Genomic DNA, 57,671 nt, shown 5'->3' on the forward strand with positions numbered 1-57,671 from the left:
GGCGGAGGCGGTGGCTGGGGTCCCGGCGGCGGCTGGGGTCCGGGCGGCGGCTGGCACAAGGTGAGCTGCCAGGGCGGCCGGATGCGCCTGCATGCCCACGGCTTCCACAACATCCAGCCGCTCGATTGCGGCGGCAAGTTCTACCGCTACCACGCGACCCGTCACGGCAAGCGCTTCGCGGTCCGCTTCAACGCGTTCTCCGGCCATTACAGCCGCAAGTTCATCGGCATGGCCTTCTGAGCGGATCGATATCCGCCGGAAGCGAGAGCGGCACGGGCTCCCTCCCACCCTGCCCTGTGCCGCTCTCGCGCTTTTTGCTTCTCTCTCCCGCCCGCGAGCGGTCGCGCCTAAGCGCACCCACGCAAAAACACTCGTCAGAAGCCGCAGCCGCGCCTATGTGAAGCGCGATGCTGCGATCCGAGCGCACCCTCGACGAAACCGCCTGCCCGCCGCCCGAGCCCGACGAGAGGTTTCTGGCCCGCGAGGGCTCCGATCCGGTCGAACTGATCGTCTCGCAGGGCCTCGTCGACTATCCCGAGGCACTTGCCTTCATGGACGAGCGCGCCGCCGCGATCCGGGCCGGCACCGCCCGCGAATGCCTCTGGCTGCTTCAGCATCCGCCGCTCTATACGGCCGGCACGAGCGCCGTGGCGGACGATCTCCTCACTCCCGACCGCTTCCCGGTCTTCCGCACCGGTCGCGGAGGCCAGTTCACCTATCACGGGCCCGGCCAGCGGGTTGCCTACGTGCTGCTCGACCTGGAACGCCGGCGGCCGGACATCCGCCGCTATGTGCGCGCGCTCGAAGCCTGGCTGATCCTGACGCTGGCCGCTTTCGGGGTGAAGGGCGAAAGGCGCGAAGGCCGCGTCGGCATCTGGGTGGAAAGGCCCGAAAGGTCCCTGCCCGGCGCCCCCGTCACGGAAGACAAGATCGCCGCCATCGGCGTGCGCGTGCGCCGCTGGGTGACGCTGCACGGCATCGCCCTCAACGTTTCGCCCGAGCTTGAGCATTTTTCCGGGATCGTGCCTTGCGGCATATCCGGGCACGGCGTGACGAGCCTTGCCGATCTCGGCGCGAGCGAAAACCTCGCCGAAGCGGACCGGGCGCTGAGCGAAGCCTTCAGGGCCGTCTTCGGCCCGCTCGGCTCAGAGGCCGGCTCCCCCTGACGGCTGGGCGATGATCGTCCAGGTCTTGGCGCCCTTGCGGATGAAGAGATAGGTCTTGTCCTCGTCGGTTGAGAGGACGCCCTCCGGCTGCATCTGCACGGTGACGGCGATGCGGCTGAGTTCGTCGGGCAGGCCCGGCTCCTTCAGCGTCTCCAGGAAGGCCTGCTGCACGGCCTGGCGCGCCTCGAAGAAGGTGAGCGGCCGGCTCTCCGGTGTCAGCAGCACCTTCACATGCCCTTCCTGCGGATTGCCCTCCGGCAGGAAGCGCAGGCGCACATTGGTCATCTTCTCCATCGGCCGGGCGGTGTATTCGGCCGCGACGGTCTGCGGCCGCTCCCCCACGGCGGCGTAGGCGCCGGCCGCCGTCAGGCTGGCGAGAGCCGCCACGGCGAGCATCAGCCGGCGGCTCGGGCTGCGATACGCGAACATGACGTCACCCCATGATTGCCTTCTGGCTTGCCCGGAAGGCTACCTTAACAAAGGGTTGACGCTCCAATTCGAATTTAAATCGATGTTAACGCGGCGGCCGGGCAATTCGGAAAGGTCCAGTCTCTTCCGGCACATCGCCGAGTATCCTCACCTCGCCCACAGAGGCGAAGCGCGGGCCCGCACGGCAGCGGGCGAGCATGTCGTCGATTCGCTCGGCCGGCCCCGAAAACACGGCCTCGACAGCTCCGTCGGGGCGATTCTTCACCCATCCGGAAAGGCCGAGCCGGCTCGCCTCGGCTTCCGTCCAGGCGCGGAAGCCGACCCCCTGCACGCGGCCGGAGATGAGAACGTGGATGGATTTCGCCGGCACGGATGGCACGAGCGGGCCTACTCGGCCGCAGCCACCGAGAGTTTGCCGCCCTGCTCCAGCCGCACCTCCGCCTCGTGAATCCAGTCGCGCGTGATCGGCACCGCATCGCGCTCGCGCGACAGGATCAGCTGAAAGACCATGTTGGAGCCGTGAACGAAGCCGAGTTCCACCACGGCGAGATAGAACTCCCACATCCGCGCGAAGCGCTCGTCCATGATCTCGACCGCCCGCTCGCGGTTGGCCATGAAGCGATCGAACCAGCACTGGATCGTATAGGCGTAGTGCAGGCGCAGGACCTCGGCGTCGTCCACCCAAAGGCCGCATCTCTCCAGCGAGGCGAAAACCTCCGACATCGCCGGCACATAGCCGCCGGGGAAGATGTATTTGTGCAGGAAGGGCCCGGTCGATCCCGGCGGCGTCATCCGCCCGATCGAATGCAGCATCATGAAGCCGTCCGGCTTCAGCAGCTCGAAGACCTTGCGGAAATAGGCGTCATAGTAGCGATAGCCGACATGCTCGAACATGCCGACGGATACGATGCGGTCGTACTGGCCGGTAATCTCCCGGTAGTCGCTCTCGATGAACGTCACCTTGCCGGAAAGCCCTTCCGCCTCCGCCCAGCGGCGTGCCGCGGCGAGCTGCTCGGTCGCCGGATTGACGCCGGTCACCTCCACATCGAAGGTCTGGGCGAGGAAGATCGCCAGCCCGCCCCAGCCGGAGCCGATATCCAGGACCCTCATGCCCGGCTTCAGGTCCAGCTTGGCGCCGATATGGCGGAGCTTGTTCAGCTGCGCCTGCTCCAGCGTCTCGTTTTCCGGATCCCGCCAATAAGCGCAGGAATACTGCATCCGCTCGTCCAGGAAGAGACGGTAGATGTCTTCCTTGACGTTGTAGTGGTGCTTGGCGTTTTCCTTCGCCTTCCACAGCGGATTGTACTGGTGCCATCGCCGCAGCGCCCGATAGGCGCCGTTGATGACGGTCTGCGCCGGATGCCCGGCGAGGTAGTCGCGATTGACGGAGAAGAGCCCCAGGAAGTCCTTGACGGTCGCTCCTTCCTCGAAGGTCAGCGTCCCATCCATATACCCCTCAGGGGCGAAGAGCTCCGGATTGACGGCAAGCTGCCAGTGCAGCGCCTTGTCGTGCAGACGCATCGTGACGTCCGGGCCAGGAAACTTGCCACCGAAATGATGCTCGCGCCCGTCCGCGTCGATCATCTTCAGATGACCGTTGCGCACGAAGGAGCGCAGGATGCTTTTCAAAAGCCACATGCCCGCCCCACTCCTTTCCTGACGGCAAGCCTATCGCAGCCCGCCGAGCGAGTGGAAGCCCAAAATGGGCGCGGGATTTGAGACGGCTATTCGAATTCCATGAGCACCTGATCGAAGGCGACGATGTCGCCCGGCGCCGAGCATACCTTCTTGATCACGACGTCGCGCTCGGCCCTGAGGACATTCTCCATCTTCATCGCCTCGACGGTGGCGAGCGTCTCGCCCGCCTCGACCTTCTGGCCCTCTTTCACCGGCAGCGAGATGACGATTCCAGGCATCGGGCAGATCAGCCGGTCGAGAAGCTCGCCCGCCTTCTTCTCCGGCATATGGCGCGCCGCCTCGGCGACGGCCGGGCGCATCAGATGGGTCTCGTGCGAGACCCCCCGCCGCTCGATCCGCAGGGCCGCGCCATCATGCGAGACCTGGGCGAAAACGTCCCGCCCGTCGACGACGCCGCGGAAGGTGAGGTCGGCAGGCTGCCATGCGGTGGACACCCGCATCTTCGCGCCCTCGACCACAAGGTCGATCTCGCAGGGCACGCCGGGTCTGCCGGCCGTGACCGCCACATCGACGAACTCGTTGTCGAGGCGCACGCACCAGTCGTTCTGGATGCGCCCCGAATGCGGCTTCAGCCGGCCGGAAAGCCGGTCGAGGCGCTGGCGCTCGATCAGATGGCAGGTCGCGGCGATCGCCACGTAGATCCGCCGGTCTTCCTCGCTCGGCTCGGCGCCGTGGAACCCGTCGGGAAATTCCTCGGCGATGAAAGCGGTCGAGAGCCTTCCCTCCTCCCAGCGCGGATGCGCCATCAGGGCGGCGAGAAACGGGATGTTGTGGCGGATGCCGTGCACGGTGAAGGCGTCGAGCGCGTCGCTCATCGTGGCGATCGCCGCCGAGCGGGCGGCCATCCCCTCGCCTTCCGCGTAGGTGCAGAGCTTGGCGATCATCGGATCGTAAAAGAGGGTGATCTCCGAACCCTCCACGACGCCGGTATCGTTGCGCACCTTGGTGCCGTCGCCGGAAGCATGGGCCGGCGGATGGTAGCGCGACAGACGCCCCGTCGACGGCAGGAAGCTGCGGAAGGGATCCTCCGCATAAAGGCGGCATTCCACCGCCCAGCCCTTCATCACCACCTCTTCCTGGGAAATCGGCAGCTTTTCGCCGGCCGCCACGCGCAGCATCATCTCCACGAGGTCGAGGCCGGTGACGAGCTCGGTGACCGGATGCTCGACCTGCAGGCGGGTGTTCATCTCCAGGAAATAGAAGTTGCGGTGCTGGTCGACGATGAACTCGACCGTGCCGGCGCTACGGTAGCCGACGGCGGCGGCCAGCCGGCAGGCCTGCTCGCCCATCGCCTTGCGCGTCTGTGCATCGAGGAAGGGCGACGGCGCCTCCTCCACGACCTTCTGGTTGCGGCGCTGAATGGAGCATTCGCGCTCGCCCAGCGAGATGACGTTGCCGTGGCCGTCCGCCATCACCTGGATCTCGATATGGCGCGGCTCGACGATGAATTTCTCGATGAAGATGCGCTCGTCGCCGAAAGAGGATTTCGCCTCGCGGCGGGCCGCCTCGAAGCCTTCGCGCACCTCCCGCTCGGTATGGGCGACGCGCATGCCCTTGCCGCCGCCGCCGGCCGAGGCTTTCAGCATCACCGGCAGGCCGATCTCGTTGGAGATCGCCACCGCCTCGTCGGTCGTCTCGATGAGTTCCATATGCCCGGGCACGACATTGACCCCGGCTTCCTTGGCGACCTTCTTGGAGGTGATCTTGTCGCCCATCGCCTCGATCGCGCCGACCGGCGGGCCGATGAAGACGATGCCGGCCGCATCGAGCGCGCGGGCGAAATGGGGATTTTCGGAAAGAAAGCCGTAGCCCGGATGCACGGCCTCGGCGCCGGTCTGGCGGCAGGCCTCGACGATCGTTTCGATCTTCAGGTAGCTCTCGCCGGCTGCAGCCGGGCCGATCGCAACCGCCTCGTCCGCCATCTCCACGTGCAGCGCATGGCGGTCGGCTTCCGAGTAGACGGCAACGGTCGCAATGCCCATCCGCTTGGCGGTGCGGATGACGCGACAGGCGATCTCGCCACGGTTGGCAATCAGAATCTTGGAAAACATTCCCGGCCTTGTCCTCCCCGATCAAGCGACCCTCTATGCGGGCGCAAGCATCGTCGCGGCAAGAAAAAATGCGCATTTCCCCGCCCCCGGGCGAAGCGGTCGCATCCCCGCGCGGCGCGCGCACCGCCGCCGGCGCTCTTGCGCCGGCCGGCAAAGGCCTGACAGATTGGCCGCGCAAATCTGGAGGATAATGAATGGACGTTCGCGCCGCCGTGGCTTTCGAGGCCGGCAAGCCGCTTGAGGTCACCACGGTCCAGCTGGAAGGACCGAAGGAGGGCGAGGTGATGGTGGAGGTGAAGGCCACCGGCATCTGCCACACGGACGAGTTCACGCTCTCCGGCGCCGATCCGGAAGGCATCTTTCCCTCCATCCTCGGCCATGAGGGTGCCGGCGTCGTCGTCGAGGTCGGGCCCGGCGTGAAGAGCCTGAAGAAGGGCGACCACGTCATCCCGCTCTATACGCCCGAATGCCGCGAATGCCCGTCCTGCCTGTCGCAGAAGACGAATCTGTGCACCGCGATCCGCTCCACCCAGGGCCAGGGCCTGATGCCGGACGGCACCTCCCGCTTCTCCCTCGATGGCAAGCCGCTGCACCATTACATGGGCACCTCGACCTTCGCGAACTTCACGGTGCTGCCGGAGATCGCCGTCGCCAAGGTCCGCGAGGACGCCCCCTTCGACAAGATCTGCTACATCGGCTGCGGCGTGACGACGGGCATCGGCGCCGTCATCCACACGGCCAAGGTCGAGGAAGGCGCCACGGCGGTCGTCTTCGGCCTCGGCGGCATCGGCCTCAACGTCATCCAGGGCCTGAGGCTCGCCGGCGCCGACATGATCATCGGCGTCGACCTCAACAATTCGAAGAAGGAATGGGGCGAGCGCTTCGGCATGACCCATTTCGTCAATCCGAAGGAGATCGGCGAGGACATCGTGCCCTACCTCGTCAACCTGACGAAGCGCGGGGCCGACCAGATCGGCGGAGCCGACTACACCTTCGACTGCACCGGCAACGTCACCGTCATGCGCCAGGCGCTGGAATGCGCCCATCGCGGCTGGGGACAGTCGGTCGTCATCGGCGTCGCACCGGCCGGCGCGGAAATCTCCACCCGCCCCTTCCAGCTCGTCACCGGCCGCACCTGGAAGGGCACGGCCTTCGGCGGCGCCAGGGGCCGCACCGACGTGCCGAAGATCGTCGAATGGTACATGGACGGGAAGATCGAGATCGACCCGATGATCACCCACACGCTTTCCCTCGACGAGATCAACAAGGGCTTCGACCTGATGCATGCGGGCGAATCGATCCGCTCGGTCGTCGTCTACTGAAGCCGAACCGAAAACGGAGCACCGTTTGAAAACGATATCCACCTGGGCCGCCCATGGCGGCACGCAGGGCGTCTACAGCCATGCCTCCAAGGCGACCGGCACCGAGATGACCTTTGCCGTCTTCGTCCCGCCGCAGGCGAAGGACGGCCCCTGCCCGGTCGTCACTTACCTTTCCGGCCTCACCTGCACGCATGCCAATGTGATGGAAAAGGGAGAGTACCGGCGCGCGGCGGCCGAGCACGGCCTGATCGTCGTCTGCCCGGATACCTCGCCGCGCGGCGAGGACGTGCCGGACGACGATGCCTACGACCTCGGCCAGGGCGCGGGCTTTTATCTCGACGCCGCGCGCGAGCCCTGGTCGAAAAACTACCGGATGGAAAGCTACGTCATGGAGGAGCTGCCTCGACTCCTGCGCGAGCATTTCCCGCTAGACGATTCCAGGGCCTCGATTTTCGGCCATTCGATGGGCGGGCACGGCGCGCTGACCCTGGCGTTGAAATACCCGGATCGCTTCCGCGCCTGTTCGGCCTTTTCGCCGATCGTGGCGCCGGCACAGGTCCCCTGGGGCGAAAAGGCGTTCAGCACCTATCTCGGCGAGGATCGCGCCGAATGGGGCCGGCATGACGCCACGGCGCTGGTGGAGGGCGGCGCGCGCTTCTCCGGCTTTCTGATCGACCAGGGCGAGGCGGACAATTTTCTCGCCGAGCAGCTGCGTCCGAAACTCTTCGAGACGGCCTGCGCGGCGGCGGGCATCCCGCTGACGCTCCGCCGCCATCCGGGCTACGACCATTCCTACTATTTCATCTCGTCCTTCATGGCGGACCACCTCGCCTGGCACGCCGAGCGGCTGAGGTCCTGAAAAGGCCGGCGCCGCCATCGCCTGAAGGCGGCGCCCGCCACACCCTCTAGCGGCAGCCGAGCGCCCGCTCGGCCTGCACGATCGCATTGACGTTGGCGCGCTCGATGCCGCTCATCCGCACGCGGCCCTGGTCGTTCTCCCAGCAATCGGAATTGTCGAAATTCGCCCGCCCGCGCGAGGTGCGGAAGCAATAGCCGTTCTCGTCGAAGATGCGGTTGCGCACGTACCAGAGGTCGTTGCAGCGCATGGAGCGGAGATCCGCCTGCCCGAACCGGTGCTGGTCCGTGCAGCCGAGCCCCTGGAAGCAGTCGGCTTTCGCCGGCTGCGGCAGGCCCACCGCGCAAAGGCCGCCAAGAAGCAGTCCGGCAAGGATCGTGGTGCGCATGTCTCTTCCCCCGTGTTTTTGGCCCGTCCTCCATCCGGCGGGCGATCACCTGGTGCGAAGACAGACCATCCGACACCGAAGGCTGCCCGCAGACCCGATCTGAGCCGCAAATCGCCCGCTTAACAAGTTGAAATCATGGACAATACCGCCGAGATCGCGGTTGTGGCCGTATTGCCACTGACGTCTGGCGCGAATTTTGGTAATTTTTTGCAGGATCTTGCATCAGACAGGTTTCCAGATGCGAACCTTTCACATCGAGATCGTGAAGCCGTCGCACTACGACAAGGACGGCTACGTCATCCAGTGGTGGAAGGCCTGGATCCCTTCCAATTCGATGGCCTGTCTCTTCGCCATCGCCCGCGACTGCTCTGAGCGCCAGGTTCTCGGCGAGGGGGTCGCGATCGAGATCAACGCCTGGGACGAGATGAACGTGCGGCTGCCGCTGCGCAGGATCGCCGAGCGCATCAAGGCGCCCGGCAGTTCCGGCCTCGTCTGCCTCGTGGGCGTGCAGTCGAACCAGTTCCCCCGCGCCATGGCGATCGCCCGCCAGCTGCGCGCCGAAGGCGTCAAGGTCGCGATCGGCGGCTTCCACGTCTCAGGCTGCCTGGCCATGCTGAAGGAGATGCCGGCCGAACTGCAGGAGGCGATCGACCTCGGCGTCACGCTCTTCGCCGGCGAGGCGGAGGAGCATTTCGAGGCCTTCCTGAAGGACGTCGACGCCGGCACCGAGAAGCCCGTCTACAATTACATGGACGACCTGCCGAACCTGCAGGGCGAGACCATCCCCTACCTGCCGCAGCGGCTGGTGAAGCGCTACGACGGCGTCATTTCCTCCTTCGACGCCGGGCGCGGCTGCCCGTTCCAATGCTCCTTCTGCACCATCATCAACGTCCAGGGCAGGAAGAGCCGCTGGCGCGACGCCGACGACATCGAGCGGATCGTCCTGGAAAACCGGGCGCAGGGCATTACCCGCTTCTTCATCACCGACGACAATTTCGCCCGCAACAAGAACTGGGAGCCGATCTTCGACCGGCTGATCAGCCTGCGCGCCCAGGGCTTTGCCGTGAGCTTCCTCATCCAGGTGGATACCCTCGCCCACAAGAGCCCCGGCTTCATCGAGCAGGCGGCGGCCGCCGGCTGCAGCCACGTCTTCATCGGCCTTGAATCGATCAATGCCGACAATCTCGCGGTGATGAAGAAGAACCAGAACCGCATCACCGAATACCGAAAGATGTTCCAGGCCTGGAAGGAGGCCGGCATCATCACCTATGCCGGCTTCATCATGGGCCTGCCGGGCGACACCCCCGAGACCTTGAAGCGCGACATCGAGATCGTGCAGCGGGAGCTGCCGGTCGACCTTCTCGAATTCACCATGCTGACGCCGCTGCCCGGCTCGGAGGACCACAGGAACCTCACCGAGGCCGGCACCTGGATGGATCCCGATCTCAACAAATACGATTTGGAGACGGTGACCGTCGCCCATCCGAAGATGAGCGCGGAACTCTGGCAGAAGACCTATCGCGACATCTGGAACTGGTACTACAGCGACGAGCACGTCGAGCGGATCATGCGCCGCAACGTCGCCTACGGGATCAAGCCGGTGAAGATCTGGCGCTCGGTCCTGCAGATCTACGGCGCCACCAATTTCGAGGGCGTGCATCCCCAGCAATGCGGCTATCTGAGGCGCAAGGACCGCACCCAGCGCCGGCCGGAAATGCCGCGCCTCTCACCGCTCGTCTTCTACCCGCGGCATTGGGCGGAGACGGCGGTGAAGTATGTGCGCTTCGGCCTCTACGCGCTGAAGACCCACAAGATCCGCAAGCGCATCGCCGCCGACCCGGCCTCCAGGTCCTACCGCGACCTCGCCATCACGCCGGTCGTCGACGCCGAAGGCGAGGATCTGGCGATGTTCGCCCTCAACGACAGCGCCCGGGCCGCTGTCGAGAAGGCGAAGCGCCAGGCGGGAGAGCGCAAGCGCCGCGAGGAAGAGGTTGCCGCCGCCGAGGAAGAGGTTCTGACGGCCGCCGAATAGGCGCCCGTCGCGGAAGGCGCATCGCGCCGGCTCGCGGCAAGGATTGCGATCGAAACGGTTGATCCGGCGAATGATCCCGGGCGGGAAGGGTTCGGTGGCCAGCAAGACCTTCAGGGCGATTCTCATCAAGCCGTCGCACTATGACGACGACGGCTACGTCATCCAGTGGGCACGTTCGTCGATTCCCTCCAATTCGCTTGCCGCGCTCTACGGCCTCATCCGCGATTGCGCCGACCGCAGCATCCTCGGCGACGTCGATATCGCGGTCACGCCCTACGACGAGACCAACACTGTCATCCCGTTCCACAAGATCATCCGCGAGATCCGCGCCGCAGACGCCGGCTTCGTCGGCCTCGTCGGCGTGCAATCGAACCAGTTCCCGCGCGCCCTCGACATGACGCGCACCTTCCGCGAGGCCGGCATTCCCGTCATCATCGGCGGCTTTCACGTCTCCGGCTGCCTTGCGATGCTCCCCGAATTGCCGGACGACATCAAGGAAGCCCAGAGCCTCGGCGCCGCCATCTATGCCGGCGAGGCGGAAGGGCGCATGGACGAGATCATCGAAGCGGTCTGGGAGGACCGCCTCAAGCCGCTCTACAACTACATGCACGATCTGCCGGAGATGAGCCGGGCCTCCCTGCCCTTCCTGCCGGCGGATAACGTCTCGCGCACCGCCGGCAGCTATACGAGCTTCGATTCCGGCCGCGGCTGCCCCTTCCAGTGCTCCTTCTGCACCATCATCAACGTGCAGGGGCGCAAATCGCGCTACCGCACGCCCGACGACATCGAGGAGATCATCCGCCGCAACGCCGCTCAGGGCATCAAGCGCTTCTTCATCACCGACGACAATTTCGCCCGCAACAAGAACTGGGAAGCGATCCTCGATCGGATGATCGCGCTGCGCGAAGAGGGTCTGCGCTTCAAGTTCATCCTGCAGGTCGACACGCTCTGCCATCGCCTCGAAGGCTTCATCGAGAAGGCGGCGAAAGCGGGCTGCAACCGCGTGTTCATCGGCCTGGAGAACATCGACCCCGATGCGCTGATGGCTGCCAAGAAGCGGCAGAACAAGATCTGGGAGTATCGCAAGATGCTCCAGGCCTGGAAGGATGCCGGCGTCGTCACCTATGCCGGCTACATCCTCGGCTTTCCGGACGACACGCCGGAAAAGATCCGTCGCAACATGGAGATCCTGAAGAAGGAGCTGCCGCTCGATCTCGTCGAGTTCTTCTTCCTGACCCCGCTTCCGGGTTCGGAGGATCACCAGAAGATGGTGCGCGAGGGCGTCTGGATGGATCCGGACGTCAACAAGTACGACCTCAACCACCGTGTCTCGCACCACCCGAAGATGAGCGACGCCGAATGGGAGGCGATCTACCGCGAATGCTGGGAGGTCTGCTTCGACGAGGCGCATGTCGAACGGGTACTTCGGCGGGGCGCGGCGCGCGGGGTGAAGACGAAGCAGCTCTTTATGGGGCTCGGCGCCTTCTACGGCTCGGTCACCATCGAGAAGGTGCATCCGCTGGAGGCCGGCTTCCTGCGCCGCAAGGTGCGCCGCCAGCGCCGCCGGGGCATGAAGCTGGAAAACCCCCTCCTCTTCTATCCCCGCTATGCCGGCGAAGTTTTCTACAAGAACTACCAGTGGGCGAAGCTCTATCTACGGCTGCGGCGAATCTGGCAGCGCGTCGAGGCCGATCCGGACAAGCTCGCCTACATGGACGAGGCCCTGCGGCCGGTGAGCGAGGACGAGACGACCGAGCTGATGGCGACGTTCGAGGACGCGATTCCGCAGACCCACGGCGCGCCGGTGAAGAAGAAGGATCCCGCCCGGCTGGAAGCGGCGGAGTAGCCGCGCCCTGCCTGGCACGCCGAGCCTCCCGCCTCACGCGGGGGCAGCGTCCAGGACCCTCAGTTCCACCTTCTCCTGCCCGCCCCAGCGGTTGAGCGTCAGCGTGCCGGCGACATGCATCGGCTCGCCGCGACCCTTCAGCAGCGCCTGGCCGAGCGGGCTCTCCGCCTCGCGAAACGCCATCGCCTTGATTCGCCCGCCCGATGCAGAGCGAAGGTCGAGCTTCACATGGCTGGTGCCGACGACATCGGCATAGGCGATCCGGTGCGCCGGCAGCGCGACGACGGGGGAGGCATGGCCGGCGCCATAGGGCCCGCACTTCTCCAGCTCGGCGAAGAGCTCGCGGCTTGCGCCTTCGGCCGTGACGAGCGCGTCGAGCTTCAAAAAATCCTCCGCCAGCGCCTTTTCGACCGCGCCCGCGAGCCGGGCTTCCAGAAACGCCGAAAAATCGGCAAGCCGGCCGCGCTCCACGGTGATGCCGGCCGCCATATGGTGGCCGCCGCCCTTCTTCAGGATGCCCTCCGCGACCGCCGCGCGCACCGCCGCGCCGAGATCGACGCCGGGGATGGAGCGGCCGGAGCCGGTCCCGTCGGCACCGGGCCCGTCGAAGGTCACGGCGAAGGCCGGACGGCCGAAGCGCTCCTTGAGGCGCGCGGCGACGAGGCCGACGACGCCCGGATGCCAGGTCTCGCCGACCGCAAGGACGAGCGGCGGCGTTGCGCCGCGCCGGGCAATGGCCGCCTCCGTGTCAGCCGCGGCCTCCGCCACCGCTTCGGCCTCGATCGCCTGACGCTCGGCATTGAGCCGCTCCAGCGTGGCGGCGATCCGCTCCGCCTCGGCCGCATCGCCGGTCGTCAGGAGGCGCGCCCCGAGTCCCGCCTCGCCGATCCGCCCGCCCGCATTGATGCGCGGCCCGAGGAGAAAACCGCAATGGCCGGTCTCGACCGGCCCGGTAAGCCGCGCCGCCGCGGCAAGCGCGACGAGCCCCGGCCTGCCGCCGTGCCGGAGCGAAATCAGCCCCTTGGCGACGAAGGCGCGGTTGAGCCCGGTGAGCGGGACGACATCGCAGACCGTGCCGAGCGCCACGAGATCGAGCGCGCGCAACAGGTCCGGCGCGGCGCGCCGGTCGCCCCGCCGGCGAAGCTCGCGCAGCAGCGCCACGGAGGTCATGAAGACGAGGCCGACCGCGGCGAGATTCGTCAGCCCCGAAATGTCGTCCTGCCGGTTCGGGTTGACGAGGGCGACCGATGGCGGCAGCTCCGCCCCCATCTGGTGATGGTCGATGACGACCACATCGACGCCGCGCTCCTGCGCACGCTGAAGCGCCTCAAAGCTCGTCGCCCCGCAATCGACGGTGACGATGAGCTGCGCGCCGCCGTCGACGAGACGGTCGATCGCCTCCGGATTCGGTCCGTAGCCTTCGATCAGCCGGTCGGGGATATAGATTTCCGGCGAAAGGCCGAGCCCCGAAAGCGTCTCGAAGAGGAGCGCGGAGGACGTGGCGCCGTCGACATCGTAGTCGCCGAAGATCGCCACCTTCTCGCCGCGCTGGACGGCGTCGGCGAGACGGTCCACCGCCTTGTCCATGTCGCGCAGGCTCGCGGGATCGGGCATGTCGGTCTTGAGCGAGGGGGCGAGGAATGCCGCGGCCCGGTCCTGCGAAATGCCGCGGCCGGCCAGCACCCGCGCCACCGTGTCCGACAGGCCGTGCGCCTGGGAAATCGCGAGCGCCGCGGCCTCTCCGGCCGCATCGAGCCGCATGCGCCAGGGCCGGCCCTTCAGCGAGCGTTCCACCCCGAGCGAGACGGAAGCGTCCTGGCCGCCTGCCAGGCCGGGATTGTGTGATTCGGAGCTGCCCCACATGGGGGGCGATTATGGAGACCGCCATCGACGCCGTCGAGGCAGCCGCGGGAGAAGACCGTCCTCCTCCCCGGCTTTCAGGCCCGCGGGCAAGCTCTATTTGGAGCCGATCACCATGCGGCCGTTGCCCGGAAGCGTCGGGCGGGCATTCATGTCGTAGAGGGCGAGGAAGCGGTCGATGTCGTCCTGGGCGACCTGCATCGGCTCCTTGACGACCATCCAGTCGACGATCTCGCTGCAGGGCGGCGTGGTCAAAGAGCCTTCGTAGCTCCAGTAGTCGAGCGATGACGGTACGAGACCGGCGGCATCGACGTCGCGGAGCGCCATTTCCTGGCCGGCTTCGGCCGGAAAGGCGGCCGCGAGCTGCTTGAAGGCGGCGTTCTCGCCGCCCGGAACGAGAAAGACTCCGAGGACACCGAGCCGGTCGTTCGCCGCGTTCTTGTGAACGAAATGGGCTTCCATCGGGAAGTGCTTGCCGTCGACCGTGTGCTCGCTCGGCGCATGGAAATGGAATTGCAGGAGCTGATAGGTCGCATCGCTGCGCGCAAGCGTGCTGCCCTCCGGCATGTTCACCTGGATCGTATGGCCGTTGTTGACCATGGTGCCGGCCCCATCGCGCCAGGAAAGCTCGATTTCCGGCAGGTTCTTGTCCTCCGCCCCGCTGATGTCGATCGGCGACTGATGCATGCCGGTCCCGCAGGCCTTCGCCTTCTGGTCGATCTCGCCCCAATGCTCGGGCCCGGTCTTGCCGTCGTAGCTCCAGTGAGCCCCTTCTTCGGCCAGCGCGACACCGGCAAGGCCGAGGCAGAGGGCGAGAGCTGCGGAGGAGCGAAGCGCATTCATGCAAGACATCGGAAATCCTTCTGAAGCTGATCCGGCGCGCCGTCGCGGCGCCGAAAGATTTGCGCGCAGAGAACCACTTCCAGATGCAGTTCACGGCCAGCACAAATTGAGCGCGCGCCGCCCTCGAAGGTCAACGCGATTTGATTTCCGATGAGAGGGAGTTGTTGCCGGCGTTAATGAATTAAATTCGCCGCGCAATCCTCAGATTCGCCTGCCGAAGCACTGTCCGGCAGGCCTCTTGTCGTGCGGCGAAAGAAAGGCTCGTCTCCGCGATGAAAGGACCGGCCCGATACGGGGGCCGGTTCTCCTATCTCAGCTCGACGGAAGCACCCGCCCATTCCAGCCGCTTCTTCAATTCCTCGGCCTTTGGCCGCTCGAGGCGCGATCCGATCACTTTCGGCGCATCGCCGACAAGCGCCATCGCCTCACGGACGCTGAGGCCGGCGGCCGCACGGAGCTGCTTGATGACGGCCGGCTTGCTGCGCCCGGCCCTCGTCAGCACCACATCGACCACCTGCGGCGTCGGCGCGACCGCCGGGCCGAGGATGAAGCGCCGGTTGGCGGCGAGCACCGGACGGGCATTGCCCTCGTAGAGCGCGGTGAACTTCGCGATGTCGGCCTCGGCGACCTCGACCGGCTCGGCCATCACCATCCAGTCGACGATCTCGCTGCAGGGCGGCGTCGTCAGGGAGCCTTCGTAGGTCCAGTAATCGCGCTTGTCCGGCAGGAGCCCGCGCGGATCGACCGCTTCGAGCTTCGCCTCCGCGCCCGCCTGCGCGGGAAAGGCTTTCGCCAGTGCGGCAAAGCTCGCGTTCTCCTCACCCGGAACGAGGAAGACGCCGACCACGCCGAGGGCGCCCGTCACCGCATCGCGATGCACGAAATGCGCCTCCATCGGAAACGCTTCGCCGCCGACGAGATGCTCGCTCGGGGCATGGAAGTGGAACTGCAGGAGTTCGTAGCTCGCATCGCCGCGCGCGAGGCGGCTGCCGGCCGAGAGGTTGACCTGGATGGAATGGCCGTTGTTGACGATCGCGCCCGGCCCGCTCTTCCAGTCGAACGCCAGCGCCGGCAGTTCGGCCTCGATGGTGCCCGCGATATCGACCGGCGATTGCTGGCTGCCGGCGGCGCAGGCCTCGTAATCCTCCGAGAGCGCGCCCCAGTTGCCGGGCCCGTTCGGCCCCGAATAGCTCCAATGCGCGCCCTCTTCGGCACAGGCGGCGCCGGCGCCAAGCGCGAAAAATCCTAAAAATGCAAATGTCGTCCGGAAACGCCCCCGTTCCATCTCGACCCCCCGTCTATTCGTGTCTGTCTGCCTGTGTGGCTTCTTCCTCTTCCCTTCCCAGAAGCAAAAAGCCCGGGCGCAGGGCCCGGGCTCGTCGTCGATCAGTCGATGAATTCGAACTTGTCTTCCACGACGTGCCGGGCCCGGACCCAGCGCTGCGTGCCGGTATAGGACCGCGTCACGATCGTATGCGTCATGGCAATGCCCCGCCGGAAGCTGACCCCGTGCAGGAGGTTGCCGTCGGTGACGCCGGTCGCCGCGAAGAGCACGTCGCCGGAAGCCATGTCCTCCTCCGAATAGATGCGGCGCGGATCCTCGATGCCCATGCGCTCGGAGCGCTTGCGCTTCTCGTCGGAATCCAGAATCAGCCGGCCGTACATCTGGCCGCCCATGCAGCGCAGCGCCGCCGAGGCCAGCACGCCCTCCGGCGCGCCGCCCGTGCCGATGTAGAAGTCGATGCCGGTCTGCTCCGGATCGGTCGTATGGATCACGCCGGCGACATCGCCGTCGCCGATGAGGCGGATGGCGGCGCCGGTGGCGCGCACCTCCTCAATGAGCTTCTGATGGCGCGGCCGGTCGAGAATGCAGGCGGTCACATCCCGGTCGCGCACGTCCTTTTCCTTGGCGATGCGCGAAACGATCTCGGCCGGCGGCATGTCGAGCTCGATGAAGCCCTCCGGAAAGCCCGGCCCGATGGCGAGCTTTTCCATGTAGACGTCCGGCGCGTTGAGCAGGCCGCCGCGGCGGGTGATCGCGATCACCGCCAGCGAGTTCGGCAGGTTCTTGGCGCAGATCGTGGTGCCCTCGAGCGGATCGAGCGCGATGTCGACTTCCGGCCCGTCGCCGTTGCCGACCTCTTCGCCGATATAGAGCATCGGCGCCTCATCGCGCTCGCCCTCGCCGATGACGATGCGGCCGCGAATGTCGAGCCGGTTGAGCTCGTTGCGCATGGCGTCGACCGCCGCCTGGTCGGCCGCCTTTTCATCACCGCGCCCGCGCATCTTCGCCGCTGCGACCGCCGCGCGCTCGGTGACGCGCACGAGCTCCAGCGTGAGCACGCGCTCCATTGCGATGACTTCTTCCTCGGCCATGTAGTCTCCTCCCGGCGACGGCCCTGCCGCCCGCCTCTTATAGCGCTTCTATACGTATCATTTGCGGACGGCCGACAATATCGCCGCCGGCCTCGATCGTCCGCAATGCGTCACGCACGTCCTCTTCGGTCGTGTCGTGGGTGATGATGGTGACGTTCCTGAGCTCGTCCGCCTCCCGGCGCGGCGCGGCGCCCGGGGCGCGGTTCCGCTGCACGATGGAATCGAGCGAGATGTTGCGATCCGCCATGCAGCGGGCGATCGCCGCGAAGGCACCGACGCGGTCCGGCACGGTGAGGCGCAGATAGTAGCCGCCGGCATGGCGGCGCATGCGCGCACGCTTGTACGGCTTGAGGCTCGCGACGGGGCGGCCGAAGGGCGGCGCGCGAAAACCGCGCGCACAGTCGACGATGTCGCTGACGACTGCGGAGGCCGTGGCATCGCCGCCCGCGCCCGGACCCGACAGAACGACGGTGCCGACGAAATCGCCTTCCACCGCGACGGCATTGGTGACGCCGCCGATGCGCGCCACGTTGGAATCCTTCGGCAGCATGGTCGGGTGGACGCGCTGCTCGATACCCGTCTCCGTCTCCTGCGCGACACCGAGAAGCTTGATGCGGTAGCCGAGCTCGTCGGCCGCGGAAATGTCCTCCGGCGCGATCGAGGTGATGCCCTCCACGAAGACCGCATCCTTGTCGATCTCCACGCCGAAGGCGAGCGAGGTGAGGACGGCGAGCTTGTGGGCCGTGTCGAGACCTTCCACGTCGAAGGTCGGATCGGGCTCCGCATAGCCGAGCGCCTGAGCGTCGGCGAGGCATTCGGCAAAGGAGATGCCTTCCAGCTCCATCCGCGTGAGGATGTAGTTGCAGGTGCCGTTGAGGATGCCGAAAAGTCGGGAGATGTGGTCGCCGGCGAGCGCCTCGCGCAGCGATTTCACGATCGGGATGCCGCCGCCGACGGCCGCCTCGAAGGCGAGCACCGCGCCGGAAGCTTCCGCCGCCGATGCCATTTCAAGGCCGTGCGAGGCGAGCAGCGCCTTGTTGGCCGTCACCAGCGACTTGCCGCTGTTAAGGGCCGCCATCGCCACCGATCGGGCAATCCCGTCCTCGCCGCCGATGAGCTCGACGACGCAGTCGACATTGCCGGAACGCGCCAGCGCCTCCGCATCACCGAACCATTCCAGTTCGTCGAGCGAAATGCCGCGGTCCTTGTTACGGTTGCGGGCCGAGACGGCGACGACGCGAAGCGGTCGGCCTGCCCTCTCCGTCAGGGATTCCTCGTGCTCGCGAAGAAGCCGGATGACGGACGTGCCGACCGTGCCCAGCCCGGCCAATCCGAGCCTGAGGGGCTGATCCATGATACCTTCCCGGGAAATCTGAAATGCCGTTGTCAGGCTTTCGCCTTGAGAGGGACGACGTTGTGCAACGTTTCCTCGGCCGAGGCAAGGAAGCGCCTGAGGTTGCGCGCAGCCTGGCGGATGCGCTGCTCGTTCTCCACCAGCGCGACGCGCACATAGCCCTCGCCATGCTCGCCGAAGCCGATCCCGGGCGAGACGGCGATATCGGCCCGCTCGATGAGCAGCTTGGAAAAGCCGAGCGAACCGATCTCCCGGAAGATCTCCGGCAGGGGCGCCCAGGCGAACATGGAGGCGGCGGGCGCCGGGATCTCCCAGCCGGCCCGGGCGAAGGATTCCACCATGCAGTCGCGGCGGCTGCGATAGATCCGCCGCATCTCCTCGATCGGCTCCTCCGGCCCGTTGAGCGCCGCGGCAGCCGCCACCTGGATGGGCGTGAAGGCGCCGTAATCGAGATAGGATTTCACCCGCGCCAGCGCGGCAATCAGCCGCTCGTTGCCGACGGCGAAACCCATGCGCCATCCGGGCATCGAAAAGGTCTTCGACAGGGAGGTGAACTCGACCGTCACGTCCATCGCGCCCGGCACCTGCAGGACGGAGGGCGGCGGCTCGCCGTCGAAATAGAGCTCCGAATAGGCAAGGTCGGACAGGATGAAGATGTCGTTGCGGCGCGCGAAAGCGACGACGTCGCGGTAAAAGTCGAGATCGGCGACATGCGCCGTCGGGTTCGACGGATAGCAAAGGATGACCGCGATCGGCTTCGGGATCGAATGGTAGACGGCGCGCTCCAGCGCCTGGAAGAACTCAGGACCGGGCTCGACCGGCACATGGCGGATCGCCCCGCCCGCCATCAGGAAGCCGAAGGCGTGGATCGGGTAGCTTGGATTGGGCACCAGCACCACATCGCCAGGCGCGGTGATCGCCTGCGCCATGTTGGCGAAGCCTTCCTTGGAGCCGAGCGTCGCCACGACATGGCGGTCCGGATCGAGCTTCACGCCGAAGCGGCGCCCGTAATAGGCAGCCTGCGCACGCCTCAGGCCCGGAATTCCCTTGGAGGCGGAATAGCGGTTGGTGCGCGGCTTCTGCACCGTCTCCACCATCTTCTCGATGATGAAAGAGGGCGTCGGCAGATCCGGATTGCCCATGCCGAGATCGATGATGTCGGCGCCGGCGGCCCGCGCCGAGGCCTTGAGCCGGTTCACCTCCTCGAAAACGTAGGGAGGCAGCCTCTTGATCTTGTGGAACTCGTTCATGGCGCTTCTTTCGTCGATCAGGCCCCGGATCCGGGAAGACGGCTTTTCTCACCAGCCGCGCGGCCGCGCAACTATCTCATATTCGCGCTGTTCTGCCGAATTTCCTCGCTCGTCGTCTCGTCATGCGTGCGCATCAGCTTCATGAGCTCCTGCTCGCGGGCGGCGAGTTCGGCGAGCTGGGCGCCGCTGGCGTTCTTGCGGGCCTCGGCGATCGCCCTCAGTTCCTGCGTGATCTCTTCGACGCGCTCCGGCGATTTCGTCGAGACGTTGCTGGGCGGCGTGTTGGTGAAGACGTGCGGGAAGGCGGTCACCTCTTTTTCCCCGGCCGCCGATTTGGCCCGGATCTCGGCAATCGCATTCTCGCGGGCCGCGGCCTTTTCCGGATCGACCGGCTTTTCCTGCGGCACGGGATCGGTCCGCATCGGATGGAAGGCGCTCGATACGCCGGCGCAGGAGCCAAGCACCAGCGCCGCGCAAAGCGGCAAGGCGAGCGAGATCGCGCCGGCGCTGTTGCGGCGAAATGTTGCGAAAGGAATACGGGCGGAAAATTTCAACGCAAATCCTCGTCGGGCAGCAATCGAAGGGTCAGGACACCCGTGCTATAAGGCTCAACGAAGCCGATACGCCAGTTTGTGGGCGGGCGTGAGCTAAATACAGCATTTGTGTCAGGATGGCGGAACTCAAGAACCGGTCGCGTGAAACGCCGGCGAAGTCCAAGGGGAAGAAGCCTGTGAAGGGCAAGTCCGAGGCGGCGACAGAGCCGCTGCGCGGCGAAGCTCCCCTAAGGGCGGAAGCGCCGGTCAAGACCGGCACGCCTTCCACGAAGGCGGGCGCCGACGGGCAATCCGTGCGCGAAAAATCGGGCTCGTCGAAGGCCAATAGCCCCCGCAAGGCGAACAACCCGCGCAAGGCGAGCAAGAAGGCGGCCGCGTCGAAGCCCGCCGGAAAGAGCGAATCGCCCACCCCGCAGGAGACGGCGAAGGCCGAGACGAAGGCGCAGGCGCCGGATCGGCAGGCCGCCAGCGCCGCAGCGACGAAGGAACCACCAAAGGAAGCGCGGCAGGAACCGCAGAAGGACCAGCAGGCGCCAAAGGACACATCCGTGCCGGGGGCGCCGGGCACCGGGGGCAACGCGCCGCACCTGCCCCAGATCGCCTCCGATCCGGAGGCCTTCGCCCGCAACATGGCGCGCGCCTTCGAGGAAGGCGGCAAGGCGCTCGCCGCCTATCTGCGCCCGCGCGAGGAAGGCAGCGCCGGACCCGAAATGCTCGCCGCACAGACGGCCGAGGTGATGAAGACGATCGGCCATATCGGCGAATACTGGATGGCCGATCCGACGCGCACGCTGGAAGCCCAGACGCGGCTGTGGGGCCAATATCTCACCATCTGGAACAACGCGCTGCGCCGCACCGTCGACGATACGCCGCAGGAGGCGCCGGACACGCCCGCCGACAAGAGGTTCTCCGATCCCGAATGGTCGCAGAATCCGATGTTCGACGCCCTGAAGCAGCTCTACCTCGCCACCTCGCGCTGGGCGGATGAACTCGTCGACAAGGCCGAGGGCATCGATCCGCATACGAAGGCGAAGGCGAGCTTCTACGTGAAGCAGATCTCCAACGCATTCGCCCCGACCAACTTCGCCGCGACCAACCCGGCCGTGCTGCGCGCGACAGCCGAATCGAATGCGGAGAACCTGGCGCGCGGCATGCACATGCTGGCGGAGGACATCGAGGCGGGCCACGGGACGCTGCGCCTGCGCCAGACGAAGAACGCCTTCACCGTCGGAGAAAATCTCGCCACCACGCCGGGCAAGGTGATCGCCCAGAACGATATCTGCCAGATCATCCAGTACGAGGCGACGACCGAGAAGGTGCTGAAGCGCCCTCTCCTCATCGTGCCGCCATGGATCAACAAGTACTACATCCTCGATCTCAACGAGGAGAAGAGCTTCATCCGCTGGGCGGTTGCCCAGGGCCACTCGGTCTTCGTCATCTCCTGGATCAACCCGGACGAGCGGCATGCCTCCAAGGGCTTCGACGCCTATATGCAGGAGGGCATCTTCTTCGGCCTCGACGTCATCAAGAAGGCGACGGGCGAAGAGGAGGTCAACGCCATCGGCTATTGCGTCGGCGGCACGCTGCTCGCGGTCGCCCTCGCCTTCCTCGCCCAGTCGCGCAAGAAACCCCCGATCGCCAGCGCCACCTTCTTCGCCGCGCAGGTCGATTTCACCTATGCGGGCGACCTGAAGCTCTTCGCCGACGAGGAGCAGATCGAGACGCTGGAAGAGGACATGGCCCGCCGCGGCTATCTGGAAGGCTCCAAGATGGCGACGGCCTTCAACCTTCTGCGCTCCAACGACCTCATCTGGCCATACGTCATCAACAACTACATGGCCGGCAAGGAGCCGATGCCGTTCGACCTCCTCTACTGGAATTCGGACGCCACGCGCATGCCGGCGGCAAACCACTCCTACTACCTGCGCAACTGCTATCTGGAGAACAACCTGACGGGCGGGCGCATGAAGCTCGCCGGCAAGACGCTCGATCTCGGCAGGGTGATGACGCCGGTCTACAACCTGGCGACGCGCGAGGATCACATCGCCCCGGCGAAATCGGTCTTCCACGGCAGCCAGTATTTCGGCGGGCCGGTGCGATTCGTGCTTTCCGGCTCGGGCCATATCGCCGGCGTCGTCAATCCGCCCTCGCGCGGCAAGTACCAGTACTGGACGGGCAAGGACGCGAGGGGCGACCTCGATGCGTGGATCGGCGAGGCCGAGGAGCACAAGGGCTCCTGGTGGCCGGACTGGCAGTCCTGGATCGAGACCCTCGACGACCGGCGCGTGAAGAAACGGGCCGTCGGCGGCGGGCGGCTCAACGCGCTCGAGGACGCCCCCGGCTCGTATGTGCGCATGAAAAGCTGAGCGGCCGTGCGACATGACACCGAGCGGACGCAATTGTGCCCGCACCTTGCCCATTCCGATTCCCGCCTCATCATGCAGGCGGGCTCCAACCTCGATCGGCCGCTGAGCCGCTCCAGCGTGCAAAGGACAAACATGCTTTCCAATCGTCTCGTCTTCGTGCCGGTGCTGGTCGCCGGGTTGCTCGGACCCGCGGGCATCGCCATGGCGCAGGACGCCTCCGCCGTTTCCGACGCCTTTGCCGCCGCCATGTCGCGCGGCGGCGAGATGGAGGTGAAAATCGGCTCCGCCTCCGGCGGCGGCGATACGGTGACGCTGGGCGAGGTTTCCTTCGTGCCGAAGGACGGGAGCACGCAGACGCGCTTTTCCCAGGTGGAGCTGACCGGCGTCGCGGAGGCGGGCGATGATTTCGCCGCCGACGCGATCACCATGACGGACGGGGCCATGTCCGGCGACACCACCGGCACGATCGGCAAGGTGATGATCGGCGAGGCGAGCTTTCCAAAAAAGGCCGCGCCCGACGAGAAGACCCGCGTCAGCTACCGCCGGATGACCGGCGCCGAGATTTCGCTGACGCCGAAAGAGCGCACCGAGCCGCTGACCATTTCCACCTTCACCATGGATGTCAGCGACATCGTCGACGGCGTGCCGCAGGCCAGCAAGGGCAACGCCGAAGCGGTGACGATCCCGCTCAGCTACTTCCCAGCCGGCGGCAGGATCACCCCCTCCGATCTCGGCTACGAGGAGACGGTGTTCGACGTCACCTGGGAGGGCAGCCGCAATGCGGGCAGCAAGGCGCTCAGCCTCGACGAGGTGTCGCTGACGCTGCGCGACGGCGGCACGCTGACGGCCAAGGGCGACCTCGGCGGCATCGGCGGCGAGGCGGCGGCGACCGATCCGCTCGGCGGCCTCGGCACGATGAGCGTCGCCGACTTCACCCTCGTCTACGAGGACAATTCGCTCGCCGGCCGCGTCCTGGAGCATTTCGCCAAGCAGCAGGGCATGACGCGCGAGCAGTATGTCGATCAGCTCGCCGCCGCCCTGCCCTTCATGCTCGGCTTCCTGCAGAATCCGGAGTTCCAGTCGAAGGCCGCCGCGGCCCTCGGCACCTTCCTGAAGGACCCGCGGAGCCTCACCGTCTCGCTCAAGCCGGAAGCGCCGGTCTCCGGCGGCCAGATCGTGCAGCTCCTGAGCGCCGCGCCACAGACGATCCCGGACGTCCTCAACGCCACGGTCACCGCCAACCAGGCCGAATAGCGCCGCCAGTCCAGCGAGGAGAACCGCCATGCGACGCCTTCACCGCCTGAACCTTCTTCTCGCCATTGCCTGCCTCGTCCCCGGGAGCGCGGTCGCCAGCCCGGCGGGCGAGGATCTCTTTCGCCAGTTCCTCCAGAAGGTCGATGCGCTTCCGCAATGGAGCGCTTCGGCGACGAGCATCATCTCCGAGGAAGACGAGGTGGTCGCCGCCGCCGTGACCTTCCAGCGTGCCGATCCCGCCCTCACCATCACCCTCGACACGCTGCGCATGACGGACCCGGCCGAGCGCCCGGGCGGCGGCTTTTCCGCCGAGGGCCTTGCCATGACGGGCGTGGAGATCGTCACCGAAAGGGCGACGGCGCGCGCGCCCGAGGTAAGCGCGGAAAACCTCTCCCTGCCGGACCTCATCGGCATGGAATTCGACGACCAGCGCCCCTTCGCATCGCTGGGCGCGCTCTATTCGAGGCTTGCAGAGGGCGCCGTCTCGCTCGCCGAAGTGCCGAAGATCGAAATGACCGTGCTGCCACGGGAAGGCGGGCGCACCCACTTCACCTATGAGGGCCTGAAGGTGACCGGCTGGGCCAATGGCTCGGTGCTGCGAAGCGAGGCCGGCCCGATCACCATCGAGACACGGGGCGAAAAGCCGACACGCCTCAGGCTGGCCACGGCCGTCGGCGAGGGCATCGATCTCCTCAGCCTGGCCCAGCTCTTCTCCGACCGGCCCGACAGCGGCGCCCGCCCCTGGCGGAGTGCGGTGAAGAACTTCGCCTATTCCGGCATCAGCGGCACGGGCGAGAACGGCTTCACCTTCTCGGTGGCGGAAATCGCCGGCTCCGAGCTGGCCGTGCGCCCGCCGGCCGAACCCTTCGTGAGGGCGCTCGACGAGCTCTCCGCCCTGCCCAAGGACGGCAAGGCGCGCGCCAAGGCGGAAGACGACCCGCAGGCCGCGACGAAGGCCGTCGGCGCGCTCCTTTCCTCCATCAGGCTCGGCAATTTCCGCATCGGCCGCATCCTCGCCGAAAAGACCGGCGAGGAGGCCGGATCGCTCGAGATCGGTGGCTTTGCGCTTTCCGACCTGTCGCTGGCGAGCCTCGGATCGATGACGCTCTCGGGGCTTTCCGTGCATGCACCCGGCGGCTATGGCGCGCTCGAGGCGTTTCGCCTGGACAAACTGAGCTTCCCCGAACTGTCCGCCGTCACCGAGCTGGTCGGCCTTGGCCTGCCGGAGAGCGGCGAGCCGAGTGCGGAACAGAAAGAGGCGATCGCCGAGCTCGTCCCGCGGCTGGTGCCGAGGCTCGAAAGTTTCTCCATAAAAGGGCTCGCCCTCGGCCAGAGCGAGGCCGGGGCCCTGCGCATCGCTTCGCTGAGCGGCAACATCGACGGCTACAAGGGCATTTTGCCGACCGGGGGAACCAGCGAGATCAGCGGTCTCGTCATCCCCGGCCTCCTCCTGCGCTCCGATCCGAAGGCGGCCGCCTTTTTCGATCGGCTCGGCTACGATCAGATCCGCATCGACATGCAATCAGCCTCCAACTGGCAGGCCGAGAGCGGCCTTTCCCAGAGCGCCTCGACGATGCGCGTCGCCGATGTCGCCGATATGAGCGCTGCCTATGGCCTTGCCGGGGTGACGGAGCAGTGGATAAGGCAGGTCAGCCTTGCCAGCATGGACCAGGAGAACGGCAACCTGAAGAGCATCGGCCTGCTGATGGGCCTGCGCCTGGAGAGCGCCACGCTCTCCATCACCGACCGTTCGATCGTCGACCGGGGCTTTGCCTTCGTCGCCGCCCAGCAGAACCAGCCGGAAGAGGCCTTCAAGGAGCAAACCGTCGCCGCCCTGCCCTTCCTGCTGGCGACCATGGCGCCGCCGGAGGTGGCGAACCTCGTCGCCACGCCGCTGCAGGATTTCCTGAACGGCAAGGGGACGCTGGTGGCGCGCGCCCGACCGGGCGAGCCGATGCGGATCGACGAGATCCTCTTTGCGGCAAAGTCCGATCCGGCCTCGCTGATCGATCTCCTGGGGCTGGAAGTGTCGGTGGTCGGCACGCCGCCGGTGCCGGAGCTCCTGCAGCAAAGGTAGGCGCGCAGGGCGCCAAGGTGCGAGCGGCGCGAAGGTGCGGCCGGCATTGCGGCCGCACCCGAAAAGTCAGTCCTGCGGGGCGGTGACGCGGATGGAGAGCTCGCGCAGCTGCTTCGGCGTCACGGAAGAGGGTGCGCCCATGAGGAGGTCCTCCGCCTGCTGGTTCATCGGGAAGAGCGTCACTTCGCGCAGGTTCTTCGCCCCGACGATGAGCATGATCATGCGGTCGATGCCGGCCGCCATGCCGCCATGCGGGGGCGCGCCGTACTGGAGCGCCCGCAGCATGCCGCCGAACTTCTCCTCCAGCACCTCCTCCGGATAGCCGGCGATCGCGAAGGCCTTCTTCATGATCTCGGCCTTGTGGTTGCGGATGGCGCCGGAGGCGATCTCGTAGCCGTTGCACACGCAATCGTACTGATAGGCGGCGATGGTCAGCGGATCCTTCGTCTCCAGAGCTTCCAGCCCGCCCTGCGGCATGGAGAAGGGGTTGTGCGAGAAGTCGACGCGCTTTTCCTCCTCGTCCCATTCGTACATCGGGAAATCCACGATCCAGGCGAGCTCGAAGCGGTTCTCGTCGACGAGCTTCAGCTCGGCGCCGATCCTGTCGCGCGCCTTGCCGGCGAAATCGGCGAAGACCTTCGGATCGCCCGCGGCGAAGAAGACGGCATCGCCCTCCTTCAGGCCGAGCTGCTGGCGGATACGTTCGGTCCTCTCATGACCGATATTTTTCGCGACTGGCCCCGACGCCTCTTGCGAACCGAAGTACGCCGCCCTCAAGAAATTGGCTTCTCCTTCGTTGCCGTCTTCGATGAGTCGGTCGATCCTCGTCAAAATCTCTCGCGCCTCATCATCTGAAACGTTCCTAAGGGTTTCTGCGCGCTCTAGCTCAATCTTCTCGAAGGCGATCTGAGCACGAACACGCTCTTCCTGATTTTGCGACGTAAGGATCGCGAGGGCGGGTGCAAATCTTTGAAAATAGAGATTCACGGCATTCGCGATAGGATTCTCCGGAGCTTTCTCGCGCCAAAAGATATAGGCAAGGCCCGGCTGGCCGACGCTCTGCGCCCAGGAGTTCATCCGGTCGCAGAAGGCCCTGGAGCCGCCGCCCGGCGCCGGGATCGCCCAGACCTCGGTCTTCGGGTCGCGCTCGATCATGCCGGCGAAGACCTTGAAGCCGGAACCGGCGAAATGGGGCGTCACCGCGCTCATCTCGATCGGGTTTCTGAGGTCGGGCTTGTCGGTGCCGTATTTGCGGATCGCCTCGGCATAGGGAATGCGGGGAAATTCCTGCGTCACGGGGCGCCCGCCCGCGAAAGCCTCGAAGGCGCCGCGCATGACGGGCTCCATCGCGGCGAAGACGTCGTCCTGCGTGACGAAGCTCATCTCGATGTCGAGCTGATAGAACTCGCCGGGCAGCCGGTCGGCGCGCGGATCCTCGTCGCGGAAGCAGGGCGCGATCTGGAAATAGCGGTCGAAGCCCGCCACCATGATGAGCTGCTTGAACTGCTGCGGCGCCTGCGGCAGGGCGTAGAACTTGCCCGGATGAATGCGCGAGGGCACCAGGAAGTCGCGCGCGCCTTCCGGCGAGGAGGCCGTCAGGATCGGCGTCTGGAACTCCGAAAAGCCCTCGCCGCGCATCAATTCGCGCAGCCTCTGGATGACGGCGGCGCGGGTCATGATGTTCTTGTGCAGCGTCTCGCGGCGCAGGTCGAGGAAGCGGTAGCGAAGCCGCGTATCCTCCGGATATTCCGGCTCGCCGAAGACCGGCACCGGCAGCTCCGGCGCTTCCGACAGGACCTCGATCTCCTCGGCGAAGACCTCGATCTCACCCGTCGGCAGGTTCTTGTTGACGGTCTCAGGCGTGCGCGCCTTCACCTTGCCGTCGATGCGGATGCACCATTCGGAGCGCACTTTCTCGGCCGTGGCGAAGGCCGGCGAATCCGGATCGGCGACGATCTGGGTGAGGCCGTAATGGTCTCTGAGGTCGATGAACAGCAGCCCGCCGTGATCGCGCAGGCGGTGCACCCAGCCGGAAAGGCGGACGGTTTCACCGACATCGCTCGCGCGCAGCGCGCCGCAATGATGGGACCGGTAGCGATGCATGGATATCGCTTCTTTCATGTCATGAGGGCAGGAAATTCGGGCCGGAGAAGCACAGAACCGCCGCTTTCTGTCAAGGCCGCGGCAGGCGGCCGGGCCGCCGCAAACCTCGCCGGGCCGCCCGCGCATGGGCACACCGTTCGGCAAGCGCCTCCGATCGCATATAGATGGAGGGTGAGCACGAAACTGATTCTGCCGACCCATTTCAGCCGCCGCGACGGCATCGCCCAGCCGCAGGACGCGACAGACGCGGCGCCATCGTCTATAGAGCCCCGCAAATGAGCAACAAGAACGATTTTGAGGTCATTTCCGACAGCGCCAGGCTCAAGGAAATCTGCCACCGCTTCAAAGGCCATCCGTTCGTCTCGGTCGATACGGAGTTCATCCGCGAGACGACTTTCTGGGCGAAGCTCTGCCTCATCCAGATGGCCAATCCGGAATTCGCCGTCGTCGTCGATCCTCTCGCCGATGGCCTCGACCTCGCGCCATTCTTCGAACTGATGCGCGACGAGAGCATCACCAAGGTCTTCCACGCCGCCCGCCAGGACGTGGAGATCTTCGTCAAGCTCGACGACGTGGTGCCCAAGCCGCTTTTCGACACGCAGGTCGCGGCGATGGTCTGCGGCTATGGCGACCAGATCAGCTACGACCAGCTCGTCAACCGCATCACCGGCGAGCGCATCGACAAATCCTCGCGCTTCACCGACTGGCAGCGCCGCCCGCTCTCCGACAAGCAGCTCCACTACGCCGTCTCCGACGTGACGCATCTGTGCGAGGTCTATCTCTCGCTGAAGGCGAATCTGGAGGAGCAGGGCCGCAGCGACTGGATGGCCGAGGAGCTTGCCGTCCTCAACGACATCGAGACCTATCGCACCCATCCCGAGAATGCCTGGAAGCGGCTGAAGATGCGCGTCAGGAAGCCGCGCCAGCTTGCCGTCATGCAGAAGGTCGCCGCCTGGCGCGAGCAGGAGGCGCAGAACCGCGACATGCCGCGCCAGCGCATCCTGAAGGACGAGGCCGTCTACGAGATCGCCCTGCAGCAGCCCGCCAATGCCGAGCAGATGGGGCGCCTGCGCGCCCTGCCCCGCGGCTTCGAGCGCAGCCAGGCCGCCCAGGCCCTGATCGCCGCCGTCGAGGACGCCATGGCGATGCCGGAGAACGAGCTTCCGCATCTGCCGAAATCCCGCCCCGCGCCGGAACATGCCAGCGCCGCCGCCGAGCTCCTGAAAGTGCTCCTCAAGATGGTCGCCGAGGACAACGGCGTCGCCTCCCGCCTCATCGCCACGGTCGACGAGCTGGAGCGCATCGCCGCCGATGACGAGGCCGACGTGCCGGCCATGCGGGGCTGGCGATACCAGCTCTTCGGCAAGAAGGCGCTGGAGCTGAAACGCGGCGAGACCGCCCTCCTCCTCGGCCGCGGCCGGGTGAAGACCGTTCCCGTGGAAGGTCTGGCAGTCGCCGCCGAATAACGGGGCGGCCTCGGCCGTCCGCCCGCCGGCCGGCGGCTCCCGGCTACGTCCTGCCGCGCGCCTCCATCGGCCGGCAGCCTTATCCGCCCTCTCCCGGGGAGGTGACGCGCGCTCCGGCGAAGCGCTGCACGGCGGAGTGAAATTCCTTATCAAGCTTCGTTTTTGCAAGCGTACGGAGGCACTTATGTGCCTTATCCGGATTGCGCGTTGCATTTTACAGAAATTGTGAAAACATTAATCTGCACGCAAACGTCGAAAAAGATGTGCACATGCTCGGAAGTACTACGCATGGTGTGCAGGACAAGACTTCCTTTCGCGAACCGGCGGAACATGCCTTCGCGTTGGCCGAGATACGTCTTGGATTTCTCGATCTGCCAGAACTCGATCTCGTCAAGCAGGTCGTCCGAAGATATGGCGGGCAGGATCACAGCCGATGGGTCTTTCGCGGCAGGCTGAACGGCGAAGACGTCTACATCAAAGTCTGGAACCGAAGCTATGTCCGGCGCGACAACCTGCGTGACGGCCTGCGCTGCGGCTTCTACGATCAGGCGACGGCACCGGCCCTGCGCGCCCTCGTCACCTCGAACGGCCTCTGCCGCGGCTATGTCACGGCGCGCTGCGAGCCTCGCAGGACGCTGCCGCAGGAATTCTGGGAGCTGATCTGCGCGCGCACGGCGGCGACCGGTCATTTCGCGGTGCAGTTCAGCCCCGGCCACGCCATGCATTTCCGCGGCCGCCGGAGCCTCATCGACCTGGAAGGCATCTACCCGCTGGCACGCCTCGACCTCGTCGCCGGCCACCACAGCGCCTTCGCCTATCGCCCCTACGCCCGCTACGTGACGGAGCTTGCCCATGCCGCGCATTCCGGCATGGGCCGGGCGCCGGCCCTTCCCCCGGTCGAGCCGGCGAGCGCCTGGTCCGAGGCGCCCGTGCAGCGCCTGACGCGCGCCATGGCGCGCCGGCTGGCACCCGCCGCTCCGGCAGAGGAGCCGCGACTGGACCTGATAGAGCCATGAGGCTGGCGAGCGAGGAGAGGTGACAGATGCCGCTGCATGCCGTGCTGAGGGACACGCTGCGCCCCGTCTATGCGCGTAACCACACGCTCAAGACAGCCCTCAAACGCGCTGATTCCGCCGTCGACCTCGTCCGCCACTCGGTCGGCCAGGCCTTCCCCCAGACGATCCGGCCGGACCCGCGCTTCCTCTATCTGACGCTCACCGCCGACTGCAATCTGCGCTGCAAGGGCTGCCATTACGGCCGCGACTTCATGCCGGGCCACGAGCTGGAGCTGGAACTCGTCAAGGGGGCGATCGACGACGCCGCCGAGGCCGGGTTCGAGCGCGTGCGGCTCTACGGCGGCGAGCCGCTCATTCACCGGGACCTGCCCGAAATGGTCTCCTACATCGCCGAGCGCGGCATGGAGATGTGGCTGACGACCAACGGCATCCTGCTCAAGGGCAAGCTCGACCGGCTCTACGAGGCCGGCCTGCGCTACATCTCGCTCGGCTTCTACGGCACCGGCGAGGGCTACAACGCCTACGTCCAGCGTCCCGACCGCTTCCAGAAGGTCGAGGCGAGCGTCGCCTACGCGAGAGAGCGCTACGGCGATTCCATCGGCATGCATCTGGACTGGCTCCTGATGCGCCCGACCTCCACGCTCGCCGCCTTCGACGAGACCTGGGCCTTCGCCGAACGCTACGGGACGCCGATCTACATCAATCTCATCCACTACTCCCTGCCCTACTTCGTCCATGAGAGCGCCGAGCTGCAGTTTCGCGAGGAGGACCGGCCCGCGCTGGAAAGGCTGGTGGAGCACATTCTCGAACGCCGGCAGGAGCGCCCCGATCTCATCGCCAATTCGGAAATCGGGCTGCGTTCGATCCCGGACTGGCTGATCAAGGGGCCGCAGATGCGGGTGCCCTGCTCGGAGTACCGGCTCATCTGGGTCGGGCCCGACGGCACGGTGCAGATGTGCTACGTCACCTTCAAGCTCGGCAACCTGCACGAAAAGCGGCTTTCGCAGATGCTGTTCACACAGGAGCACCGCGACGCCGCGCGCGACGCCTTCGCCCTCAACTGCCCGAACTGCCATTGCAGCTACGACAAGCGGGTGCAGGCGCACGGCCCCTCGCGCCGTCTCTATGCGGGAAGAAGCGGCTGAGGGGCGGCCGCTCCGGCTTTTCTATTCTTCGACGACGATGCGGCTTTCGAGCCCCGCCAGCGCGGCGAGCTGCTTCAGCCGCGTCTCCAGCCGCCCGCCCGCAAGGTCGCCGAGATCCGGCGGCAGGACGAGCTGCAATTCGGAATCCGCGCGCCGGAGCGAGGTGCGCGGCATGACGCCCGGCATGGAGGCGGAGACGAGATAGGCGACGCGGAAGATCGCCGCGAGCGCCCTCGCCCGCTCGCGGTAGCGCGTCGGCACGATCTCCCTCAACCCCGGCCCCAGTTCGTCGTCGGAAAGTCCGGAATGCCGGTAGAAGACGGAAAGGCCGATATAGGCGCGGCCCGGATGGTCGACGCCGACGAAGGCGGCATGGGCGATGATGTTGAGGCTCTGCTCGCCGCGATAATCCGGATGGGCGCGCCAGCCGATATCGGCGAGAAGGCAGGAGGCGGTGCGCAGGCGCGCCTCCTCGGCCGTCTCCTCGATGTCGAGAGCGGCCATCGCCGCCCCCGTCCAGGGGATCAGCTCTTCCGAATGCAGCGGCGAGCGGGCGCGCAGCAGCGCCAGTTCGCGGGCGGCGGCGATGAGCGGATCCTTGGCCTGTTCCTCCTCCGGCAGCTGCGAATAGAGAAACCCTTCCCTGAGGCCGAGAGCGGAGATGACGAGGTTCTTCGGCTTGCCGACGCGCAGGAGCTCCGACAGGACGAGCGCGCCATAGGGGAGCAGCGGCGTGCGCTGCTTGGACACGACCTCGATGGAATCGACCGAGGCGATCGGCCCGCGATAGAGGCTCTTCAGGAAGTCGCGGCTGCGCTCCGCCTCCAGCGTGTAGCCATGCATGACATGCAGCGGATAGCCGGTCTGGCGCATATGCAGCCTGGCAATGGAGCGCCATGTGCCGCCGATGGCGTAGAAGGTGCGGCCTTCCAGCTTCGGCAGGATACCGGATTTTTCCAGGAGCTCGCGGGCAATCTTGCGCGCCACCTTGATGTCGCCGCCGCTATCGTCGCGCAGGCGCAGCCCGCCGAGCGGAAAGGTCTCGCCCTTTCCGACCTTCTTTCCCTTCACATCGGTCAGCTCCAGGCTGCCGCCGCCGAGGTCGCCTGCCACCCCGTCCGCCTCGGCAAAACCGTCGACGACACCGAGGGCGGCGTAATGCGCCTCGTCGGGACCGGTGAGCACGGTGACGTCGCAGCCGCAGATCTCACGCGCCCGTGCGATGAACTTGCCGCCGTTGGAAGCGTCGCGCGTCGCCGCCGTCGCCAGCACGAAAAGATCGGCGACGCCGATCTGCCGCGCCAGCGCGGCAAAGCGCCGGAGCGCGGCGAGAGCCTTGTCGACGGAAGCGTCGGAAAGCCGGCCGGAACTCGCCATCCCCTCGCCGAGGCCGGCGAGGACCTTCTCGTTGAAGAGCGGCGTCGGAGAGCGCGCGAGGCGCTCGTAGACGACGAGGCGGACGGAGTTGGAGCCGATATCGACGACGCCGACAGGGCCGTTTCCGTAGATCCGGCCCCTTGCCTCCGGCTCAGTTGTCGAGGCGGTCGGCAAAGGTGCGCGGCGAATCGGATTTGAGAGATCTTCCACGGCCTGAGAGGCTTGCATTGGTCATGAAATAGCGGTGGGCGTTGAACAGTTCCTCGCCTTCCTCCGGCACGATGCGCTTGGACGTGCCGTCGGAGAGGACCGCCCAGCTCTGCTGGTTGTCCTTCAGATTGGCAACCATGATCTGGTCGAGGATCTGCATATGCACCGTCGGATTGGTGATCGGCACCATGGTTTCCACGCGCCGGTCGAGGTTGCGCGGCATAAGGTCCGCCGAGCCGATATAGAGCAGCGCCTCGTCGGAAGGCAGGCCATGGCCGTTGCCGAAGCAGATGATGCGCGAATGCTCCAGGAAGCGCCCGACGATGGATTTGACGCGGATGTTCTCTGAAAGGCCGGCGATCTCCGGCCTCAGGCAGCAGATGCCGCGGATGACGAGCTCGATCTTCACCCCCGCCTGGCTTGCCCGGTAGAGCGCGTCGATGATCTGCGGATCGACCAGCGAGTTCATCTTCATCCAGATGCGGGCCGGCCTTCCGGCGCCGGCATGGGCGATCTCGGCCTCGATGTGCTCCAGGATGCGATTCCGGAGCGTATAGGGCGACACGGCGAGGCGCTTCACCTCCTGCGGCGGCGCATAGCCGGTGATGAAGTTGAAGACGCGCGCCACGTCGCGCGCGATCGCCGGATCGGCGGTGAAGTAGGACAGGTCGGTGTAAATCTTCGCCGTGATCGGGTGGTAGTTGCCCGTTCCGATATGGACGTAGGAGACAAGGCCGTTCGGCTCGCGCCGCACCACCTGGCTGAGCTTGGCGTGCGTCTTCAGCTCCACGAAGCCGTAGACGACCTGCGCCCCGGCGCGTTCCAGGTCGCGCGCCCAGCGGATATTGGCCTCCTCGTCGAAACGCGCCTTCAGTTCGACGAGCGCCGTCACCGACTTGCCGGCCTCCGCCGCCTCCGTCAGCGCCTTGATGATCGGGCTGTCGTTGGAGGTGCGGTAGAGCGTCTGCTTGATGGCCACCACATCCGGGTCGTTCGCCGCCTGGCGCAGGAACTGCACCACGACGTCGAAGGATTCGTAGGGGTGGTGGACGACGATGTCCTTCTGCTGGATGGCGGCGAAGCAATCGCCGCCATGCTCGCGGATACGCTCGGGAAAGCGCGGCGTATAGGGATCGAACTTGAGGTCCGGCCGGGCAATGCCGACGAGCTGCTCCAGGTCCTTGATGCCGAGAAGACCGGGGATGACGTAGACCTCGTCGCTGTCCACGGGCAGCGCCTGCTGCACGACGGTGCGCAGGTTCTCCGGCATCGATTCCTCGACCTCCAGGCGGATGACGACGCCGCGCCGGCGGCGCTTCAGGGCGCGCTCGAAGAGGCGGGCGAGATCCTCCGCCTCTTCCTCAATCTCGATGTCGGAATCGCGGATGACCCGGTAGACGCCCTTGCCGGTCACCTCGTAGCCGGGGAAGAGCCGGTCGATGAACAGGCCCACCGTGTCTTCCAGGCTGATGAAGCGCAGCGGCTCCTCGGAGGAGGCGCGCGGCAGCGGGATGAAGCGGGCGATCGTGTGCGGCATGCGCACGAGCGCGGTCATGCGGCGGCCATGCGCGCGCTCGGCGAGCGACAGCGCCAGGGTGAAGCCGAGATTGGGGATGAAGGGAAACGGATGCGCCGGGTCGATGGCGAGCGGCGTCAGCACCGGAAAGATCGTTTCCATGAAGTGCTCGGCGAGCCAGGTCCGGTCGTCCGTCGTGACCTCGGGGCCGGTGATGATGGAGATGCCTTCCTTGTCGAGCAGCTCCTGCAGGACGAGCCACTGGTGCTGCTGGGCGGCGACGAGCTCGTCCACCTTGCGATCGATCTCGGCGAGCTGTTCGGAAGGCGTCAGCCCGTCGGCGCTGATGGTGGCGATCTTCTCGCGCTCCTGCCCCTTGAGGCCGGCGACGCGCACCATGAAGAACTCGTCGAGATTGTTGGCCGAGATCGACAGAAAGCGCAGCCGCTCGAGCAGCGGGTGGTTCGGATTCTCCGATTCCTCCAGCACCCGCCGGTTGAACTCAAGCCAGGAAATCTCCCGGTTGATGAAACGCTTGGGGCTGGAAAAGAGGTCGCTTTGGGATGCCGGCGACCGCACTTCTTCGGACTCGGGAGCTTCGGGGGCGGTCTGCGTGTCTTCCATCGGCTTTTACGGGCTTCCTTTCGCGTCGAAGGGCAGGTGTGAGCCCAAAGCGTAACACTTCCATGACGGAGCCGGAAGGAGCGCCCCCTGGCGCCTAGTTGCCCGAACGGGCTGCGAGCACGCGCGCGGCGAGCGGGCGGGTGATCCGCCGACCTTCGGAGAGCGAGGCCTCGTCGATGGCCGCGACGAGCGCCTGCGCCTCCGAGAGCGAGCGCTCCATCCGGAGGAGGATGTAGTCGATGACCGGCCGCTCCACGTCGAGCTGGCGGTCTGCGAAGAGCTTGACCAGCACCTGGCGCAGGAGCTGGTCGTCCGGCTCGCCGAGGACGACGGGCACGGCAAGGCGCAGCCGCGAAGCGGCGTCGTTGAGGGAGAGCTTCCAGTCCGAGAGCGGGCTGCGCGAGGTCAGAAGGACGAAGAAGCCCTCCTCCCGCGCCCGGTTGATGAGGTGGAAGAGCTCGCGCTGCGGCACGGCCTCCGCTTCGACGTTCTCGACGAGAACGTTGGCCGGCGCCGGCTCGCGGCGGAAGAGCTCGCCCGCCTCGACCATCTCCGCTTCCGCTTCCTCCGCCCACAGACGGGCGAGATGCGTCTTGCCCGAACCCGGCGGGCCGGAAAGCAGCATCACCGGCCCGGACCATTGCGGCCAGGAGAGCACGATCCCGCTCGCCTGCCGGTTCGCCTCTCCGATCAGGTAGCTGTCGCGGTCGTAGGCAGGTGCGTGGGAGAGCGGAATGGGGATCTGACGACCCTTTCCCATATCAGCCCTCGTCTCCCGGAAGCATCGGCGGCGGCATCGGCGGCTCGCCCGAGCCCAGATAGATGCGGCTTTCGCGGTAGCGCTCCAGCCCGAAGCGCACCAGAACGCCGATCGCCGCCGTCACCGGCACGGCGACGAGCAGGCCGACGAAGCCGAACAGGCTGCCGAAGGCGAACATGGCGAACATCAGCCAGACTGGATGCACGCCCACCGAATGGCCGACGATGCGCGGCTGCAGGAAATTGCCTTCCACCACCTGGCCGGTCACGAAAATGCCCGCCACGACGAGAATCCACGGCCAATGCGGCCAGAACTGCACCAGCGCGACGCCGACGGCGACGACGAAGCCGACGGTCGAGCCGATATAGGGGATGAAGTTGATGATGCCGGCGGCGACGCCGATGAGCAGGCCGAAATTGAGGCCCACCATCGTCAGGCTGATGGCATAAAAGCCGCCGAGCAGCGTGCAGACGAGCCCCTGCCCGCGCAGGAAGCCGGAAAGCGCCTCATCGATCTGGCGGCCGAGGCTGCGGATCGTGTGGGCATGATCGCGCGGCAGATAGCCGTCGACCCGCTTCAGCATCTTGTCCCAGTCCAGCAGCAGATAGAAGGCGACGACCGGCGTGACGACGAAGAGGCTGACGAAGCTGATCACCGCCTGCCCGCCGGCCAGCAGCGAGGAGAGGATGCCCGCGGCCCAGCTCGCCGCGTTCTTGAGGAGCGGCTCCACGTTGAAATTGCCGCTGCTCGGCAGATAGTCGCCGAGCGGCGAGGCGAACACTTCTCCCATGAGCTCGCGCAGCCGCGTGACGAGGGCCGGCAGACGCTCGATGAAATCGCTCGCCTGGCCCACCAGCGGCGGGATGATGGCGACGAGGATCACGACGAAGGCCGCGAGCGCGAAGACGAGGATGGCCAAGGTCGCAAGCAGCCGGTTCATCCCCCGCCTCTCCAGCCAGTCGGCGACCGGATCGAGGAAATAGGCGAGTGCCATGCCGATGAGGAACGGCAGCAGGATGCCGGAAAACAGCCACAGGAACACGATCAGCGCGAGAAGCGCAGCGAGCCAGAAGATCGCCTGACGCTGGGCGGTCATCATCCCTCCTCGCCGCCTGGCGCGCTCAATCGCCCGCCATATGCCGCAGCCACTCGGCGAGATAGGCCCCGGCCGAGCCGACGGTCAAGCCGGCCGTGGTGATGATCATCGGCCAGATCGCGATCGAAAGGGCGTCAAAGCCCGCCCGGTCGGCCAGAACCAGGGCAAGAAGCACGATCTGCGAAGTGGTGTTGAACTTCGATACCCAGAGCGGCTTCATCTCGATCGGGTTGGTCAGCATCCAGGCGAGGATGACCCCGCCGATGATCAGGATGTCGCGCGAGACGACGGCGATGACCAGCCAGGGCGGCAACGCCTCCTTGAAGCCGAGCACGACGAAGAGCGAGACGAGGAGCGCCTTGTCGGCGATCGGATCCAGATAGGCGCCGAGATCGGAGGCCGCGCCGAAGCGCTTGGCGATGAAGCCGTCGACGCCGTCGGAGATGCCGGCGAGCACAAAGACGACCGTCGCGCCCAGCCAGTGTTCTCCGACGATGAGCCAGACGACCAGTGGAACCGAAACGAGCCGCGCGAGCGTGATGAAATTGGGAATAGTCACGAAAAGCTCGGGACAATGGGTGGGAAGCGGCCTCGTCAGGCCCCGGCCGCTTGCAAATTCAACCCGTCGCCCTTACCCGCTTTCGCATCATGGGGGAAGACATCAAGACTCTCAGCTATCGTCAGGCCGGCGTCGATATCGACGCCGGGGCCGCGCTTGTGGAGAAGATCAAGCCGCTCGCCGGGGCGACTTCAAGAAGCGGAGTGATGGGCGGGCTTGGCGGTTTCGGAGCCTTGTTCGACCTGAAGGAGGCCGGCTACCGGGACCCGGTCCTGGTCGCGGCGACGGACGGGGTCGGCACCAAGCTGAAGATCGCCATCGAGAGCGGCCACCATGCGACGGTCGGCATCGACCTTGTGGCAATGTGCGTCAACGACCTCATCGTGCAGGGCGCCGAGCCCCTCTTCTTCCTCGACTACTTCGCCTCCGGAAAGCTGCAGGTGGAGGAAGCCGCGTCCGTCGTCTCCGGCATCGCCGAGGGCTGCCTGCAGGCCGGCTGCGCGCTCGTCGGGGGTGAGACCGCCGAACTGCCGGGCCTCTATGCGGAAAAGGACTACGACCTTGCCGGCTTCGCCGTCGGCGCGGTCGAGCGCGGAATGATCCTGCCGAAGGGCGTGGCGGAAGGCGACGTCCTGATCGGGCTCGCATCGAGCGGCGTGCATTCCAACGGCTTCTCGCTGGTGCGCCGCGTCGCGGAGCGCACCGGCCTTTCCTGGGACGCGCCGGCACCTTTCGGGCCGGAGCGCAGCCTCGCCGAGGCGCTGCTGGAGCCGACGCGCATCTATGTGCGCGCGCTGCTTGCCGCCATGCGCGAGACCGGGGCGGTGAAGGCGCTCGCCCATATCACGGGCGGAGGATTGCCGGAAAACCTGCCGCGCATCCTGCCGGAGGACTGCGCCGCCCGTATCGACCTTGCGGCGATTCCCGCCCTGCCCGTCTTCGCCTGGCTCGCCGGCAACGGACCCGTCGCCGAGGAGGAGATGCTGCGCACCTTCAATTGCGGCGTCGGCATGGTGCTCGTGGCCGCCGAGGCCGACGCCGAGGCGCTGTCGGGCCATCTTGCCGCCGCGGGCGAGACGACCTTCCGCCTCGGGCGGATCGAAAAGCGCGGCGCCGCACCGATCCTCTTCGACGGCAACCTTCGCCTCGCCGGGACCTCGTGAAGACAGCAATCCTCATATCCGGGCGCGGCTCCAACATGCGCGCCCTCGTGGAGGCGGCGAAGGCGCCGGAATTTCCCGCCACGATCGCGCTCGTCATGGCGAACCGCGCCGATGCGGCGGGCCTCGCCTTCGCCGAGGCGGAAGGCATCGCCACGGCGGTCGTGCCGCGCCGCGACTACGACAACGACGAGGCTTTCGAGGCCGCGCTGACGGAGAAGCTGAAGGAGGCCGGCATCGAGCTGATCTGTCTCGCCGGCTTCATGCGCATTCTCTCCGCAAGCTTCGTGGACGCCTGGCGCAACCGGCTGATCAACATCCACCCCTCGCTTCTTCCCGCCTTCCGCGGCCTCAGAACGCATGAGCGGGCGCTCGCCGCAGGCGTGCGCGTCGCCGGCGCCACGGTCCATTATGTGCGGGCGGAGATGGACGACGGGCCGATCATCGTCCAGGGCGCCGTGCCGGTGCTTTCCGGCGACGATGCGGAAAGCCTGGCGGCGCGGGTGCTCGCCATGGAGCACCGCATCTACCCGCAGGCGCTGGCCTGGGTGGCCGGCCGCAAGGCGCGCGTGGTCAACGAAAAGGTCATCATGGAAGGCGTCGACGAGGACGAAACGCCCGACCTCGTCTCGCCGCCGGGGCCGGCCAAGGCCTGACTCAAGTTATCAATCGGAACGCGCAGCCTGCTGGAATCGCAGCGCAATTCGCGCCACGTCAGGCGAGCACGACGCGCGAAATCCGCACCGCATTGTCGTGGAAGGCCGCCCCACCATGCGGGGCGACGCTGTCGGCGCCCGTCAGCGCGTTGATCCCCCGCCCGCCGACATGGGCGCGGTTCGGCCAGATGCCCTCGGCGACGAGCGTGCCGCGGCCCACGACATCCGTCACCCGCACATGCAGCTTCGTGGCGCCGCGCCGGCTTTCAAGGCACGCCAGATCGCCGCTCGACAGGCTGAGCGCCGCCGCGTCTTCCGGATGCACCATCACCTCCGGCCTGCCCTCCTTCTGCTGGCCTGTCGGGGTCTCGGAGAAGGTGGAGTTGAGGAAGGAGCGCGCCGGCGCCGTGACGAGACGGAACGGATAGGTCTCGTCCGCCGCCTCGATCGCGGCCCAGTGGTCCGGAAATTCCGGTAGCTCCTGATGGGGCCCGATCGCCGCCGCATCCGGCGGCCGGTTCGGCCCGACGAAGTCGGACCAGGCCGGCGCGAAGCGGAATTTTCCGTCGGGCCATGCAAAGCCGTCCAGATAATGCGCCTCTTCGAAGGGCGGCTGGCAGTCGATCCAGCGCTCGCGCTCCAGCCGCTCAAGGTCGCCCCAGCCGGAGGCGGCGAGCAGATGGTCGATATGCTCGCGCTCGCTCATGGCAAAGCCCGGATGCTCCGCGCCGAGCCTTGCGGCGAGCCCGCAGATGACGGCGTGGTTGGTGAGGCACCCTTCGGGCGGCTCGACCAGCTTGCCGCCGAACAGAATGTGCTGGTGGCCGCCGCCCTTGTAGACGTCGTCATGCTCCAGGAACATCGTCGCCGGCAGGACGATGTCGGCCATTTCGGCCGTCTCCGTCATGAACTGCTCGTGGACGGCGAGGAAAAGATCCTCCCGGGCAAGCCCGCGCGCCACCTTCTCCTGTTCCGGCGCGACATTGGCCGGGTTGGTGTTCTGCACGAGCATCGCCGTCACCGGCGGGCCGCCCTTGAGGTCGAGCACCTCGCCGGTCAGCACCGCGCCGATGCGCGACTGGTCGAGGAAGCGGACCGAGGGATCGCGCTTGTCGAGCCCGGAAATCATCGACGTATCGAGATGATAGATGGCGCCGTTGTTGTGGAAGGCGCCGCCGCCCTCATGCCGCCAGGCGCCCGTGACGGTGGCGATCGAGGCCGCCGCATGCATGGCCACCGCGCCGTTGCGGCTGCGGGTGAAGCCGTAGCCGAGGCGCAGGAAGGTTTTCGGCGTCTCGCCGATCCAGCGCGCCAGCGTCTCGATCTCGTGGACCGAAAGGCCGGTGATCGCCGCTGCCCATTCCGGCGTCCTGTCGAGGAGGTGGCGAGCGAAATCCTGCGGCCGGTCGGCATAGCGCGAAAGATATTCCCAGTCGGCGTGACCGTCGCGGAAGAGGATGTGCATGACGGCGCAGGCGAGCGCGGCGTCTGTTCCCGGCCGCAAGCGTAGCGCAAGGTCCGCCTGGCGCATCGTGGCGTTGTCGTAGACGTCGACGACGACGATCCGCGCGCCCCGCTGCTTCCTCGCGGCGGTCGCGTGGGTCATGACGTTGATCTGCGTCGCCACCGCGTTGGTGCCCCAGATGACGACGAGATCGGACTTTGCGATCTCGCGCGGGTCCGGGCCGGCGAGCTTTCCGGTGCCGGCGACATAGCCGGTCCAGGCCATGTTGGTGCAGATCGTGTCGTACTGGCCGGAATAGCCCTTCACATGCCGAAGCCGGTTGATACCGTCGCGCTGCACGAGCCCCATCGTGCCGGCGTAGAAATAGGGCCAGACGGTCTCCGGCCCGTGGCGCGCCTCGGCACGGCGGAAGGCTTCGGCGATCTCGTCGAGCGCATCCTCGGCGGAGATCTCCTGAAAGGTCCCCTCGCCCTTGCCCCCTGTGCGCCGCAGCGCCTTCGTCAGCCGCTCCGGATGGGAAAGCCGCTCGGCGTAGCGCGCGACCTTGGCGCAGATCACGCCCGCCGTGTAGTCGTTCTCGGCGCTGCCGCGGACGCGACCGACGCCGCCTTCGGCGGTGAGCTCGACGTCGAGCGCACAGCATGAGGGGCAATCATGCGGGCAGGCGGAATGGCCGATCCGGATCGGCGACATCTCGTTCATGGGGGCCTCCGGCCAGCAACCTCGCCCGCGCCCTGCAACCGGTCAAGGGCGCCCGCGTGCGCTCGTCGTCAGGAAATGGAAGGCCTTGCGGCGTGGCGCACCATCAGCCCGAAGAGAAGAAGCGCCACGGCCTGGTGGGTAATCGCCACATGCAGCGGCACGACGAGAAGGATCGCCGTGATGCCGAGCCCGACCTGGAGAAGGACGAGGAAGAGGAGCGCCCCGATCTCGCGGGTGAGGCGCCCTCCCGCCGACGCCCACAGGGCATAGAGGAGCACCAGCACCGCGAGCACATATCCGCCGATGCGGTGGTCGAACTGCACGGTGGTGATGTTGTCGGTGAAATTGTGCCAGGCCGGCTGCATCGTCATCAGCCCGGCCGGCACGAAGCGCCCGTCCATCAGCGGCCAGGTATTGTAGGTCATGCCCGCATCGTGCCCGGCGACGAGGCCGCCCAGCGCGATCTGGAAAAGCGCGAGCAAGGCAAGGCATATGGCGAAGGTGCGACCCGCCCTGCCCCGCTTCTCGGGCTCGGCCCCGCCCCACCCTGCATGCGTGCCGATCAGGAAAGCGAAGAAGATCGAGGCGAGCGACAGGTGCAGCGCCAGCTTGACCGGCGCAACCGCGATCATGCCGGGCCTGAGGCCCGAGGCGACCATGATCCAGCCGACGAGGCCCTGCAGGCCGAGGAGAAGGCCGCCGGCGAGGAGCCAGAGCCACTGGCCCGCCGAAACGCGCCGCGTCACACCCGCCCAGACGAGCCCGACGATATAGACGAGACCGATGAAGCGGCCGAGCTGGCGGTGGCCCCATTCCCACCAGTAGATGCGCTTGAATTCGCCGAGCGACATGCCGCGGTTGAGCTCGCCATATTGCGGCGTCGCGCGGTAGCGCTCGAACTCGTCCTGCCAGGCGCTCTGCGAAAGCGGCGGAACGGCGCCGACGACCGGCTTCCATTCGGTGATGGAGAGCCCCGAATCCGTCAGCCGCGTCATGCCGCCGACGATCACCATGACGAAGACGAGGAAGGTGAGGACGAGGAGCCAGATCCTGACGCCGTCCGAGCCGAAAAGGCTCCGCCTCGCCCAGATGTCGCGCCCCCGCGCATCCTCCATCGGCTCGTCACCGAAGGGCAGGATGGTGTCGGCGGCCGGCCGCGGGCCGCGGGATTTAAGTTTTGGACGAAACATGGAGGTCAGTCCTGCCGCGCCACGGGCGTCGTGGCAAGCTTTCCCGCCGTTACGCGACAGCGGGCCGCGAGACAAGCCGTTGCATCCGCCCGCCGCTCCTTGTAGCTGCGGGGCATGCGCCAGCGCACCCGCAAGCTCCTCGGCACCCTCATCATCGTCGTCTGGGTGGTCTTCTACAGCCTGACGGCGATGACCATCGCGGCCGCCAAGCTGCCCGGCACCTCCGGGCTGACGCAGCTCGTCTTCTTCGCCGTGGCCGGGCTCGTCTGGGTGCTGCCGGCGATGGCCGTCATCTGGTGGATGGCGCAGCCAGACCGGCGCTGACGCCGATCCTCAACCTCATAGCCTCGCCCGCGCGCCCTCAGGCGGCCTCTTCGGCCCTTTGCGGCTCGGGCGCCTCTTCGTCGGAGCGCTGCAACACGAGCGCGGCGCGCGCGCCCGCATCGATGGCGCTGCGATGCAGCGTCCGGCGCGCCTGCGAATCCGCCTCCGGCGCGCAGACCAGCACCGCCAGGTCCGGCGTCACGAATTCGGCCGGCCAGTCGTCGTAGCGGTCGGCGACGACGACGACGCGGTCGTAGCTGTGGCGCAGCGCGCCGACGACGAGCGACAGGCGCTGCAGCGGCGGATCCTGCTCCATGGAGCCGAGCGGGATGAAGTGAACGCGGCTGTCGCCGTCGAGACGGATGGCGTCGCCGAAGGGCGTCTCGCCGGAAAGAAGGTCGCCGAGACCCGGCCCGCCGTCACGATCGAGCGCCGGGGACGGCTCGACGCCGATATCCATGAGGATGACGCGAAGCCCATCGTTGCGCGCAAGCAGCCGGCTTGCGGCCAGCGCCGCATCGCCGGCGAAGGCGCCGCCGTCGCCGGCAAAGAGCACCGTCTTCACCCCTTCGCTCGCCATCAGCGAGGCAAGGTCGGTCATGCCCGGAATTTCGCGCGCCGCGTCGAGGCTCGGCGTGCCACCGGCGGGCAGAGCCCCGAAGCGCAGCAGCGGCTCGGGCGGCACCTCGCCGGCGGGCGGCACCCGGCCGGCCTCCAGCGGGCGGTAGGCGCGGCCGGTGGAAAATTCGCGGATGACGATGAAGGCCATGGCGATGAACAGCGCGCCGAACATGGCCGCGACGGTCAACATGCCCTTGCGCGGCCAGGACGGGTTGCGCGGCGGGATCGCCCGCGAGATCACCCGGGAATCGGCCGGCAGATAGTTCGATTCGGTCCGCGCCGCCGCCTCGCGGTAGCGGCCGAGGAAGGTTTCCAGAAGATCGCGCTGGGCGGTCGCCTCGCGCTGCAGCGCCCGCAGCCGGATGCTCTTCTCGTTGGAGCTGGCGACGGCCGCCTTCTGCCCGTTGAGCCGCTGGCGGAGCGATTCGACCCGGGCGCCGGCGACCCGCGAGGCCGTCTCCAGCGACTGCAGGATACGCTGCACCTCCACGCGCACCTGCCGGTCGAGATCGGCGAGCTGGCTTTGCAGGGCCTGCAGCTTCGGATGCCCGGGCAGAAGGCTGGCGGAAAGGTCGGCGATCTCCGCCTTGAGCGCCACCTGGCGCTCGCGCAGGCGCTGGACGAGCTGCGAGTTCAGCACCTCCTCGGAGGAATCGAACGAGCCGCCCTCGCGCAGGAGCGTGCGGATGAGCTCGGCGCGCGACTGCGCCTCCGACTGCGCGGCTTCGGCGCGCCCCAGTTCGGCGTTGAGGTCGCTGAGCTGCTGCGTCTGCAGCGTCGTCTCGTCCTGGCCCTGCCCCTTCACGTCGAAGAGCTCGGAGCCGGAGCGATATTCCTCCACCGCCCTTTCCGCCTCGGCGACGCGGTCGCGCAGGCGGGCGATCTCTCCCTGCAGCCATTCGGTGGCGGCGGAGGTCGATTCCATCTTGGCCTCGCCCTGCAGGCTGACGAAGGCATCGGCGATCGCATTGGTGATCTTGGCGGCGAGCTCCGGATCCTTGGAGGTGAATTCCACCACGATCACGCGCGATTTCATCACCGGATAGACGGACAGCCGCTCGTAATAGGTCTCCAGCACGCGCTGGCGGATCGTTGCCTCCACCGGGCTGGAGCGCAGCCCCGTGGCCATCAGGATGGTGTCGATCAGCGAAGGATCGAGCGCCGGGTCGAATTCCGGATTCCGCGTCAGGTCGAACTTGTCGATGACGGTGTTGGCGATGCTGCGCGAGCGCACGACCTCCACCTGGCTGGAGATCGCCGATTCGTCGAGCTGCACGGCGATGTTCTCGCTCGGAGCATCGCGCGGACGCGTCAGCGGCGAATCGCCGGCATCGATCAAGACCCGCGCATCGCCCGTATAGAGCGGCGTGACGGTGGACAGGCCGATATAGGTGAGGATCCCCGCCCCCAGGGCGACAAGCACGAGCAGCCATGCCTTCCGCCAAAGGGCGGCGGCGATGGCCGAGACATCCATTTCCATGGGGCGCTCGTCTGGCATGGTCTGGCGACTCCTCACTTCCTTGCCAGAACCATGCGCGATTTATCGTTAGGAGGCGGTTAACAGACCCGGAACGGCACACATCTTTGAAAGTGCGGTTAGCAGGGAATTAACCATGCAAGGCCATAGTCCCGAAGTCAGTTTCGGGTGCCGCCAGATGAACTTCGTCCGTTTCCTCGCCATCGTCGTGCTCGTGTGCCTGCTCGCCTCGTGCCAGCAGCGCCCGCCGCTTGCGACCGGCTCGCCGACCATCGAGGGACCCTATCGGCTCGACACTGGCGATCAGCTCAGGATCGTCGTCTACGGCCAGAGCGAACTGACCAACATCTATGCCATCGATCAGGCGGGCTATGTCTCCCTGCCTCTCATCGGCGAGGTCGCGGCGCGCGGCGCTTCCACGGCCGAGCTGGAAGGCAGCATCGAGGCGGCGCTCGCCAGCCGCTTCGTGCGCGATCCGGACGTGACGGTGGAGGTCGCCTCCTACCGGCCCTTCTTCATCCTCGGCGAGGTGAACACGCCCGGCCAGTATCCCTACGTTCCGGGCATGACGGTGGAAAATGCGGTCGCGGTCGCCGGCGGGTTCACCCCGCGCGCCAACGAGCGCGTCATGCGGCTTTCCCGTCAGCTCGACGGCGTCCTCTACGAGGGACGGCTTGCGGTGACGGAGCCGATCCGGGCCGGCGACACCGTCTATGTCGGAGAGCGGCTCTTTTAGGTAGCAACCGGGGCGGCTACCTGCCCTCGATCGCCTTGCCCGAGACTTCCGCGCCGGGCCGGATTCCGAGCCGGTCGGCCGTGCCGCCGGGCACTTCCAGCACGTAGCGGGCCGGCTTGCCGGAGGCGATGGTGTCCTCCGAGAAGGGCGTCGTCTCCTTGGCGATCCGGCTCACCTTGTGGTCCGAGCCGATGAAGATCATGTCGAGCGGGATGTAGGTGTTCTTCATCCACATGGTGATCGACCGGTCGGTGCCGAAGTCGAAGAGCATGCCACGATCCGCGGCGAGCGAGCGGCGGTACATCAGCCCGCGCGAGCGCTCCTGCTGGTTGCGGGCGAGCTCCACATGGAAGGTGTGCATGCCCTTGGAGCCGGCGATCTTGAGCGGCTCCATCGGCCCTTCGGCGGCGACGGCCGCCGGGACCAGAAGCATGAAAGCGGCGATCACCAGGGCGGCGAGGCGCGCGGCGGGCGACGCGGGCGTGGTCGAGGTCGGGTGCATGGCGGGACGGCGGGTTGCGGCGGTGATATCGGCCAAGGCTTAGCGCAGGGCTCCTTTCCTGTCAGGCGGAAACGCAGCCTGCGGAAAAGATCAGTGCGTGACCGGGATATGAGCGCCCGAATGTGGCCTGATCTCGGCGGCCATCAGACCTTTGTCGCCCTCGCCATAGCGCACCAGCACCTGCTGGCCCGGCCGCAGCTCGGCCATGCCGTAGCGCCGGAGCGTCTCCATATGCACGAAGATGTCCGGGCAGCCCTCGCCCTCGCTGACGAAGCCGTAGCCGCGCAGCCGGTTGAACCATTTGACGGTGGCGGCGACCAGCGGGCTGGAAGGCGTAACGGTGTTGCGCTGGGAACTGGGCGGCAGGGTCGAGGGATGCGGCGCCTCGCTCTCGTCGATGGACAGGACCCGCAGCGCCTGCAGGCCCTTGTCGCGCATCAGCACCTCGCACACGATGCGAGCGCCCTCATACGCGGCCTGGAAGCCGTCGCGCCTGAGGCATGTCACATGCAGGAGAACATCCGGCAGGCCGTTATCGGGAACGATGAAGCCATATCCCTTGGCGACGTCGAACCACTTGATCCGCCCGACGATCTCCACGACCTCCGCCGCGCTGTCGGGCTGGCTGTCGCCGCCCGGCCCTTCACGGAAATCCGTCTCCGGTTTGAAGCCCATAAGAGCGACCCCATCCTGGCTCCGGCCCGCCGCTTGGTTGCGGTCTTTTGCCGGGAGCGGTCCGCCTGATTCGTGCTCAAGGATAACATCGGGCAAGTGGCCCGCCGCAAGCTCTTTGACTGAAATTCGCGTGTTTCAATGCAGCTCGCCGGCCAGTTGTGGAAAGACTCCGGCCAGTATCGCGCCGATCTCACCCTGCAACGCCAGATTGGCAAATCCGTCGAGATGAGTCGACTCCCGGTTGAGTATGGCGAGGCGGGCGCCCGCGCGCCGGGCGACGACGGGGATTCCGGCGGCCGGCTGCACCTGCAGCGAGGAGCCGAGCACGAGCATCAGGTCGCAGCTCTCGGCGAGATCGAGGGCGCGGCGCATCTCCGCCTCCGGCATCGCCTCGCCGAAGGAGACGATGGCGCTCTTGACGAAGCCGCCGCATTCCTCGCAGCGCGGCGCCCGTTTCTCCGCCTCGATCTGCGCCTCCATCGCATCGAGCTCGTAGCGCCTGCGGCAGGAGATGCAGTGCGCGTAGGTGGCGTTGCCATGCAGCTCCACGAGGCTTTCCGCAGCGAGCCCGCCGCGCACGTGCAGCCCGTCGATGTTCTGGGTGACGACGCCGGCCGAGCGCCCCTCGGCGACGAGATGGGCGAGCGCGACATGGGCGATGTTCGGCTGCGCCTCCCCGTAGACGCGGTTCATCTCGAAGCGCCGGCGCCAGTCCTCCAGCCGCGCCTCCTCACTCACCACGAATTTCTGGAAGGTGATCGGCTCCATGCGAGACCAGATCCCGCCCGGCGAGCGGAAATCGGGAATGCCCGATTCGGTCGAGATGCCGGCGCCGGTGAAGGCGACGATGCGCTGCGAATCGTCGAGAAGCCGGCGCAATTCGTCCGCGCCGCCGTTGCCGCTTTCAAACGCTGCCATAAGCTACCCCGCCTGGCTCCTGGACCAACATGGCTCCGAAGAGGAAAGACATGAAATATCTCCACACCATGGTTCGCATCAGCGACGTCGACCAGTCGCTGGACTTTTATTGCAACAAGCTCGGCCTGGAAGAGGTTCGCCGCATGGACGACGAAAAGGGCCGCTATACGCTGATCTTCCTCGCCGCCCCCGACGACAAGGGCCGCGCCGCCGAAGAGCGCGCTCCGCTCCTGGAGCTCACCTATAACTGGGATCCGGAAGAATATGAGGGCGGGCGCAATTTCGGCCACCTCGCCTTCGCCACGGACGACATCTACGAAACCTGCCAGCGCCTGATGGACAAGGGTGTGACGATCAATCGCCCGCCCCGCGACGGCCGCATGGCCTTCGTGCGCTCGCCCGACGGCATTTCGATCGAGCTCCTGCAGAAGGGCGATGCGCTGGAGAAGGCCGAGCCCTGGGCATCGATGCAGAATACCGGCAGCTGGTAGCACCGGTTGGTGGCCCCTCGCCCCGCCCCTTGCGGCGCGGCGAGACGCCACTCGTGAACAAAGCCCCGGCAGCGCTTGTTTGCCGCCGACGGCATGATTATAAGGCGCCGGCACGCGCCCTTCGTCTAGAGGTCCAGGACGCCGCCCTTTCACGGCGGAAACACGGGTTCGATTCCCGTAGGGCGTACCAATCTTCCCACCATCCTTCGTCACCGCGTGCCGCGCCAGCGCGCCGCGAGGCGCATGTCTCGGCCCGAATCTTCGCACGAAGAACCGGGCCGCCCGCACCGCTGCGCCAAAGCCGTCCAGGCGGCCGCCCAAGCGGCCTCTCGCGCGCGCCGAAAGCGTGACCGAGACCCCTTCGAACCTTCGCGCGACTGTCACACAGGGTGAATAGGTTCGCCTCCGCAAAATACCCCGCGAGGAGGCAACCCGTGCTTCGTAAGACCCTTTTGACAACCCTCGGACTGGCGCTCACTTCCGGTGTCGCCTGCGCCCAGGACAACATCGCACAATCCGGCAGCAGCTGGTTCACCGACGCCCAGGCCGAGTTGCAGGCGCGTATCGACCACCAGCCGAACACCAACCGCGCCAAGAACGTCATCCTGTTCATCGCCGACGGCATGGGCGTGGGCACCAACTACGCCATCCGCCTCTATGCCGGCCAGCAGGAGGGCCAGTACGGCTCCGAGCACGTGCTGCCCTACGAGGCCTATGGCGATTTCCCGAACGTCGCGTTGGTGAAGACCTACAACATCAACGCCCAGACGCCGGATTCGGCCCCGACCGCCGGCTCCATGAACACCGGCGTCAAGCAGGTCTTCAACACGATCAACCTGTCCGACAAGGCCATCCATGACGATTGCGCCTCAGAGGCCGGCAACAAGCTGACGCTCTTCTCCGAGCTGATGTCGGATGCCGGAAAGTCGGTCGGCGTCGTCAGCACCGCCCGCCTGACCCATGCGACCCCTGCTGCGGCCTTTGCCAAGACCGCCAACCGCAACTGGGAGGGCGAGGCGCCGGAGGGCTGCACCGATATCGCCGCCCAGCTCCTGGAGCAGATGAAGGCCGGCGTCGTCGACCTCGCCATGGGTGGCGGCCGCCGCTACTTCCTGCCGGCGGATGCGACCGACGACGAAGGCAAGAAGGGCCGGCGCAAGGATGCGCGCAACCTCATCGACGAGGCCAAGGAAGCCGGCATGCAGTATGCCTGGAACACCGAGACCGCCGGCGGCCTCAACCTCGACGGCGAGACCCCGGTCCTGGCCCTCTTCGAGGACAGCCACATGAAGTACGAGCACGACCGCACGGACGCCGACGAGCCGTCGCTCACCGACATGACGAAGATGGCGATCGACTACCTCTCCAAGAACGAGGACGGCTATTACCTGGAGATCGAATCGGGCCGTGTCGACCACGCCAACCACGACGGCAATGCCTTCCGCACCGTCACGGACGGCGTGGAATTCGCCAGGGCCGTCGCTGCCGCCGCGCAGATGACCAACGCCGAGGACACGCTCATCATCGTCACCGCCGACCACGAGCATTCGATCGCCCTCAACGGCTATTGCGGCCGCGGCTCGCCGATCCTCGGCCTCTGCTACGAAGTGGCGAAGGGCCAGGTCGAGCATGCCGCCGAGCCGGTGCTCGGCGACGACGGCAAGCCCTTCACGGTCATCGGCTTCCTCAACGGCCCGGGCGCCGTCCTGAAGAAGGCCGAGGGCGGCAACGATTATTCCGGCTCACGCCCCGAGCTCACCGAGGAAGAGGCGAGCGACCCGGAATACATCCAGCAGGCGCTGATCCCGATGTCCTCCGAGAGCCATTCCGGCGAGGACGTCGCGGTCTGGGCCCGCGGTCCCTGGGCGCACCTCTTCGACGGCGTCATCGAGCAGAACTACATCTTCCACGTGATGAACCACGCCGCGAACGCCGAATAGGCGCCGCCGAGAGGCCGCAGGCCTCTCCCGACTGACAAGGGAGAGGCTCCGGCGCCGCCGGAGCCTCTTTCCGCAAGGCGCGAGGATTGTCGCAGGCCGTCGGCTCTGACGGCCTGCCACGATCGGCGCCCAGGTTGCCCGCATTGGAAAGGGAAAAGCCATGAACAGGCGGAGCTTTCTCGTTGCGCTCGGAGCGTTGGCCGGCTTCGGCCCATCCCTCCCCGCCGTCGCGGCCGGCGAGCCGCTGCGCATGCGCGACCTCTACAACAAGGACCTCTCCTTCTCCGATCTCGCCCACGAGCTCGAAGGCCAGCGCATCACGATCAAGGGCTTCATGGCTCCGCCCCTGAAGGCCGAATCGCGCTTCTTCGTCCTCACCAAGCGGCCGATGGCCGTCTGCCCCTTCTGCGAGAGCGAGGCGGACTGGCCGGACGACATCATCGCCGTCTACACCCGGCGCATCATCGACGTGGAGCCCTACAACGTGGCGCTCCTTTCGAGCGGCATCCTGAAGCTCGGCTCGTTCAAGGACGAGGATACCGGCTTCGTCAGCCAGGTTCGCATCGTCGAATCCCACTACGAGCGCGCCTGAGCCCGATGGACCTCGCCCTTGCCGTCTCCGGGCTCTCCGTCAGGGGCGACGACGGGCGCGCCATCCTGACCGTCGAGAGCCTGAAGGTCGCTCCGGGCACGGCGGTGGCGATCCGCGGCCCCTCGGGCGCGGGAAAATCGACGCTGCTCTTCGCGCTCGCCGGCCTCGTGCCCGTCGCCGCCGGCTCCATCCGCTGGGGTGGGCACGAGATCTCCGCCATGAGCGAAGACGGGCGCGCCGCCTTCCGCCGCCGCTTCGTCGGCATGGTCTTCCAGGATTTCCTGCTCTTTGAGGAACTTTCGGCGCTCGCCAATGCGAGCCTTGCCGGGGCCTATTCCGGCGCCCGACGCGGGTCGATCCGGGAAGGCGCCGCGGCAATGCTCCAGCGTCTCGGTCTTCCCAGCGATGACGGACGCACGGTCGCGACCTTCTCCGGCGGCGAGCGCCAGCGCGTCGCCGTCGCGCGCGCCCTTGCCGCCGACCCCGCCATCATCCTTGCCGACGAGCCGACGGCCAGCCTCGACCGGGCGGCGGCCGACGCCCTCATCGACGATCTCGTCCGCCTTGCCCGCGAGAGCGGCAAGACGCTTCTGATCGCAAGCCACGACCTTGCGGTGCACGCGCGCATGGACCGGCTCGTCGAGGTGATCGACGGGCGCTTTTGCGGGGACGTCGCCCAACATGCCTGAGGCGCTTTCCGATTTCTGGTACGCGCTTTCGCCGACGGCGCAGGACGCGCTCCTCTTCGCCCTCCTCCTCGCCCCGGCGATCCTGCTCGGCCTCGTCGTCGTCGCCGGCTACCGCCCCTTCGCGCTGGTGCGGGCCATGCTCTGGCGCTTCCGCTGGACAAGCCTCCTCTTCATCCTCCTCATCGCCGTATCGGTCGGCATCGGCGTCGGCCTGATCGCGCAGGAGCGTGGTCTGCGGCAGGGCACCGCCCGCGCCGCCGACAAGTTCGACCTCATCGTCACCGCGCCCGGCAGCGAGGTGACGATGATGCTGGCCGCCGTCTACCTGCAGCCCTCCGACGTGCCGCTTCTTTCCGGCAGGGTTTTCAACGACATCGCCGGCAGCGAGAACGTTTCTCTCGCCGCCCCGATCGCCTTCGGCGACAGCTTCGAGGGCGCGCCCGTGATCGGTACGACCGCCGGCTTCGTCACTCATCTCTCCTCGGGCGCGCTCGCCGAGGGCCGCATGTTCGCCGAACACGAGGAAGCCGTGGCAGGCGCCCGCGTGCCGCTGGCGATCGGCGAGACCTTCACCCCGGCGCATGGGGTGGGACCATCCGCCGAGGAAGACGGCCATCAGGGGCATGTCTACAGGATCGTCGGGCGCATGCCGGCCTCCGGCACCCCCTGGGACCGGGCGATCCTCGTTCCGGTCGAATCGGTCTGGGAAGTGCACGGCCTTGCGAGCGGCCACGCCCCCGGCAGCGAGGCGCGGCTCGGTCCACCTTTCGATGCCGACTATTTCCCCGGTACGCCGGCGATCCTCGTTCATGCCGACCAGCTCTGGGCAAACTACGCGCTCCGCTCCCAATTCACCACCGCCGAGACGATGGCCTTTTTCCCGGGCGCGGTGCTGGCCAGCCTGCATGCGCTTCTCGGCGATGTGCGTCAGGTGATGTCGGTGATGGCCGTCGTCACGCAGGTGCTGGTGACGGCGGGCGTCCTGACCGGCCTCATCATCCTGATGCGCCTCTTTGCCCGGCGGCTGGCGCTGTTGCGCGCTCTCGGCGCGCCGCGCCGCTTCGTCTTCGCCGTCGTCTGGTCCTACGCCGCCTTCCTCATCGGCGCCGGCGCCCTCCTCGGCATCGCCGTCGGCTTCGCCGCGAGCGCGATCATCTCGCGCATCGTCACCGCCCGTACCGACATCCTCATCCGCGCCAGCCTCTCCTGGCCGGAATTCCAGCTGGTGGCGGGTTTCGTCAGCCTCACCGTTCTCCTCGCCCTCGTGCCCGCCTTCCTGACCCTGGCGCGCCCGGTGGTGAAGGACCTTCGCGGATAGAAAGCCCATCCGGGGGACACCGAAAATGCTGAAAGCCGCCCTTTTCGCCCTTCTCGCCGGCGCCGCCACGCTCGCCCTCCCCGCTCCTCCTGTCGTTGCCGACGAGCATGCGCCGGCGCAGGAAGAACCTGGCGACCACAGCCACCACGAGGCCGAGCTCGACGGCGTGCACGCCGTGCATGCCTGGACCCGCGCCACCGATGCCGACACCGCGCTCGTCTTCGTCGACATCGAAAACGGCTCGGACCGCGACGTCGTCCTGGAGGGCGGGGAAAGCGACATCGCCGAAAAGGTCGAGATCGTCGGTTTCGTGCTGAAGGACGGCGCGCCCGCCTGGGAGCCCCTGCCGCAAATGCCGCTGAAGGCGGGGCGGGAACTGAAGCTCGCGCCGAACGGCCTCGCCCTGCGCTTCACCGGCGTGAAGGAGGCGCTCCACGAGGGCGACGAGTTCGAGATGGAGTTCCATTTCGACGTCGGCCATCTCGCCATGCACGTTCAGGTGGAGGCGGCAAACGCCATGCACCACAGCCATGCCGGCCACAAGCACTGAGGAGGGCTCAATCGCCGAGATTGAGCAGCGCGAGAATCTCCTTGCGAAATGCACCGCCATCCCAGTCGGCCGGCCCGGCGATGCGCTTTGCCACATGCCCGTCACCGGCAAGGACGATCGTCGCCGGATAGCCGAGGATGCGGAAGGCGCTTCCGGGATTCCCGCCTCTCACCTGCCAGGCGGTGAGGTGCGTGATGCCGAGCCCCTCCCTGAGGAAGGCCGCGACGCGGTCGTGATCCGCGCGGTCGACCGATATGACGAGGAGGCGCTCCTCCCCGCCCATCCTTGCAAGTTCCTGCGAGAACCGCTCCACCGCCGGCAGCTCGGTGCGGCAGGGGGCGCACCATGTCGCCCAGAAATGCAGGATGACGGGCCCTTCCGGCATCGTCTCGGCCAGCGACAAGGGCTCGCCCTCCCCCGCCGCGACGAGGAGCGAGGACGTGTCGGGGGCCGCCTCCTGCGCTGCGGCCACGCCTGCGACGAGCGTCAGCGCGAGCGTTACCGTTCGCAAGGATCGAAGGAATTTCATGCCGCCACCATCCGGCAAGGATGGGGCGAAGCTATTGCAGATATTTGACGGGCGGGCGAGGCACGCGAAGGCCCTCGCCTATGCGGCTACGGAAGCGCCGGGAGAATCGCTTTCGCGGCAGGCGCCGGGCACCTCGCGCGGATCGACCTTCGACATCATGATCGCCGATTCCATGACGATAAGCGCCCCGACATCGGGCGGCAGCAGCGGCGAGACGAGTGCGATCAGCTGCTGGGCCGCCGTGCCGAGCACGATCGACCAGCGCTTCGGTTCGATCTCGTTACGCTCCAGGACCGACTGCACGGCCCACCAGTGGCTGCGCAGCGCGTCGAGCGGGAACTCCCGGAGCCTTCGCTTGCGCGCCATCGAGGGAATGCCGAACTCCTCGCCGCCGGCGGTGGCGGCGATCTCCCGGAAGAGCGGGCGCAGATCCGGAATGTCGAGGCCCGCCTCGCAGGCCGGCGCGGCGACGAAGCGCCATAGCGAGAGCGTGCCCTTCTCTTCGGAGGCAAGCAGCAGATTGAGCGCCTCGCCGAAATAGTAGCGGCGGCCGTCCTTGCCGGTGAGGACCGCGAGCGCCCTCTCCACCGGGATGCCGGCCGGCTCCAGAACCCCCCGGCGAACCACGATCTGGGTGGAAAAGCCCGCGAGAGCGCCAATGGCGTTGAGCAGCGTTTCGGCATGAATGCCGTGCTCGTCGCGGTAATCGGCAAGAAGATAGCTGAGCACCTCATCCTTCGCAGGATTGGCCTCGAAAGCGCCGTCGCAAGGTCCACGGCCAGCACGTCCGAAAGACATTGCTGGCACCGGGCCATGAGCTTCAGCCTCCAAGTCGCTCATCTGGCTCCAGAACATACCCGCACCCCCAACATGCAACCTGGAGGCGAGAATGTCCGCTTTCGTCTAAGCTTTACTTAATGACGAAGCTTCAAAGCGAGATATCCCCGAATATCCCGGAAAACTTGTCAGACGAAACGGCGCAAGAACAAGAAAACAAAAGAAAAACCAGATCCATACCGAAATGGCGGATCGCAGCGGACAAAAGGTCTCAAACGATGAACGCCGCTTCGTCGGCCGGCTCCTCGAAGAGGCCCGCGATCCGTTGGAGACCCGTCGCAACCCGTTCGCGACTCAACTCCCGCCCGAGGCACAGGCGCACGGCGGGGGGAGCCTTGTCGGGCCAGACCGCGAAGGATTGGCTGCCGCGGATCTTAACGCCCCGGCTGCGCGCCATCGCCTCGAAGCCGGCCGGCGACCAGCGCTTCGGCAGGGTGAGCCAGAGATGAAAGCCGGAGGGAGCGGCCACAAAGGCGTGGCCGGCGAGTATCTCGCGGGCGATCGCCTGGCGCGCCTCGGCCTCCTGCCTCTGCTCCTCATTGAGCCTCTCGGCCGTGCCGTCCTCGATCCAGCGGGTCGCGATCTCCGCCATCAGCGGCGCAGGCATCCAGGTGGAGAGCGCCACCGCGGCCCGGAGCGCCGCCTCAAAGCGCAGCGGCGTGGAGAGGTAACCGACGCGCAGTCCCGGCGAGAGGCTCTTCGATGTGCTCGCGACATAGATCGTGCGCTCCGGCGCAAGGCTAGCCAGCGGCGCCGGCCTTTCTCTCGGCAGGAACCCGAAGACATCGTCTTCCAGGATCGCAAGGTCGTGCGCGGCGGCAAGGCGCGCCACCTCCTCAAGGCGGGCCTCACCCATCGTCGCCGCCGTCGGGGTCTGGAGGACGGGCATCACATAAAGAAGCTTCGCGCCGCTGGCGCGGCATTGCGCGTCGAGCGATGCCGGCCGGATGCCCTGCGCATCCATGCGCAGGGGGAGCACTTCCAGGCCGAGATGGCGGGCCATGGCAAGCACCGGCGCATAGGTCAGCTCTTCCACCAGAATCGTCTGTCCCGGCTTCGTCAGGGCGAGAAGCGCGGCGAAGATGCCATGTTGCGAGCCGCTCGAAAGCACCACCGCCCGTCCGGCCGCAGACAGGCCGAGCGTTTCGATCCAGGCGGCCCCGGCATCCTCGTGCCCGGCGCTGGTGCGGCCGGGCCTCTGATCGAGCAGGACGCCAAGCCCGCGCTCGCGCGCCAGATCCGACAACGTGCGCGCGAGCGCCTTCTCGGCGCTGCCCGGAAGCGGCAGGTTCCAGGAAAGGTCGATCTCGCCGCCGCCGGCGCCGCTTTCTGAAACCTCTCCCAGTTCGGCGGCCGGGCCATCCTTCAACCTGAGCGCGTGCCGGACGAAAGTCCCGCGCCCGACCTCGCCCTCGACGAAGCCGCGCCGGATCGCCTCCGAATAGGCGCGCGTGACGGTGGAGAGAGAGATGCCGAGCCGGTGGGCGATCTCCCGCTGCGGCGGCAGACGCTCGCCCGCCCTGAGCTCGCCGGAGGCGACGGCGCTGCCGATCGCCTCGACAAGATCGAGATAGGCGGGGCCGGGCCGGCCGGCGAGATCGGGGCACCAGATTGTCATGCAGACAATATTCTCATTGCATTGGATTTGTCGTCAATAATATCAGTGCAATCCAGTCGCCGCCGGGGGGTGCGGAGGCGCGGGAGACGACCGATGGCAGCGTCACGGCAAACGGGCATCATCTTTGCCTTCCTCTGTCTCGGCATCCTCGGAGCGATGCCGATCCTCGCCAATCAGCGGCCGGAATCCTCCGATGATCTCGGCTTCGCGATCTGGCTCACATTCTGGCAGATTCTCGCCGGCCTGCCGCTCTTCCTGATCGAGCTGCGCCGTGGCAAACGGGCTTCGAGCGCGCTTTGGCGGCTCCCGTTTCGCGCTTTCCTGATCGCTCTTCTCACCGGCGCGATGTTCGGCATTGCGACGTACATGTACGTGGTCGCGGCGAGAAAGGCCGGCGCGGTCAGCATGGCGATCGCGCTGCAGGCCTATCCCATCTTCGCCATCGTCATGGAGGCCGTCTTCCAGGGCAAGCGCAAGACTGCGACGGAGATCGCCTTCACCCTCGTTCTGCTCGCGGCGCTCTTCTACCTGACGACGGAAGGCACCTTCCGCATCGCCGAGATCTCCTGGTGGTCGGCCTTCGCGCTCGGCATCCCCCTCCTGTGGGCGAGCGCCCACATGCTGCTGCGCGGGGTCCTGACCACGCTGCCGGTGACGCCGAACCAGGTGACGGTCTCGCGCCTTATCCTGTCCGGCATCTGCCTCCTTCTGCTGCAGGCGGCCTTCGGCGAGCCAGGCGCCCTCGGCGAGGCGCTCGTCGATCTCAAGGTCCAGCGCGCGGCCATCGTTCTCGGCCTCGCCTATTACCTGGAATTGCTCCTCTGGTTCCACGCCATGCGCCACATCGACGTGTCGGTGGCGAGCTCCGTTACGGTGCCCGCCCCCGCCGTCACGATGCTCATCACCGTCCTCATCCTCGGCGGGCGTGTCGAGATCTGGCAGATCGCAGCGATGACGGTGATCGTCCTTGCCATGTACGGGCTTCTCCTCGCAGGCCGAAGCCGACCCGCCATTGGAGCACAGTGATAAGGGCCCGAAAGAGCGGCTGCGCCCCGCTTTACTGCGCAACATGAGCTGACGCGGGGCG

49 protein-coding genes, 1 tRNA gene and 2 pseudogenes are annotated in these 57,671 nt (G+C 66.8%); 24 read left to right on the plus strand and 28 right to left on the minus strand.

Annotation, left to right across the window (positions count from 1 at the left end; genetic code table 11):
- Together CLD20_RS14785 and lipB are read left to right on the plus strand one after the other, a co-directional pair.
- Positions 1-240 (plus strand): annotated as a pseudogene (locus tag CLD20_RS14785) (hypothetical protein); the annotation flags it as partial.
- A 167-nt stretch (positions 241-407) separates the two neighbouring features.
- Positions 408-1,166, plus strand: a complete 759-nt coding sequence (lipB, locus tag CLD20_RS14790) for a lipoyl(octanoyl) transferase LipB (protein ID WP_224407433.1) — start codon at positions 408-410, stop codon at positions 1,164-1,166.
- On the opposite strand, the gene CLD20_RS14795 is transcribed toward lipB, so the two are convergent.
- From CLD20_RS14795 to CLD20_RS14810, 4 genes are all read right to left on the minus strand, one after another.
- The gene (locus CLD20_RS14795; RefSeq protein ID WP_224407434.1) at positions 1,146-1,595 is read right to left on the minus strand and encodes a hypothetical protein; all 450 of its coding nucleotides are present in this window, start codon (positions 1,593-1,595) and stop codon (positions 1,146-1,148) included. The two genes, lipB and CLD20_RS14795, sit on opposite strands and share 21 nt — an antisense overlap.
- A gap of 85 nt (positions 1,596-1,680) precedes the next feature.
- Positions 1,681-1,965, minus strand: coding sequence for an acylphosphatase (locus tag CLD20_RS14800; RefSeq protein ID WP_224407435.1), 285 nt, complete (start codon positions 1,963-1,965; stop codon positions 1,681-1,683).
- A gap of 17 nt (positions 1,966-1,982) precedes the next feature.
- The gene (locus CLD20_RS14805) at positions 1,983-3,233 is read right to left on the minus strand and encodes a cyclopropane-fatty-acyl-phospholipid synthase family protein (protein ID WP_224407436.1); all 1,251 of its coding nucleotides are present in this window, start codon (positions 3,231-3,233) and stop codon (positions 1,983-1,985) included.
- An 86-nt stretch (positions 3,234-3,319) separates the two neighbouring features.
- A complete protein-coding gene (locus CLD20_RS14810; protein ID WP_224407437.1) occupies positions 3,320-5,344 on the minus strand; it encodes an acetyl/propionyl/methylcrotonyl-CoA carboxylase subunit alpha in 2,025 nt (674 codons plus the stop codon).
- 194 nt (positions 5,345-5,538) lie between these two features.
- Between CLD20_RS14810 and CLD20_RS14815 the strand changes: the two genes are divergently transcribed.
- Both CLD20_RS14815 and fghA read left to right on the plus strand, forming a co-directional pair.
- Positions 5,539-6,666, plus strand: coding sequence for an S-(hydroxymethyl)glutathione dehydrogenase/class III alcohol dehydrogenase (locus tag CLD20_RS14815; RefSeq protein ID WP_224407438.1), 1,128 nt, complete (start codon positions 5,539-5,541; stop codon positions 6,664-6,666).
- 25 nt (positions 6,667-6,691) lie between these two features.
- Entirely contained in the window at positions 6,692-7,525 is an 834-nt protein-coding gene (gene fghA / locus CLD20_RS14820; RefSeq protein WP_224407439.1) for an S-formylglutathione hydrolase, read from the plus strand.
- Between the two features lie 46 nt (positions 7,526-7,571).
- Here fghA and CLD20_RS14825 read toward each other — a convergent pair whose 3' ends face one another.
- Positions 7,572-7,910 carry a YARHG domain-containing protein gene (locus tag CLD20_RS14825; RefSeq protein ID WP_224407440.1) on the minus strand — a complete coding sequence of 113 codons (339 nt, stop codon included), beginning with the start codon at positions 7,908-7,910 and terminating at the stop codon, positions 7,572-7,574.
- 238 nt (positions 7,911-8,148) lie between these two features.
- Between CLD20_RS14825 and CLD20_RS14830 the strand changes: the two genes are divergently transcribed.
- Positions 8,149-9,942: a radical SAM protein gene (locus tag CLD20_RS14830; protein WP_224407441.1), complete on the plus strand. Its 1,794-nt coding sequence runs from the start codon at positions 8,149-8,151 to the stop codon at positions 9,940-9,942.
- 94 nt (positions 9,943-10,036) lie between these two features.
- Complete coding sequence (locus CLD20_RS14835) at positions 10,037-11,788, plus strand: B12-binding domain-containing radical SAM protein (protein WP_224407442.1); 1,752 nt, start codon at positions 10,037-10,039, stop codon at positions 11,786-11,788.
- A gap of 33 nt (positions 11,789-11,821) precedes the next feature.
- Here CLD20_RS14835 and recJ read toward each other — a convergent pair whose 3' ends face one another.
- The 8 genes and pseudogenes from recJ to CLD20_RS14875 all read right to left on the minus strand — a co-directional run bounded on the left by recJ (position 11,822) and on the right by CLD20_RS14875 (position 20,025).
- The gene (recJ, locus tag CLD20_RS14840; RefSeq protein ID WP_224407443.1) at positions 11,822-13,651 is read right to left on the minus strand and encodes a single-stranded-DNA-specific exonuclease RecJ; all 1,830 of its coding nucleotides are present in this window, start codon (positions 13,649-13,651) and stop codon (positions 11,822-11,824) included.
- A 93-nt stretch (positions 13,652-13,744) separates the two neighbouring features.
- Positions 13,745-14,500, minus strand: coding sequence for a carbonic anhydrase (locus CLD20_RS14845; RefSeq protein WP_224407444.1), 756 nt, complete (start codon positions 14,498-14,500; stop codon positions 13,745-13,747).
- Between the two features lie 298 nt (positions 14,501-14,798).
- Positions 14,799-15,005: a ribosomal protein L7/L12 gene (locus CLD20_RS14850; RefSeq protein ID WP_224407638.1), complete on the minus strand. Its 207-nt coding sequence runs from the start codon at positions 15,003-15,005 to the stop codon at positions 14,799-14,801.
- Positions 15,006-15,032: 27 nt separating this feature from the next.
- A pseudogene (locus CLD20_RS14855) lies at positions 15,033-15,776 on the minus strand (carbonic anhydrase); the annotation flags it as partial.
- Between the two features lie 101 nt (positions 15,777-15,877).
- Positions 15,878-16,867, minus strand: a complete 990-nt coding sequence (glpX, locus tag CLD20_RS14860; RefSeq protein WP_224407445.1) for a class II fructose-bisphosphatase — start codon at positions 16,865-16,867, stop codon at positions 15,878-15,880.
- A 37-nt stretch (positions 16,868-16,904) separates the two neighbouring features.
- A complete protein-coding gene (locus CLD20_RS14865; RefSeq protein WP_224407446.1) occupies positions 16,905-18,221 on the minus strand; it encodes a homoserine dehydrogenase in 1,317 nt (438 codons plus the stop codon).
- Positions 18,222-18,253: 32 nt separating this feature from the next.
- A complete protein-coding gene (locus tag CLD20_RS14870; RefSeq protein WP_224407447.1) occupies positions 18,254-19,471 on the minus strand; it encodes an LL-diaminopimelate aminotransferase in 1,218 nt (405 codons plus the stop codon).
- 71 nt (positions 19,472-19,542) lie between these two features.
- Complete coding sequence (locus CLD20_RS14875) at positions 19,543-20,025, minus strand: hypothetical protein (protein WP_224407448.1); 483 nt, start codon at positions 20,023-20,025, stop codon at positions 19,543-19,545.
- Between the two features lie 548 nt (positions 20,026-20,573).
- Here CLD20_RS14875 and phaC point away from each other — a divergent pair.
- The 3 genes from phaC to CLD20_RS14890 all read left to right on the plus strand — a co-directional run bounded on the left by phaC (position 20,574) and on the right by CLD20_RS14890 (position 25,722).
- Entirely contained in the window at positions 20,574-22,391 is a 1,818-nt protein-coding gene (gene phaC, locus CLD20_RS14880; protein WP_224407639.1) for a class I poly(R)-hydroxyalkanoic acid synthase, read from the plus strand.
- Between the two features lie 132 nt (positions 22,392-22,523).
- The gene (locus CLD20_RS14885) at positions 22,524-23,645 is read left to right on the plus strand and encodes a hypothetical protein (protein ID WP_224407449.1); all 1,122 of its coding nucleotides are present in this window, start codon (positions 22,524-22,526) and stop codon (positions 23,643-23,645) included.
- Positions 23,646-23,673: 28 nt separating this feature from the next.
- Entirely contained in the window at positions 23,674-25,722 is a 2,049-nt protein-coding gene (locus CLD20_RS14890; RefSeq protein WP_224407450.1) for a hypothetical protein, read from the plus strand.
- A gap of 66 nt (positions 25,723-25,788) precedes the next feature.
- On the opposite strand, the gene aspS is transcribed toward CLD20_RS14890, so the two are convergent.
- Entirely contained in the window at positions 25,789-28,026 is a 2,238-nt protein-coding gene (gene aspS / locus CLD20_RS14895; protein ID WP_370636910.1) for an aspartate--tRNA ligase, read from the minus strand.
- Positions 28,027-28,100: 74 nt separating this feature from the next.
- Between aspS and rnd the strand changes: the two genes are divergently transcribed.
- The 3 genes from rnd (at position 28,101) to CLD20_RS14910 (ending at position 31,452) form a co-directional block, all read left to right on the plus strand.
- Positions 28,101-29,291: a ribonuclease D gene (gene rnd, locus CLD20_RS14900; RefSeq protein WP_224407452.1), complete on the plus strand. Its 1,191-nt coding sequence runs from the start codon at positions 28,101-28,103 to the stop codon at positions 29,289-29,291.
- A gap of 269 nt (positions 29,292-29,560) precedes the next feature.
- On the plus strand, positions 29,561-30,307 hold the full coding sequence (locus CLD20_RS14905) for a hypothetical protein (RefSeq protein ID WP_224407453.1): 747 nt from the start codon (positions 29,561-29,563) through the stop codon (positions 30,305-30,307).
- Positions 30,308-30,333: 26 nt separating this feature from the next.
- Positions 30,334-31,452, plus strand: a complete 1,119-nt coding sequence (locus tag CLD20_RS14910) for a radical SAM protein (protein WP_224407454.1) — start codon at positions 30,334-30,336, stop codon at positions 31,450-31,452.
- 21 nt (positions 31,453-31,473) lie between these two features.
- Here the strand turns inward: CLD20_RS14910 and CLD20_RS14915 are convergent, their stop codons facing one another.
- The 5 genes from CLD20_RS14915 to CLD20_RS14935 form a co-directional block, all read right to left on the minus strand.
- Complete coding sequence (locus CLD20_RS14915) at positions 31,474-33,003, minus strand: Ppx/GppA phosphatase family protein (protein WP_224407455.1); 1,530 nt, start codon at positions 33,001-33,003, stop codon at positions 31,474-31,476.
- On the minus strand, positions 32,981-35,179 hold the full coding sequence (locus CLD20_RS14920; RefSeq protein ID WP_224407456.1) for an RNA degradosome polyphosphate kinase: 2,199 nt from the start codon (positions 35,177-35,179) through the stop codon (positions 32,981-32,983). Before CLD20_RS14920 ends, CLD20_RS14915 begins: the two co-directional genes overlap by 23 nt.
- Before the next feature lie 94 nt (positions 35,180-35,273).
- A complete protein-coding gene (locus CLD20_RS14925) occupies positions 35,274-35,939 on the minus strand; it encodes an AAA family ATPase (RefSeq protein ID WP_224407457.1) in 666 nt (221 codons plus the stop codon).
- Between the two features lies 1 nt (position 35,940).
- Positions 35,941-37,035: an AI-2E family transporter gene (locus tag CLD20_RS14930; protein WP_224407458.1), complete on the minus strand. Its 1,095-nt coding sequence runs from the start codon at positions 37,033-37,035 to the stop codon at positions 35,941-35,943.
- A gap of 25 nt (positions 37,036-37,060) precedes the next feature.
- Positions 37,061-37,594: a CDP-alcohol phosphatidyltransferase family protein gene (locus CLD20_RS14935; RefSeq protein WP_224407459.1), complete on the minus strand. Its 534-nt coding sequence runs from the start codon at positions 37,592-37,594 to the stop codon at positions 37,061-37,063.
- 89 nt (positions 37,595-37,683) lie between these two features.
- On the opposite strand from CLD20_RS14935, the gene purM reads away from it, so the two are divergent.
- A complete protein-coding gene (gene purM / locus CLD20_RS14940; protein WP_224407640.1) occupies positions 37,684-38,757 on the plus strand; it encodes a phosphoribosylformylglycinamidine cyclo-ligase in 1,074 nt (357 codons plus the stop codon).
- A gap of 35 nt (positions 38,758-38,792) precedes the next feature.
- Complete coding sequence (gene purN, locus CLD20_RS14945; RefSeq protein ID WP_370636914.1) at positions 38,793-39,410, plus strand: phosphoribosylglycinamide formyltransferase; 618 nt, start codon at positions 38,793-38,795, stop codon at positions 39,408-39,410.
- 58 nt (positions 39,411-39,468) lie between these two features.
- Here purN and CLD20_RS14950 read toward each other — a convergent pair whose 3' ends face one another.
- A complete protein-coding gene (locus CLD20_RS14950) occupies positions 39,469-41,577 on the minus strand; it encodes a molybdopterin oxidoreductase family protein (RefSeq protein ID WP_224407461.1) in 2,109 nt (702 codons plus the stop codon).
- Between the two features lie 68 nt (positions 41,578-41,645).
- Complete coding sequence (locus CLD20_RS14955) at positions 41,646-42,692, minus strand: COX15/CtaA family protein (RefSeq protein ID WP_370636915.1); 1,047 nt, start codon at positions 42,690-42,692, stop codon at positions 41,646-41,648.
- Positions 42,693-42,881: 189 nt separating this feature from the next.
- Here CLD20_RS14955 and CLD20_RS14960 point away from each other — a divergent pair, with 189 nt between their 5' ends.
- Positions 42,882-43,091 carry a DUF2842 domain-containing protein gene (locus CLD20_RS14960; RefSeq protein ID WP_224407463.1) on the plus strand — a complete coding sequence of 70 codons (210 nt, stop codon included), beginning with the start codon at positions 42,882-42,884 and terminating at the stop codon, positions 43,089-43,091.
- 37 nt (positions 43,092-43,128) lie between these two features.
- Here CLD20_RS14960 and CLD20_RS14965 read toward each other — a convergent pair whose 3' ends face one another.
- Complete coding sequence (locus tag CLD20_RS14965) at positions 43,129-45,210, minus strand: exopolysaccharide transport family protein (RefSeq protein WP_224407464.1); 2,082 nt, start codon at positions 45,208-45,210, stop codon at positions 43,129-43,131.
- Between the two features lie 157 nt (positions 45,211-45,367).
- Here CLD20_RS14965 and CLD20_RS14970 point away from each other — a divergent pair, with 157 nt between their 5' ends.
- Positions 45,368-45,925: a polysaccharide biosynthesis/export family protein gene (locus CLD20_RS14970; protein ID WP_224407465.1), complete on the plus strand. Its 558-nt coding sequence runs from the start codon at positions 45,368-45,370 to the stop codon at positions 45,923-45,925.
- Between the two features lie 16 nt (positions 45,926-45,941).
- Here the strand turns inward: CLD20_RS14970 and CLD20_RS14975 are convergent, their stop codons facing one another.
- From CLD20_RS14975 to CLD20_RS14985, 3 genes are all read right to left on the minus strand, one after another.
- A complete protein-coding gene (locus tag CLD20_RS14975; RefSeq protein ID WP_224407466.1) occupies positions 45,942-46,463 on the minus strand; it encodes a DUF192 domain-containing protein in 522 nt (173 codons plus the stop codon).
- A 54-nt stretch (positions 46,464-46,517) separates the two neighbouring features.
- Positions 46,518-47,102, minus strand: coding sequence for a cold-shock protein (locus tag CLD20_RS14980; protein WP_224407467.1), 585 nt, complete (start codon positions 47,100-47,102; stop codon positions 46,518-46,520).
- A gap of 135 nt (positions 47,103-47,237) precedes the next feature.
- Positions 47,238-48,020, minus strand: coding sequence for a Sir2 family NAD-dependent protein deacetylase (locus CLD20_RS14985; protein WP_224407468.1), 783 nt, complete (start codon positions 48,018-48,020; stop codon positions 47,238-47,240).
- A gap of 50 nt (positions 48,021-48,070) precedes the next feature.
- On the opposite strand from CLD20_RS14985, the gene gloA reads away from it, so the two are divergent.
- From gloA to CLD20_RS15020, 7 genes are all read left to right on the plus strand, one after another.
- Entirely contained in the window at positions 48,071-48,511 is a 441-nt protein-coding gene (gloA, locus tag CLD20_RS14990) for a lactoylglutathione lyase (protein WP_224407469.1), read from the plus strand.
- 114 nt (positions 48,512-48,625) lie between these two features.
- Positions 48,626-48,701: transfer RNA gene (locus CLD20_RS14995), tRNA-Glu, on the plus strand.
- A 244-nt stretch (positions 48,702-48,945) separates the two neighbouring features.
- Positions 48,946-50,451 (plus strand): alkaline phosphatase, encoded by a 1,506-nt coding sequence (locus CLD20_RS15000; protein WP_224407470.1) that lies wholly within the window; start codon positions 48,946-48,948, stop codon positions 50,449-50,451.
- 160 nt (positions 50,452-50,611) lie between these two features.
- Positions 50,612-51,043 (plus strand): hypothetical protein, encoded by a 432-nt coding sequence (locus tag CLD20_RS15005; RefSeq protein ID WP_224407471.1) that lies wholly within the window; start codon positions 50,612-50,614, stop codon positions 51,041-51,043.
- 5 nt (positions 51,044-51,048) lie between these two features.
- Positions 51,049-51,732 (plus strand): ABC transporter ATP-binding protein, encoded by a 684-nt coding sequence (locus CLD20_RS15010; RefSeq protein WP_224407472.1) that lies wholly within the window; start codon positions 51,049-51,051, stop codon positions 51,730-51,732.
- The gene (locus CLD20_RS15015) at positions 51,725-53,050 is read left to right on the plus strand and encodes an FtsX-like permease family protein (protein WP_224407473.1); all 1,326 of its coding nucleotides are present in this window, start codon (positions 51,725-51,727) and stop codon (positions 53,048-53,050) included. Before CLD20_RS15010 ends, CLD20_RS15015 begins: the two co-directional genes overlap by 8 nt.
- A gap of 25 nt (positions 53,051-53,075) precedes the next feature.
- Positions 53,076-53,600, plus strand: a complete 525-nt coding sequence (locus CLD20_RS15020) for a copper chaperone PCu(A)C (RefSeq protein WP_224407474.1) — start codon at positions 53,076-53,078, stop codon at positions 53,598-53,600.
- 7 nt (positions 53,601-53,607) lie between these two features.
- Here CLD20_RS15020 and CLD20_RS15025 read toward each other — a convergent pair whose 3' ends face one another.
- From CLD20_RS15025 to CLD20_RS15035, 3 genes are all read right to left on the minus strand, one after another.
- Positions 53,608-54,129: a TlpA disulfide reductase family protein gene (locus CLD20_RS15025; RefSeq protein ID WP_224407475.1), complete on the minus strand. Its 522-nt coding sequence runs from the start codon at positions 54,127-54,129 to the stop codon at positions 53,608-53,610.
- A gap of 78 nt (positions 54,130-54,207) precedes the next feature.
- Complete coding sequence (locus CLD20_RS15030) at positions 54,208-54,858, minus strand: hypothetical protein (protein ID WP_224407476.1); 651 nt, start codon at positions 54,856-54,858, stop codon at positions 54,208-54,210.
- A 319-nt stretch (positions 54,859-55,177) separates the two neighbouring features.
- Positions 55,178-56,584 (minus strand): PLP-dependent aminotransferase family protein, encoded by a 1,407-nt coding sequence (locus tag CLD20_RS15035; protein ID WP_224407477.1) that lies wholly within the window; start codon positions 56,582-56,584, stop codon positions 55,178-55,180.
- 93 nt (positions 56,585-56,677) lie between these two features.
- Here CLD20_RS15035 and CLD20_RS15040 point away from each other — a divergent pair, with 93 nt between their 5' ends.
- Positions 56,678-57,610, plus strand: a complete 933-nt coding sequence (locus CLD20_RS15040; RefSeq protein ID WP_224407478.1) for a DMT family transporter — start codon at positions 56,678-56,680, stop codon at positions 57,608-57,610.
- Positions 57,611-57,671: the final 61 nt, after the last annotated feature.

It is taken from the genome of Afifella sp. IM 167 (assembly GCF_020144925.1).
Lineage (GTDB): Bacteria > Pseudomonadota > Alphaproteobacteria > Rhizobiales > Afifellaceae > Afifella.

Coding starts and splice junctions, on each gene's coding strand:
- CLD20_RS15025 (WP_224407475.1), bottom strand. CDS start 54,129: ATGAAATTCCTTCGATCCTTGCGAACGGTAACGCTCGCGCTGACGCTC.
- gloA (WP_224407469.1), top strand. CDS start 48,071: ATGAAATATCTCCACACCATGGTTCGCATCAGCGACGTCGACCAGTCG.
- CLD20_RS15015 (WP_224407473.1), top strand. CDS start 51,725: ATGCCTGAGGCGCTTTCCGATTTCTGGTACGCGCTTTCGCCGACGGCG.
- CLD20_RS14985 (WP_224407468.1), bottom strand. CDS start 48,020: ATGGCAGCGTTTGAAAGCGGCAACGGCGGCGCGGACGAATTGCGCCGG.
- CLD20_RS14950 (WP_224407461.1), bottom strand. CDS start 41,577: ATGAACGAGATGTCGCCGATCCGGATCGGCCATTCCGCCTGCCCGCAT.
- CLD20_RS14830 (WP_224407441.1), top strand. CDS start 8,149: ATGCGAACCTTTCACATCGAGATCGTGAAGCCGTCGCACTACGACAAG.
- CLD20_RS14930 (WP_224407458.1), bottom strand. CDS start 37,035: ATGACCGCCCAGCGTCAGGCGATCTTCTGGCTCGCTGCGCTTCTCGCG.
- CLD20_RS14810 (WP_224407437.1), bottom strand. CDS start 5,344: ATGTTTTCCAAGATTCTGATTGCCAACCGTGGCGAGATCGCCTGTCGC.
- purM (WP_224407640.1), top strand. CDS start 37,684: ATGGGGGAAGACATCAAGACTCTCAGCTATCGTCAGGCCGGCGTCGAT.
- CLD20_RS14870 (WP_224407447.1), bottom strand. CDS start 19,471: ATGAACGAGTTCCACAAGATCAAGAGGCTGCCTCCCTACGTTTTCGAG.
- recJ (WP_224407443.1), bottom strand. CDS start 13,651: ATGTGGGGCAGCTCCGAATCACACAATCCCGGCCTGGCAGGCGGCCAG.
- CLD20_RS14980 (WP_224407467.1), bottom strand. CDS start 47,102: ATGGGCTTCAAACCGGAGACGGATTTCCGTGAAGGGCCGGGCGGCGAC.
- CLD20_RS14910 (WP_224407454.1), top strand. CDS start 30,334: ATGCCGCTGCATGCCGTGCTGAGGGACACGCTGCGCCCCGTCTATGCG.
- glpX (WP_224407445.1), bottom strand. CDS start 16,867: ATGGCCGAGGAAGAAGTCATCGCAATGGAGCGCGTGCTCACGCTGGAG.
- CLD20_RS14890 (WP_224407450.1), top strand. CDS start 23,674: ATGCGACGCCTTCACCGCCTGAACCTTCTTCTCGCCATTGCCTGCCTC.
- CLD20_RS14815 (WP_224407438.1), top strand. CDS start 5,539: ATGGACGTTCGCGCCGCCGTGGCTTTCGAGGCCGGCAAGCCGCTTGAG.
- CLD20_RS14905 (WP_224407453.1), top strand. CDS start 29,561: ATGCTCGGAAGTACTACGCATGGTGTGCAGGACAAGACTTCCTTTCGC.
- lipB (WP_224407433.1), top strand. CDS start 408: ATGCTGCGATCCGAGCGCACCCTCGACGAAACCGCCTGCCCGCCGCCC.
- CLD20_RS14925 (WP_224407457.1), bottom strand. CDS start 35,939: ATGGGAAAGGGTCGTCAGATCCCCATTCCGCTCTCCCACGCACCTGCC.
- CLD20_RS14865 (WP_224407446.1), bottom strand. CDS start 18,221: ATGGATCAGCCCCTCAGGCTCGGATTGGCCGGGCTGGGCACGGTCGGC.
- CLD20_RS14960 (WP_224407463.1), top strand. CDS start 42,882: ATGCGCCAGCGCACCCGCAAGCTCCTCGGCACCCTCATCATCGTCGTC.
- CLD20_RS14795 (WP_224407434.1), bottom strand. CDS start 1,595: ATGTTCGCGTATCGCAGCCCGAGCCGCCGGCTGATGCTCGCCGTGGCG.
- CLD20_RS15020 (WP_224407474.1), top strand. CDS start 53,076: ATGCTGAAAGCCGCCCTTTTCGCCCTTCTCGCCGGCGCCGCCACGCTC.
- CLD20_RS14970 (WP_224407465.1), top strand. CDS start 45,368: ATGAACTTCGTCCGTTTCCTCGCCATCGTCGTGCTCGTGTGCCTGCTC.
- CLD20_RS14845 (WP_224407444.1), bottom strand. CDS start 14,500: ATGTCTTGCATGAATGCGCTTCGCTCCTCCGCAGCTCTCGCCCTCTGC.
- CLD20_RS15005 (WP_224407471.1), top strand. CDS start 50,612: ATGAACAGGCGGAGCTTTCTCGTTGCGCTCGGAGCGTTGGCCGGCTTC.
- CLD20_RS14955 (WP_370636915.1), bottom strand. CDS start 42,692: ATGGAGGATGCGCGGGGGCGCGACATCTGGGCGAGGCGGAGCCTTTTC.
- rnd (WP_224407452.1), top strand. CDS start 28,101: ATGAGCAACAAGAACGATTTTGAGGTCATTTCCGACAGCGCCAGGCTC.
- CLD20_RS15010 (WP_224407472.1), top strand. CDS start 51,049: ATGGACCTCGCCCTTGCCGTCTCCGGGCTCTCCGTCAGGGGCGACGAC.
- CLD20_RS14805 (WP_224407436.1), bottom strand. CDS start 3,233: ATGTGGCTTTTGAAAAGCATCCTGCGCTCCTTCGTGCGCAACGGTCAT.
- CLD20_RS14825 (WP_224407440.1), bottom strand. CDS start 7,910: ATGCGCACCACGATCCTTGCCGGACTGCTTCTTGGCGGCCTTTGCGCG.
- aspS (WP_370636910.1), bottom strand. CDS start 28,026: ATGGGTCGGCAGAATCAGTTTCGTGCTCACCCTCCATCTATATGCGAT.
- CLD20_RS14885 (WP_224407449.1), top strand. CDS start 22,524: ATGCTTTCCAATCGTCTCGTCTTCGTGCCGGTGCTGGTCGCCGGGTTG.
- CLD20_RS15035 (WP_224407477.1), bottom strand. CDS start 56,584: ATGACAATCTGGTGCCCCGATCTCGCCGGCCGGCCCGGCCCCGCCTAT.
- CLD20_RS14965 (WP_224407464.1), bottom strand. CDS start 45,210: ATGCCAGACGAGCGCCCCATGGAAATGGATGTCTCGGCCATCGCCGCC.
- purN (WP_370636914.1), top strand. CDS start 38,793: ATGCGCGCCCTCGTGGAGGCGGCGAAGGCGCCGGAATTTCCCGCCACG.
- CLD20_RS15040 (WP_224407478.1), top strand. CDS start 56,678: ATGGCAGCGTCACGGCAAACGGGCATCATCTTTGCCTTCCTCTGTCTC.
- CLD20_RS14920 (WP_224407456.1), bottom strand. CDS start 35,179: ATGGAAGACACGCAGACCGCCCCCGAAGCTCCCGAGTCCGAAGAAGTG.